Annotated in this window: 61 protein-coding genes and 1 tRNA gene (1 of these 62 running past the window's edge); 28 read left to right on the forward strand and 34 right to left on the reverse strand. The window is 49.6% G+C overall.

What is annotated here, in order from left to right:
* Positions 1-37 precede the first annotated feature (37 nt).
* Both KBY68_RS01620 and KBY68_RS01625 read left to right on the forward strand, forming a co-directional pair.
* Positions 38-337 carry a hypothetical protein gene (locus KBY68_RS01620; RefSeq protein WP_255095672.1) on the forward strand — a complete coding sequence of 100 codons (300 nt, stop codon included), beginning with the start codon at positions 38-40 and terminating at the stop codon, positions 335-337.
* Between the two features lie 57 nt (positions 338-394).
* Complete coding sequence (locus KBY68_RS01625; RefSeq protein ID WP_255095673.1) at positions 395-607, forward strand: Nif11 family protein; 213 nt, start codon at positions 395-397, stop codon at positions 605-607.
* A gap of 163 nt (positions 608-770) precedes the next feature.
* Here KBY68_RS01625 and KBY68_RS01630 read toward each other — a convergent pair whose 3' ends face one another.
* Both KBY68_RS01630 and KBY68_RS01635 read right to left on the reverse strand, forming a co-directional pair.
* Positions 771-1112: a type II toxin-antitoxin system PemK/MazF family toxin gene (locus KBY68_RS01630; protein ID WP_315855637.1), complete on the reverse strand. Its 342-nt coding sequence runs from the start codon at positions 1110-1112 to the stop codon at positions 771-773.
* Positions 1100-1342, reverse strand: coding sequence for an AbrB/MazE/SpoVT family DNA-binding domain-containing protein (locus tag KBY68_RS01635; protein WP_255095836.1), 243 nt, complete (start codon positions 1340-1342; stop codon positions 1100-1102). The genes KBY68_RS01630 and KBY68_RS01635 overlap by 13 nt, the downstream gene beginning before the upstream one ends.
* 174 nt (positions 1343-1516) lie before the next feature.
* Between KBY68_RS01635 and KBY68_RS01640 the strand changes: the two genes are divergently transcribed.
* A complete protein-coding gene (locus KBY68_RS01640) occupies positions 1517-2212 on the forward strand; it encodes a pirin family protein (RefSeq protein ID WP_106500890.1) in 696 nt (231 codons plus the stop codon).
* A gap of 138 nt (positions 2213-2350) precedes the next feature.
* Here the strand turns inward: KBY68_RS01640 and KBY68_RS01645 are convergent, their stop codons facing one another.
* The 6 genes from KBY68_RS01645 to KBY68_RS01670 all read right to left on the reverse strand — a co-directional run bounded on the left by KBY68_RS01645 (position 2351) and on the right by KBY68_RS01670 (position 5974).
* The gene (locus tag KBY68_RS01645) at positions 2351-2602 is read right to left on the reverse strand and encodes a nucleotidyltransferase family protein (protein WP_241537248.1); all 252 of its coding nucleotides are present in this window, start codon (positions 2600-2602) and stop codon (positions 2351-2353) included.
* Between the two features lie 51 nt (positions 2603-2653).
* Positions 2654-3172, reverse strand: a complete 519-nt coding sequence (locus KBY68_RS01650; protein ID WP_255095675.1) for a hypothetical protein — start codon at positions 3170-3172, stop codon at positions 2654-2656.
* Between the two features lie 672 nt (positions 3173-3844).
* Positions 3845-4312 (reverse strand): arsenate-mycothiol transferase ArsC, encoded by a 468-nt coding sequence (locus tag KBY68_RS01655; RefSeq protein ID WP_255095676.1) that lies wholly within the window; start codon positions 4310-4312, stop codon positions 3845-3847.
* 80 nt (positions 4313-4392) lie between these two features.
* A complete protein-coding gene (locus KBY68_RS01660; protein ID WP_255095677.1) occupies positions 4393-5133 on the reverse strand; it encodes a dienelactone hydrolase family protein in 741 nt (246 codons plus the stop codon).
* Positions 5134-5250: 117 nt separating this feature from the next.
* Entirely contained in the window at positions 5251-5676 is a 426-nt protein-coding gene (locus KBY68_RS01665; RefSeq protein WP_255095678.1) for a type II toxin-antitoxin system VapC family toxin, read from the reverse strand.
* 4 nt (positions 5677-5680) lie between these two features.
* A complete protein-coding gene (locus KBY68_RS01670) occupies positions 5681-5974 on the reverse strand; it encodes a type II toxin-antitoxin system Phd/YefM family antitoxin (protein WP_255095679.1) in 294 nt (97 codons plus the stop codon).
* 142 nt (positions 5975-6116) lie between these two features.
* Here KBY68_RS01670 and KBY68_RS01675 point away from each other — a divergent pair, with 142 nt between their 5' ends.
* From KBY68_RS01675 to KBY68_RS01690, 4 genes are all read left to right on the forward strand, one after another.
* Positions 6117-6356 carry a type II toxin-antitoxin system Phd/YefM family antitoxin gene (locus KBY68_RS01675; RefSeq protein ID WP_255095680.1) on the forward strand — a complete coding sequence of 80 codons (240 nt, stop codon included), beginning with the start codon at positions 6117-6119 and terminating at the stop codon, positions 6354-6356.
* The gene (locus tag KBY68_RS01680) at positions 6353-6694 is read left to right on the forward strand and encodes a type II toxin-antitoxin system VapC family toxin (protein WP_255095681.1); all 342 of its coding nucleotides are present in this window, start codon (positions 6353-6355) and stop codon (positions 6692-6694) included. The genes KBY68_RS01675 and KBY68_RS01680 overlap by 4 nt, the downstream gene beginning before the upstream one ends.
* Positions 6695-7156: 462 nt before the next feature.
* A complete protein-coding gene (locus KBY68_RS01685; protein ID WP_255095682.1) occupies positions 7157-7399 on the forward strand; it encodes a hypothetical protein in 243 nt (80 codons plus the stop codon).
* A gap of 386 nt (positions 7400-7785) precedes the next feature.
* Positions 7786-7986: a hypothetical protein gene (locus KBY68_RS01690; RefSeq protein ID WP_255095683.1), complete on the forward strand. Its 201-nt coding sequence runs from the start codon at positions 7786-7788 to the stop codon at positions 7984-7986.
* 261 nt (positions 7987-8247) lie between these two features.
* On the opposite strand, the gene KBY68_RS01695 is transcribed toward KBY68_RS01690, so the two are convergent.
* Positions 8248-23670, reverse strand: a complete 15423-nt coding sequence (locus tag KBY68_RS01695) for a LamG-like jellyroll fold domain-containing protein (RefSeq protein WP_255095837.1) — start codon at positions 23668-23670, stop codon at positions 8248-8250.
* A gap of 784 nt (positions 23671-24454) precedes the next feature.
* On the opposite strand from KBY68_RS01695, the gene KBY68_RS01700 reads away from it, so the two are divergent.
* Positions 24455-25870: a flavin monoamine oxidase family protein gene (locus KBY68_RS01700; protein ID WP_255095684.1), complete on the forward strand. Its 1416-nt coding sequence runs from the start codon at positions 24455-24457 to the stop codon at positions 25868-25870.
* Positions 25871-25914: 44 nt separating this feature from the next.
* Positions 25915-27420, forward strand: a complete 1506-nt coding sequence (locus KBY68_RS01705; RefSeq protein WP_255095685.1) for a carboxypeptidase M32 — start codon at positions 25915-25917, stop codon at positions 27418-27420.
* A 30-nt stretch (positions 27421-27450) separates the two neighbouring features.
* Here the strand turns inward: KBY68_RS01705 and KBY68_RS01710 are convergent, their stop codons facing one another.
* On the reverse strand, positions 27451-28563 hold the full coding sequence (locus KBY68_RS01710; RefSeq protein WP_255095686.1) for a DMT family transporter: 1113 nt from the start codon (positions 28561-28563) through the stop codon (positions 27451-27453).
* A 93-nt stretch (positions 28564-28656) separates the two neighbouring features.
* Between KBY68_RS01710 and KBY68_RS01715 the strand changes: the two genes are divergently transcribed.
* Positions 28657-28887, forward strand: a complete 231-nt coding sequence (locus tag KBY68_RS01715; protein ID WP_241537262.1) for a hypothetical protein — start codon at positions 28657-28659, stop codon at positions 28885-28887.
* A 7-nt stretch (positions 28888-28894) separates the two neighbouring features.
* Here the strand turns inward: KBY68_RS01715 and KBY68_RS01720 are convergent, their stop codons facing one another.
* The 5 genes from KBY68_RS01720 to KBY68_RS01740 all read right to left on the reverse strand — a co-directional run bounded on the left by KBY68_RS01720 (position 28895) and on the right by KBY68_RS01740 (position 32282).
* The gene (locus KBY68_RS01720; RefSeq protein ID WP_255095687.1) at positions 28895-29383 is read right to left on the reverse strand and encodes a cupin domain-containing protein; all 489 of its coding nucleotides are present in this window, start codon (positions 29381-29383) and stop codon (positions 28895-28897) included.
* 95 nt (positions 29384-29478) lie between these two features.
* Positions 29479-30624 (reverse strand): ligand-gated ion channel, encoded by a 1146-nt coding sequence (locus KBY68_RS01725; protein ID WP_255095688.1) that lies wholly within the window; start codon positions 30622-30624, stop codon positions 29479-29481.
* A 461-nt stretch (positions 30625-31085) separates the two neighbouring features.
* Positions 31086-31388, reverse strand: a complete 303-nt coding sequence (locus KBY68_RS01730) for a nucleotidyltransferase family protein (protein WP_255095689.1) — start codon at positions 31386-31388, stop codon at positions 31086-31088.
* Between the two features lie 112 nt (positions 31389-31500).
* On the reverse strand, positions 31501-31896 hold the full coding sequence (locus tag KBY68_RS01735) for a DUF8671 domain-containing protein (RefSeq protein WP_255095690.1): 396 nt from the start codon (positions 31894-31896) through the stop codon (positions 31501-31503).
* A gap of 5 nt (positions 31897-31901) precedes the next feature.
* A complete protein-coding gene (locus KBY68_RS01740; protein ID WP_255095691.1) occupies positions 31902-32282 on the reverse strand; it encodes a DCC1-like thiol-disulfide oxidoreductase family protein in 381 nt (126 codons plus the stop codon).
* A 155-nt stretch (positions 32283-32437) separates the two neighbouring features.
* Here KBY68_RS01740 and KBY68_RS01745 point away from each other — a divergent pair, with 155 nt between their 5' ends.
* A complete protein-coding gene (locus KBY68_RS01745; RefSeq protein WP_255095692.1) occupies positions 32438-32881 on the forward strand; it encodes an EamA family transporter in 444 nt (147 codons plus the stop codon).
* A gap of 54 nt (positions 32882-32935) precedes the next feature.
* On the opposite strand, the gene KBY68_RS01750 is transcribed toward KBY68_RS01745, so the two are convergent.
* The 3 genes from KBY68_RS01750 to KBY68_RS01760 are packed head-to-tail and all read right to left on the reverse strand — an operon-like array spanning position 32936 to position 33851.
* On the reverse strand, positions 32936-33223 hold the full coding sequence (locus KBY68_RS01750; protein WP_255095693.1) for a DUF8646 family protein: 288 nt from the start codon (positions 33221-33223) through the stop codon (positions 32936-32938).
* 38 nt (positions 33224-33261) lie between these two features.
* Complete coding sequence (locus tag KBY68_RS01755) at positions 33262-33441, reverse strand: DUF8681 family protein (protein ID WP_255095694.1); 180 nt, start codon at positions 33439-33441, stop codon at positions 33262-33264.
* 5 nt (positions 33442-33446) lie between these two features.
* Positions 33447-33851, reverse strand: coding sequence for a YccF domain-containing protein (locus tag KBY68_RS01760; RefSeq protein WP_106501108.1), 405 nt, complete (start codon positions 33849-33851; stop codon positions 33447-33449).
* A gap of 99 nt (positions 33852-33950) precedes the next feature.
* On the opposite strand from KBY68_RS01760, the gene KBY68_RS01765 reads away from it, so the two are divergent.
* Entirely contained in the window at positions 33951-34184 is a 234-nt protein-coding gene (locus tag KBY68_RS01765) for a hypothetical protein (RefSeq protein ID WP_106501107.1), read from the forward strand.
* Between the two features lie 212 nt (positions 34185-34396).
* Here the strand turns inward: KBY68_RS01765 and KBY68_RS01775 are convergent, their stop codons facing one another.
* Positions 34397-34717, reverse strand: a complete 321-nt coding sequence (locus KBY68_RS01775; RefSeq protein WP_255095696.1) for an ArsR/SmtB family transcription factor — start codon at positions 34715-34717, stop codon at positions 34397-34399.
* A 46-nt stretch (positions 34718-34763) separates the two neighbouring features.
* Between KBY68_RS01775 and KBY68_RS01780 the strand changes: the two genes are divergently transcribed.
* Together KBY68_RS01780 and arsJ are read left to right on the forward strand one after the other, a co-directional pair.
* Positions 34764-35786 carry an ArsJ-associated glyceraldehyde-3-phosphate dehydrogenase gene (locus tag KBY68_RS01780; RefSeq protein WP_255095697.1) on the forward strand — a complete coding sequence of 341 codons (1023 nt, stop codon included), beginning with the start codon at positions 34764-34766 and terminating at the stop codon, positions 35784-35786.
* A gap of 4 nt (positions 35787-35790) precedes the next feature.
* A complete protein-coding gene (arsJ, locus tag KBY68_RS01785) occupies positions 35791-37044 on the forward strand; it encodes an organoarsenical effux MFS transporter ArsJ (RefSeq protein ID WP_255095699.1) in 1254 nt (417 codons plus the stop codon).
* Here the strand turns inward: arsJ and KBY68_RS01790 are convergent.
* The gene (locus KBY68_RS01790) at positions 37041-37244 is read right to left on the reverse strand and encodes a hypothetical protein (RefSeq protein ID WP_255095700.1); all 204 of its coding nucleotides are present in this window, start codon (positions 37242-37244) and stop codon (positions 37041-37043) included. The two genes, arsJ and KBY68_RS01790, sit on opposite strands and share 4 nt — an antisense overlap.
* A 178-nt stretch (positions 37245-37422) precedes the next feature.
* On the opposite strand from KBY68_RS01790, the gene KBY68_RS01795 reads away from it, so the two are divergent.
* The gene (locus KBY68_RS01795; protein WP_255095701.1) at positions 37423-37608 is read left to right on the forward strand and encodes a hypothetical protein; all 186 of its coding nucleotides are present in this window, start codon (positions 37423-37425) and stop codon (positions 37606-37608) included.
* A gap of 13 nt (positions 37609-37621) precedes the next feature.
* Here the strand turns inward: KBY68_RS01795 and KBY68_RS01800 are convergent, their stop codons facing one another.
* The 5 genes from KBY68_RS01800 to KBY68_RS01820 form a co-directional block, all read right to left on the reverse strand.
* Positions 37622-38647, reverse strand: coding sequence for a sirohydrochlorin chelatase (locus tag KBY68_RS01800; RefSeq protein ID WP_255095838.1), 1026 nt, complete (start codon positions 38645-38647; stop codon positions 37622-37624).
* Positions 38648-38709: 62 nt separating this feature from the next.
* A complete protein-coding gene (locus KBY68_RS01805) occupies positions 38710-39555 on the reverse strand; it encodes a metal ABC transporter permease (protein ID WP_255095702.1) in 846 nt (281 codons plus the stop codon).
* Positions 39512-40282: a metal ABC transporter ATP-binding protein gene (locus tag KBY68_RS01810; protein ID WP_255095703.1), complete on the reverse strand. Its 771-nt coding sequence runs from the start codon at positions 40280-40282 to the stop codon at positions 39512-39514. The genes KBY68_RS01805 and KBY68_RS01810 overlap by 44 nt, the downstream gene beginning before the upstream one ends.
* The gene (locus KBY68_RS01815; RefSeq protein ID WP_255095704.1) at positions 40275-41222 is read right to left on the reverse strand and encodes a metal ABC transporter solute-binding protein, Zn/Mn family; all 948 of its coding nucleotides are present in this window, start codon (positions 41220-41222) and stop codon (positions 40275-40277) included. The genes KBY68_RS01810 and KBY68_RS01815 overlap by 8 nt, the downstream gene beginning before the upstream one ends.
* A 75-nt stretch (positions 41223-41297) precedes the next feature.
* Positions 41298-41807 carry a hypothetical protein gene (locus KBY68_RS01820; protein WP_255095705.1) on the reverse strand — a complete coding sequence of 170 codons (510 nt, stop codon included), beginning with the start codon at positions 41805-41807 and terminating at the stop codon, positions 41298-41300.
* A gap of 64 nt (positions 41808-41871) precedes the next feature.
* Between KBY68_RS01820 and KBY68_RS01825 the strand changes: the two genes are divergently transcribed.
* Positions 41872-42087 (forward strand): chlorophyll a/b-binding protein, encoded by a 216-nt coding sequence (locus KBY68_RS01825; RefSeq protein ID WP_106500608.1) that lies wholly within the window; start codon positions 41872-41874, stop codon positions 42085-42087.
* Positions 42084-42287 (forward strand): hypothetical protein, encoded by a 204-nt coding sequence (locus KBY68_RS01830; RefSeq protein WP_255095706.1) that lies wholly within the window; start codon positions 42084-42086, stop codon positions 42285-42287. Before KBY68_RS01825 ends, KBY68_RS01830 begins: the two co-directional genes overlap by 4 nt.
* Before the next feature lie 10 nt (positions 42288-42297).
* On the opposite strand, the gene KBY68_RS01835 is transcribed toward KBY68_RS01830, so the two are convergent.
* A complete protein-coding gene (locus KBY68_RS01835; RefSeq protein WP_255095707.1) occupies positions 42298-44349 on the reverse strand; it encodes a glycogen debranching protein in 2052 nt (683 codons plus the stop codon).
* On the opposite strand from KBY68_RS01835, the gene KBY68_RS01840 reads away from it, so the two are divergent.
* From KBY68_RS01840 to KBY68_RS01860, 5 genes are all read left to right on the forward strand, one after another.
* Positions 44325-45059 (forward strand): MBL fold metallo-hydrolase, encoded by a 735-nt coding sequence (locus tag KBY68_RS01840; RefSeq protein ID WP_255095708.1) that lies wholly within the window; start codon positions 44325-44327, stop codon positions 45057-45059. The genes KBY68_RS01835 and KBY68_RS01840 overlap by 25 nt on opposite strands.
* 62 nt (positions 45060-45121) lie before the next feature.
* Positions 45122-45397, forward strand: a complete 276-nt coding sequence (locus KBY68_RS01845) for an HU family DNA-binding protein (RefSeq protein ID WP_106500612.1) — start codon at positions 45122-45124, stop codon at positions 45395-45397.
* A 5-nt stretch (positions 45398-45402) separates the two neighbouring features.
* Positions 45403-46374, forward strand: coding sequence for a tRNA glutamyl-Q(34) synthetase GluQRS (gene gluQRS, locus KBY68_RS01850; RefSeq protein ID WP_255095839.1), 972 nt, complete (start codon positions 45403-45405; stop codon positions 46372-46374).
* Between the two features lie 60 nt (positions 46375-46434).
* Positions 46435-46605 carry a hypothetical protein gene (locus tag KBY68_RS01855; RefSeq protein WP_255095709.1) on the forward strand — a complete coding sequence of 57 codons (171 nt, stop codon included), beginning with the start codon at positions 46435-46437 and terminating at the stop codon, positions 46603-46605.
* Positions 46602-46946: a lactate dehydrogenase gene (locus KBY68_RS01860; protein WP_255095710.1), complete on the forward strand. Its 345-nt coding sequence runs from the start codon at positions 46602-46604 to the stop codon at positions 46944-46946. The genes KBY68_RS01855 and KBY68_RS01860 overlap by 4 nt, the downstream gene beginning before the upstream one ends.
* On the opposite strand, the gene KBY68_RS01865 is transcribed toward KBY68_RS01860, so the two are convergent.
* The 6 genes from KBY68_RS01865 to KBY68_RS01890 form a co-directional block, all read right to left on the reverse strand.
* Positions 46943-47626, reverse strand: a complete 684-nt coding sequence (locus KBY68_RS01865; protein WP_255095711.1) for a hypothetical protein — start codon at positions 47624-47626, stop codon at positions 46943-46945. The two genes, KBY68_RS01860 and KBY68_RS01865, sit on opposite strands and share 4 nt — an antisense overlap.
* A 10-nt stretch (positions 47627-47636) precedes the next feature.
* Entirely contained in the window at positions 47637-48275 is a 639-nt protein-coding gene (locus tag KBY68_RS01870) for a M23 family metallopeptidase (protein ID WP_255095712.1), read from the reverse strand.
* Between the two features lie 58 nt (positions 48276-48333).
* On the reverse strand, positions 48334-49845 hold the full coding sequence (locus tag KBY68_RS01875) for a sulfatase-like hydrolase/transferase (protein WP_106500616.1): 1512 nt from the start codon (positions 49843-49845) through the stop codon (positions 48334-48336).
* A gap of 26 nt (positions 49846-49871) precedes the next feature.
* Entirely contained in the window at positions 49872-50735 is an 864-nt protein-coding gene (locus KBY68_RS01880; protein WP_255095713.1) for a bile acid:sodium symporter family protein, read from the reverse strand.
* A complete protein-coding gene (locus KBY68_RS01885) occupies positions 50732-51115 on the reverse strand; it encodes a YidH family protein (protein WP_255095714.1) in 384 nt (127 codons plus the stop codon). The genes KBY68_RS01880 and KBY68_RS01885 overlap by 4 nt, the downstream gene beginning before the upstream one ends.
* Before the next feature lie 79 nt (positions 51116-51194).
* Positions 51195-51265: transfer RNA gene (locus KBY68_RS01890), tRNA-Gly, on the reverse strand.
* A gap of 63 nt (positions 51266-51328) precedes the next feature.
* Between KBY68_RS01890 and KBY68_RS01895 the strand changes: the two genes are divergently transcribed.
* From KBY68_RS01895 to plsY, 6 genes are read left to right on the forward strand one after another with little or no spacing between them, the layout of a single operon-like run.
* Entirely contained in the window at positions 51329-52750 is a 1422-nt protein-coding gene (locus KBY68_RS01895; protein WP_315855638.1) for an MFS transporter, read from the forward strand.
* Positions 52747-53493 (forward strand): MlaE family ABC transporter permease, encoded by a 747-nt coding sequence (locus tag KBY68_RS01900; protein ID WP_255095715.1) that lies wholly within the window; start codon positions 52747-52749, stop codon positions 53491-53493. Before KBY68_RS01895 ends, KBY68_RS01900 begins: the two co-directional genes overlap by 4 nt.
* Positions 53494-53537: 44 nt before the next feature.
* Complete coding sequence (locus KBY68_RS01905; RefSeq protein ID WP_255095716.1) at positions 53538-53975, forward strand: DUF3119 family protein; 438 nt, start codon at positions 53538-53540, stop codon at positions 53973-53975.
* An 11-nt stretch (positions 53976-53986) separates the two neighbouring features.
* Positions 53987-54148: a hypothetical protein gene (locus tag KBY68_RS01910; protein ID WP_255095717.1), complete on the forward strand. Its 162-nt coding sequence runs from the start codon at positions 53987-53989 to the stop codon at positions 54146-54148.
* Positions 54148-55131 carry a DUF3086 domain-containing protein gene (locus KBY68_RS01915; protein ID WP_255095718.1) on the forward strand — a complete coding sequence of 328 codons (984 nt, stop codon included), beginning with the start codon at positions 54148-54150 and terminating at the stop codon, positions 55129-55131. Before KBY68_RS01910 ends, KBY68_RS01915 begins: the two co-directional genes overlap by 1 nt.
* Complete coding sequence (plsY, locus tag KBY68_RS01920) at positions 55128-55766, forward strand: glycerol-3-phosphate 1-O-acyltransferase PlsY (protein WP_255095719.1); 639 nt, start codon at positions 55128-55130, stop codon at positions 55764-55766. Before KBY68_RS01915 ends, plsY begins: the two co-directional genes overlap by 4 nt.
* Here plsY and proC read toward each other — a convergent pair.
* Both proC and KBY68_RS01930 read right to left on the reverse strand, forming a co-directional pair.
* Positions 55732-56559 carry a pyrroline-5-carboxylate reductase gene (gene proC / locus KBY68_RS01925; protein WP_255095720.1) on the reverse strand — a complete coding sequence of 276 codons (828 nt, stop codon included), beginning with the start codon at positions 56557-56559 and terminating at the stop codon, positions 55732-55734. The genes plsY and proC overlap by 35 nt on opposite strands.
* A protein-coding gene (locus tag KBY68_RS01930) for a cell division protein SepF (protein WP_255095721.1) crosses the window boundary here: on the reverse strand, positions 56543-56846 show its 3' portion. The gene runs 245 nt beyond the window's last position; 304 of the gene's 549 nt are visible here — the last part of the coding sequence; its start codon lies beyond the right edge, outside the window; it ends in the stop codon at positions 56543-56545. Before KBY68_RS01930 ends, proC begins: the two co-directional genes overlap by 17 nt.

Raw genomic sequence — 56846 nt, forward strand, 5'->3', positions numbered from 1 at the left:
AATCGCCTAGAATATGTTTATGTTGATTGTAATCAAAATGAGAACTTTTGCGATATTAAGCAGTTGTGCTGCTTTATTTATTGCGCCCCTTGCTGCTGATGCGCAATTAAGGCGTGTTGGTGCTCCTGGTATTCCTGCTGCAGGTGCTCCTGGTTATGGGGTGATGGGAAATCCAGTTGGCGCACCTGGTATTCCAGCAGCAGCAGAACCTGGTTATGGGAATGCTGATGACCTTGGATTTGGCGCAATTGGCAATCCAATTGGAGCACCTGGTATTCCAGCAATTGAGTCGGGTGTAAATCTTGGTGGACCAATTAATAGGCGTGGGTTCCGGTAAAAAGAGGCTTGAGTGATGCTGATTCCTTTGCGATACTATAAGCCCGATCTAGTACAGATGAGCTGGTTTGAGCTGGAGCGTTTAGTTGATGATGCTGAAAAGGAACCCCAGCTTGCCCGGGCATTACGTCATTGCCGTATTAATCCAGAACTAGTGCTAGCGGCAAGAAGGCTTGGTTATCGCATCACCCGGGTTGATCTAGTGCAAGCAAGGCTTGCTGATCAAAAAGAACATAAACAACAAAATCATGTTGTACGTTTGAGTTATTAGCAATTTTATTGACTTAGGGCTGAATTCAAAGATATCAATGCTCAAGTAAATTCAGAATAAAGAGTTGCCTAACAATCTTCATGAAAAGTTAGGGCCACATTTTATTTAACTTGATGACATTAAAATTCTCTAACGCTTGCCATCACCTGGCCGAAGCAAGCCTCTATACAGCGAACATCGCCTGAAGAACACCCAGCAGCTCATTGAGCGCAGTGTCCGACAGTCTCCCCAAATGCTTGACGAGACGTTCCCTATCAACAGCTCTCAGCTGATCAGCAACAACATGACCGTCTTTACCATCAAACGTGCAACGCACTCGAAAAGGATATGGATGACCGCCAGTTGTGAGCGGCGCAACGATGAAAGTGCGTAGGTGAGAATTCAGATCGTCCGGCGAAACGATGACACAAGGCCTCGTCTTTCTGATTTCAGATCCGCGAGTTGGATTCAACGCAACAAGGAAGATATCGCCTCTTGAGACGTGTTCTTCAGTCACCAGGACCACTCTTCATCATCAAACCGAGTAGCGGTCATCTCATCGATAAGTCCCTCCGACTGGAACGCTGCCGCCGCCTCTGCCCAGCCAGCCCTCGGTTGAGCCAACGGCCTAATGGTTAAAACCCCTGGAGCTACCTCGATCTCGACTTCGTCAGCCAGCCCCGCAACCTCAAGCATCGGCTTGGCGAGACGGACCCCTCTCGAGTTGCCGATTTTGACCAGCTTCGCTCGAACCATGGCCACGGCCTTCAAACGTACTCACATTGTAGCCTCGCACGCGACTTCCGCGCATCTCCCAACTCTGGCTTCTCGGCTTCTATTTGTTACTGAATCTATTACACTATAATTTACAATTAGGGCGGATGACACATAAACATCCGCTTATCGTTACCTCATTTCTTGGCTAACATAATGCCAGTCATTCGTCCAGCCTCAGAAAGATTTCACACTCAAATTGATTGGCTTGATAGTTGGCATTCGTTTTCATTTGGGAATCACTTTGATCCAAAGTGGGTTGGTTTCGGTCCCCTACTAGTGATTAATGACGATACGGTCTCCCCTAGAAGAGGCTTTGGCATGCATCCTCATCGAGATATGGAGATAATAACCATCATGGTTGAGGGTGAGCTACAGCACAGTGATTCCATGGGCAATACCGAGCAGCTACGCCCAGGTGAAGTGCAGAGAATGAGTGCAGGAAGAGGTTTGGTCCATAGCGAGCAGAATGCATCTGATACTTCTTGTCGATTGTTGCAGATTTGGATAGTGCCAGAGACAAAAGGAACACCACCAAGTTATGAGCAAAAACTATTTGATTATTCCGGCGGATGGACATGTATTTTAGATCCCAATAAAAATCATGACACAATGGCTATAAATCAAAATGTTAGGCTGTGGCGAAACAAGCTTGTTTCTCAGCAAAAAATTGATTGGCCAACACGCATCGATGGCGAGAAAAAGATTTGGATGCAGATGATTGATGGCACTCTGCAGATTCCTTGGTTATTAAACAAAGGGGATGGTATAGGTTTTAGCTATCCTGAAGATCTTCCACAGGCAGAGGCTGGCGAGCAAGGGGCAGATGTATTGCTTTTTGAGATCAATTAGATGCCATATTTATTTGTATTTAACTAGAGGATGCAGGTAATTCATGTCCACTTGGCTGGTATAGCTCCAGTGATTATTGCGTTAAAAGCATGCGTTCCAAGCAGTCGCGAATGCTTTCGAGGTATAGAAGATCTTTATTCAAAGTTTCAATGCCTGATCCAGGATCTGCTTGCGAATGAGCGAATGCAGTGTTTCCACTTCGGTGACATCCACCGAATAGCCCAGTAAGTCCTCGAGGTCTTGGCGCAAACCAATCAACCCCAGCAGTGACTGCTCTGCAGCCAGGTCAACCAGCAAATCGAGGTCGCTGGCAGGGTGCTCCCGTCCCGTGGCGATCGATCCATAGATCCTCAGGTTGGATGCGCCATGGCGTGTTGCTACTGCAAGCACCTGCGGTTTTAAGGCATCCAGCTCTGGATACTTAGCTATCCAATAAACTTTCTAATTAGGCTTTGGTGTAACCATTTTTGGTGCAATCTCTACACCGAGTTCACATCTTAATTTAGCTTCTTCTAAACTATATGGCTGTTCCAGTTGCACCTGAGATTTAGCACACCATGCTTGCCTAAACCACTCATAGGATCGCTCTCCTGATCCAAACATACCTGCATATTTATCGCTTTGTCTTCTGTAAGGACCTTTTTGAAAAGCTGAACACCCAATCTGGTCCCAAGTTTTTCCTTCCATCCATCTACTTGTTTCATTGCCAACATCAACTAAAAACTTTCCATCTTCTTCCTTTATAGAAAATGCAACGTATGGAGTGCCTGCTAGAGATTTAACGCAATCCATCATGCTCATTTTACGGCATTCACTCAATGCCATATCTGGTGATACTTTAAGGTCAAGATAAGTTTTCATGCACTTGGTTAGAGCTGCATCTTGAGCATGTGATATGTTGCCAGTAATGGCAAAACCTAAAAATGCAGAAGCAAGAATAAAATATTTTGCTCTTTTCACTTTTTTTGATCAATTAATTATTACCTTAATGAGGCTATTATTGATTGCATTAAGCTGTATTAATTGTTTATACTCTTCCTAGGTTTTGGGTGGAATGAATTTGGATTTATTCCCATAGGAACAGGGAACAGCCCCGCCAAGAACCCGATGAATGGATCGCCGAACGCCGTTAGAGATACGAAATGCAGAGGGCTTAGCAAGCTCAGTTAGCCAACCGTTTTGCCCGAGTATTTACATCACAACCAGGATCCTTCGGTAACAACTGCGAAGGTTTCTGATTGCCTTAGTTTATGACTAAGTTAATTAAAATTGAGATCCGATGGCACTTGAAACACGCAGACCAAGATCCTTGAGCACTTCCCAAGCCTCGTGGTGCCCACCTGAGTGCTCGAGTATTTGCTTGGGCAGCACTTGATTCCTCAGGTAGAACATCTTAAAAACGTTATGAATATTGGTGTGTCCGTAAGGAATTAACAAATGGATGGCACCCACCTCTGGATACCTGACTGTTATGTTCGTTGCTCATTACCAGCTCGCGGCGATCTGAGGAATAAAAATACTTGATTACTCAATAGCAAGGAAGGTGATGGGGTGAAGGTGCTGCTGGCCAACTGGGTTAGGCCCTGCGCCAGCAGTTGCCGAATGATGTTTTTGCAACTGCACAGATCTATCTCATGTATTCGCTGTAGATAAACGCGCAACAAGTTGCTCAACCAGATCCTCAACGGCAGTTTCAAGCAAAGAAATAGGGTCGTGAGCCAAACCACCCTCTCCCAGATCCTTGATCTCCCAAAATTGAATTTTTAACTCCCACTCAGGAAATTTGTCGCGAACCATTGGTTGGTGGGCATGGGCATCAACGGCCACAATCAGATCTGCGCTCCGGAAGATCTCCTCTGTCGCCTGACGAGGCAGTGGTAGTGCGGCAAAATCAAGGTCAAGACCGCGATCACGAAGGGCAGCAATCGCTTCTGCAGCCATCGGGCCAACATTGCTATTACCAGCAAACACGTTTAGTCCTGCAGAAGCTGAAATGCACTTACCTTGCAAAGAACTCAAGTTGATACATCGATTAAACCAGTACTCAGCGAAACGACTGCGGAAATAATTACCTGTGCACAGAAACAGAACGTTATACATAATCTTGTTCAAGATAAACTCTCTAGCAGTATGGACGGTACTCGCATTAATGAATGCAATTTAACGATCACCAGCACGTTTCAGCCTATCTCTTGACGGAGAAACTGGATCAGTTGGGCCCAGGCTTGATCAGCACACTCGGGATCCCAGCGCTCACCGTCATCGCGCATAAAGGTGTGATTGGCTTCATAGAGAAGCGTGCGATGGCGAAGATCCGGCAAAGCTGCCAGGGTCGCCAAAATTGTTTCACGTGCCTCGGAGGGAACATGCGGATCAAGGCTGCCGAAGATCGTGAGCAAGGCACCTCGGATGTAACTGGCTCGCTGCAGTGAATCAGCGATTCCCTGGCCAACTTTGCCGTCTTGTAAACCGGTTGGGTACACACATGCAGTGCACTTAACCTCCGGCCTTAGCGCAGCGCGGAAAGCGAGATGGCCGCCGATGCAGAAGCCGATGGCACCCAGGCACCCTTGATCAACCCCGGGATCTGCAGCAAGCCAAGAGAGAACGGCTGCAGAATCTGAGTCGTAATCAGATACAAGGGTTCTGCTGGCATTGTTGTTGCCCCGCAAGCGACCTATGCCATCCGGCTCTATGACCGATCCGATCGGTTCAAGGCGATGAAAGATTTCTGGTGCAGCCACCACGTAGCCGTAGCCAGCAAGGCGATCAGCTAATCGCTTGATCGGATCCCCTAACTGATAAATGTCGGAGTAGAAGAGGATTCCAGGCCAACGACCCTCCAGCCTCGGCCTGGCCACATGCAGGCGCATCAAACTACCGTCAACGGTTAAGCCGATTGTGTTGCGCAGGATCTGCATCTTTTTGTCTCAAGTTTATAAGTATCAATAGATAAAAAAGCTTCATTGCTGCACTGAAGGTGTCGCTGAATACATGCATCGGGTGATATCACCCCCTCTGTGTATCAGCCCTGATTGTCATGGCAACACCTCAAGCTGAAGGAGCTGGGCCGCTTGGTTGAGTCGACGGTCGAAACAAGCGAAGAGAACGGTCTGTTCAGCGTTGACATGGAGCTCATGGGCTGCGGCGAGCTGCACGCTGTCGTAGCCGCGAAGGGCAAAGACTTCGGCAAAGCGCCCAGCCGTTTCCACCAATGGCTGACTCACTTCAACAATGGCAAAGGTCTTCCAGGATTGGATCAGGTGCTGCCGAGCCTGTTCGAGATCTTCATTGCAAACCGGGTCTTCCCGTTGGAGGCGAGCAAGGGCAGCCATTGTTTCGGCCCAACTGATACGGCAGACCCCGATGGCATCAACAGTGGTGCTGATCTGCCGCATCTGATCTGATTGGGCTTCATCAACCAGCAACTTCATCAGGGCGCTGGTGTCACAAAAAAGGATCATCAGCTCAACCCCGATCCTCAATCACGATTTCGCTGAGCAACTTCACTTGCCCCCGCAGCTTCACGGGAGGGGGCAAGTTGGGCTTCTCACCGTTCCAACTGATCAGGCCCACATCAATCGCTTTTTGCAGCGGGCTGGTTATCCCTGAGTCTGCTGGCTTCACAGCGGTGATGCGGGCGATGGGTTTGCGATATGAGGTGACTTCCACCACCTCACCGGACTGGGCACGGGCCAGCCATTCGGAGAGGTGGGTTTTGAGATCCCGCACCGACACCTGACTTGCGACCACATCTGCCATGCCTGACCCCGCCGCTGCGACCACACTAGGTCGGATTTTGCTATTCACGCTTCTCCTCCCACCACGGTGCGGCGATCGGTCCGGAGGATGGCGACGGGCGACTCTGCAGACCAAACTAAGACTTAGTTCAATGCGCTGTCCCATGGTCGACCAGCATCTGGTGAACGTGCACCAGGCCAAGACCCATCTCTCCCAGCTACTGCAGGAGGTGGAGCAGGGGCAAGAGGTGGTGATCGCCCGCTCGGGCGTGCCGATTGCGCGGCTGGTGGCCTGGCAGGCTCCGGCCCGGCCGGTTGCAGCACCTGGGGCGATGCGCGGCCAGATCGCGCTGGCCGATGAATTCAATGCGCCCCTGGATGGGTTATTTGAGGCGCTGCAGTGACACGGCTGCCGCAGGCAGTGGTCGAACGGGTGCAAGTGCCGGAGGCGGAGGTGTTCGTTAGCCAGGCCTCGCTGTGGGAGATGGCGATCAAGGTGTCGATCGGCCGCCTGCAGGTGGATTTGCCTGAATTAGAGCGTCAAGTGCCACTGCAGGGCTTCCGTTGGCTGCCGATCAGCAACGCCCACTTGCTGGCGGTTGGGGATCTGGAGACGGATGGCGTCCACAGGGATCCCTTTGATCGCTTGCTGGTGTGCCAGAGCTTGGTTGAACCGATGCTGCTGCTAACCATGAACAACCAGCTGCGGAGCTATGGCGCCACGGTGATCGTGCTGGGGTAAGCGGTGGGCCTGGGATTACAGAAGGGGTAGGTTTTGAAAAGTTTGGCATGAAATTTAAATTCTTTATGCAAAAGAGCAATCACGTGGTTGTGATAGCTATTTGAAAAACTAACTCTTAATTGTGTTACTAGAAACAACTTTATTTGATGTGGATAACCCCCCAGCTGACGATTTCATCGCTCAAACGGCTAGGTTTGTAAAGGCTGCCTAATCAGTGGCAGAGACGTCATATTTCCTGACAGCCACCGTGGGGATAAACCGCAAGCAGAGCGACTAGAGCAGTGGCTAGCTGAGGTTTTGCAGACCTACAGCGATCGGTTGCTCCACCTTGATGGCGATAACTTCGCCAGCTGCGGAGTGCGGCTGCTGAATCCGTATCAGGCTTGTTGATTGCCATTGCCACTAATTGGCAGCGCAGTGAGCCCAACAATTAGCCAGTATGGATACCCAATCAATCACCCCATGCTTCTAAATCCCTTCTGCGCACTAACTGCTGCCAAGGTGCTGGCCCTTAAATCCTCCGTTGTAGTGCTACTCACCCTGCTGATCAAAGCCAGGGTGCAGATAGCAGCTGGATCTGCAATTGGCATCGCTTTCTTGTTGTTGCAAACTTTGGTATTCCTTGCAATCGGTAGTGGGCTGGTGATTGTTGCTGGTGGGTCGGCGCTGTATGCCACAAAGCAACGCCGGCCATCGGCAGCCTGATAGGGATATTTACCGCTGAAGTATTTCTAAAGTGCAATTTGGTTTAACCAGGAAAATTGAGTGATTTCATACCAGCCACAACTTCGAATGCTTTTTTATTTTCTAACATACGCAGAAATCATTTTTTAGCTTTGCATCTCCTCGCAAGAAAGTAGCAATTAATTTAGAATTAAAATCTTGGCAATCGAGCCAATCGCATAACATATTATAGATATCAACGGTTGAGCAATATATCCAAGCCGATTTTTGGGCGCCAGTAGAAAAAACGGGGTGCCCTGGGGGCCATTGACCTGGAATTGCAATAAAAAAATAAGAATATCAAAATCATTGAATTTATCGCGTTATCTGATGCAGAATTCTATTAATCACTAGCCAAAAAGCCGCTTGTGTTCAATGCCTCGCAACTCAATACAGAAAAGCTCGGCCGTTTTTTACTGCGTGGGCTGAGGATTGGTGCTAGCACAATCACCTTTGTAGAACTATTTCGCAATCATTGGACTAGTGGAATAAGCGCTGGTGTGGCATGGATTGTATTTCTGCAGGTGGAACGTCGAATACAGAAAGATTCAACTGAAATTGATTCCTAATGGATTTAATTTCTTCAACTATCCCCCCACGCATTGGCTAGAGACTGCCAGATGCTTCTCCACCGCCCGCTGACTGAGCTGCTGACTTAACACCGATCTCCGAACTGGTATCCGAACGCTTACACCAGAGGGCCAACAACAGTTAGCTACGTTTGCCATCACTTCCTCAACAGCAGCAAGGGATCTTATTAACGGGCCTGCGATTCATTTAATATCGCCTGAGTATGCAGAAACCTGTAAAAACGTATTGGAACGAAGTATTTAGACAGGCACGTAATTTTTAAAATTAATACCCACGAGTAGATCATTATAATCCCGATCACCGCCGCCATGCAGGTCTTCCAAACCAAAGGTATTGGAACCCATCATCTTGAAATGGTTAACCCCATCGGTGTTAACCGCTGCAAAGGCGAAGTAGGTTTGCTCAGTGTTGGCAACAACTGCAAATGGGGCGTAAAAGGAACCAGCAGTCAAGCTGAAGTCTTTCTGGGCTAATTGGCCATTGGTTGTAGCAATTCCTGCCAGAGAGGTTGCCCTATTGGCATCACTTAATGCAAGTTCCCGATAGCGAGCTTGGTCAGTGGCTCGGAGATTTGTTGGATCCAGAGTTTGGCCAGTTATTGAATCAAATAGTGAACCATTTTGATCTAGCACCTGGTAGAAGCCAACAGTAGAATCATAATTAGCTTCACGATTGTAAGTTAAAGAACCAGTTAGTTGAGCACCAGCTAATGCTGTTGTATTTAAGACTGGGGCAAAGGATTGGTCGCTGGAAATTAGGGCATTCAAACCCGGGGCTGAGTTATTGAGGTTGAGTTCAATGGAGATGCCACTAGTGGAATTCACGTTGGCGATTTTGCTGCCTTCTTGTGTATTCCATGTAAGGAATTGGAACTGGCTACCCAACTCAGCCAAGCTGGATTTACCTAGGGCCAGATCTTGGAGAGTTGCCCCCTTAGTTTCAAAGCAAAGGAGTTTCTGATTATTTGTAATCTGAAGATTACGGCTAAATAATGTTTCCCCCATTGGGAGGCTCGATGATTTACCCAGGGAGCTGAAGAGAATCTGGCCCTTGTTTAATAGATCTCCTAGGGTAACGGAAGTGGGGTCTTCATCTTGATTTAGTACTAAATAGCCCACGTGATTTAGATCTGATGAGTTTGATTTTAAAGTGAGTGATATAAAAAGAGCGGTGGGCACATTAATAGACAAGTCGCCAATTTGTAATGCTTTCGTACCCAGTAGATGCAAACTTGGCGTTGAATCAACAACCGCAGCAGAAGACGGGTCAGAAATTTTGCCATCCTTAACTCCATCCATATCACCAGGACCACCATCAACATAGGAAAGGTGCACGAAATCTGGCATTCCAAAGCCATTAAGATCATAGAAGCGAGCCCCCACATCATTATTTGGGCTATAGGTAAATGGTGTTGTATTGCCGGCAGCATCGATGGCAAAATATGCCAACTGCTTGTTAGGAACTTGGATACCAGTTCTATTTGGATCCAACTTGGATAGCAGTGAGTCGCCAACGACCTTGAGATTTAGGCCTAGGGATGTGCGCTTACCAATTCCATCTAAGATGGCAGTAAAATCAATCATTGTATCATTTAGTTTTACATTCGTTTTAGTAATCGTGGGATCGGGTGCTATGGCATTTGATGGCTTGAATGAGATGGGATTACTAGGATCAATCCTGGCACCATTAGACATGGTGGGGGTACCAGGAATGGACTGATAGAAATTAACAGTGCTTTCCATTTCACTGGTAATTCCATTAAATATTTTGGCTTTAATTTCATTTATTTTGTCAAAAAACTCTTTGCCATTATATGCTTTGGAAATTTCGTCTAGTTCATTAAAAGCGAGTGTGCTTCGGCTAGCTATATTTGCAAATAAGGACTTGAAAATAGCGATACTCCGCTGATCAGTAGTTGCTTGGCTGATATAGGCAATCATGCCATCGGCAATCGCCGGGAAAATACCGTTAACGGTTGAAATAGATAGTTTGGAGCCAGTTGGGTCTTGAGCATCCGATGCTTCAATGAAAGCAATAATTTGGGAATAGAGCTCCTTGTTTAGCCTAAGCTTATTGGGCAAATCATTGGGGAAGATATTTGGAAGAACATTCTCACCCAGGGTTTCAAGATAATAGGCTGCTAAGTGCAGCTTAATATGAGCCATATAGGCGTTCTCAGCTGTAACCTTTTGCTCAGGAGTTAGGAAGAAAGATGTGTTCCCATCTGCTGATTCAGCCTGGAGTAAATCACCCTCGGGATCACGATTGAGGAAATCATAGTTTCCTAGCAAGAAGAATTGTTGAATTTTGGCCTTCAGGGCATCTTCACTAAAGCCAGGCTTATCCTTCGCAATGATCAAACTATAGGCATAGAGCGAAGTTAGGGGGGTAACCATCGCCCCATAGGGTGCAATAAAAGGTGTTTTAATTGATGCCTGGGAAACGGAATCAACACCGCCATAAACCACTAGCATGCCTTCTTTTGAATCTATAGTGCCGTTTTGATTGGTGTCAAAGGTGCGATTATCTATTTCTAGTGAATAGCTGCCATCCTCTTGCGAGGTGATGGCAGTGGGTTCACCGGGATCAATAATGCCATTGAAATTAGCATCAAAGAAAACTGTTGATCCTTGCAGGTAGCTGTTAGAGGCCTGGCCACTGCCGTAGGAGCCACCAATTCCAAATTTGAAAATTGGGATTGTGGCAAGGCGTTGTCTCCAAACCGTAGCCCAGTATGTATATGCGCCAGCGTCAATTCCAACCTGCACTGTGGTATTAAGAACGGCGGCAATTTGCCCCGTCAATTGGAACAGATTTAGCGGGGTAGTGATATTGGCAGCAATTTCTGATCCACGCAGTTTGCCATCAGACGTACCCGACACCCCACCTGGATCTAGTAATTCGAATTCGGCAGTGCCTAAAAGACCACCAGTAATATCAGCTCGGATACCATTGCCCCCAACTCCAAGGCCGGCTTCCATGAGGGCTTCAAAAGTTAATTGCGGACTACCGGTGGCAATATAGAAGCCATCCAAGGCTTTGTAACTATCCTGGAGTTTGAAACCATCCCTTGACCATTGCTGAATGCCAGCCGTATCAAAGCCAAAACTGAGGTCGGTAGACATTCCATAGCCCCCCCTCATCACGCCATAAAGGGCCCCATAGATCGGGAACACTTTCTCCACACTTGAAGACAGACCGGTATCGGGCAGTTGCCAAGTAAATAGATCTACGTTTTGACCAAATAACAATTTAATTATATTAGCGGGATTTTCTATTAAGGGAATACTAAAGCCAAGATCTTTGAGATCATTGAAAGCTTTGCTGAGTTTGGCCCCCCTACCAGTTTTGCTGCTAGCAGCAGCACTTGTGGATTGGCTAGATGCGAGTGTGCCCGCTTGATTGTCTACAGTTTTGCTGCTAGTAGAATCGGCTGGATTGTTAGATGATGCCTTGAAGTTTGGCAATGTATAGCTGCCAAAATCGATGGTGAATGATTCATCCTTAGACATACTATTCAATTCACCCATGAGGTCTATCACGCCTTTTAGGGTGTCGCAGAATGCAATTGTATCCTCAATGCTTTGAACTAATTCGAGGGCTTTTGGATTACCAGGACTCAGCTTGGCAATTAAGTTAGCAGTGAATTGCGCCAGTTCAATCGTGCTTGCTTTACCATCATTGTTATCATCAAAAACACCAGCAATGCCAAGCTTTGAAAAAACGTAGGTATCCGCATACAGCGCGTTAATAATTGGATAGATTGGCTTTAAAATTCCATCAATTGCGGCGATTGACGGGCGTATAAAGCCGGTCACAAAGCTTCCCATATCTAATTCAATATTATCAAAAAAGATATTGCTTTCTTCCTCCTGTTGATTAGGTTGCTCTGGCTCATCTGGCTTATTTGTATAATCAAACAGGGGCATGATGCTTGAGAGATCAAAGCTAAAGGAAGGAATCACCGAGCTTCCGCCAGCAGACGTTGTCACCCCTAGAGAAAGGGCCGCATTGCCAGTAAATGAATACTCAAATAGGTCGCTGAAATCTGTGCTAAGTAGCTTGGGAACATCAACCTTGGAAGCGTCAGTGAAGGGCCGGGCTTCGTTGTCTTCATAGGGCGAGCTAAGCGTAAGGGTGAAATTCGCATTCATCCCCGTGCTCTCGTCAGTCAACCCATCTACATGAGCACCATTGCTAGCGGTATGGGGGCTCGGCTTGTTCACCGCATCGAGTTGCAAGTAACCCAGACCACCAGTAAGGCTAAAGTCTTCCGAAAGACCAGTACTGTAATTGGCTGTAAAGGTTGTATTGTCAGTGTCTAAGTAGAAGCCATTGTTGATATCAATGCCCATGGCAAGGACGGCTGAGTAGTCAAAGGTGCCATCGATTGCCCCATTGGTTTGAAAGCCTAAGGCTGGGATGCCAAAATCTGCAGCGAGGGGTATTGAATAAAGGTCGTATTGATCATCAATTCCAAAGGTAATAGCAAGGCCTTCAGAATTCATTGTCATAGCTACGTCAATATCAACGCCAATTGAATCCATTAAAAGTTTTTCAAGTTTTTTGCTGGTTAGCTGCGGAGCGGTGCGGATCGAATCAATCAGCTTATCGAGAAACTTATTAAAGCCCAAGCCCACTTTGCCCTCTAGGTTGCCCACCATCGGCAAGCTCAGCGCATTGAGGCCATCCATTAAGGCCGTTAGGGCCTGATCGAGGCCCTGGTAGGTAGCTGGATCCAGGGGGCGATCGAGGATATCAATGGCTTGGGTGGTGTTGGTGAAATGGTTGGCGGCTTTGCCCGCAGAGGAGTAATTACTATCATTACTAGTGAAGGCATATTGAATCTGGCCTGTATGGATCCCCGTATTGAGGCGGGTACCAGTGCCATCTTCAATGATGTTGTCGTCATTGGCGGCAATATTGACAACCTGCAGCACATTCCAATTGTCTTTAGTGAATGTGAGCGTTGGGTTGTTTACTGTCAACTGCCTAATCGGTGTGCCGCTCTGACCCGCTGCAACAGTACTGATGTCTGACAGTTGAATCGTGACCGTGCTAGTTGGTTGGCTCAGCAAACAAACCTGGAATTGGGAGGCCGTTGCTCTCTCCACGGCCATGGTGCGCTCGCCCGCCTGCACAATCATGATGCCGGCTACGTCATCGTCCTTAATGGTGATCGTGGCAGTAGATGCGCTCGGATCGAGGGTGTAGCCACTGCCAGTTTGGAGATTCAGTTGGAACGTCTTATCCACACCATCAACAGTAAAGTCGTCGATTGGCATGATGAAAGCGTTACTGGTGGTTTGGCCCGGGGCAATGCGAATCGTGCCACTGCTGTTGAGACCTTGAACCAAGGTATTGATTGACACAGACTCCGTAGAGTTGCCATCGAGATTGGCACTACTAAGCACATTGGTAACGCCATATCCCACCACTAAACCTGTGGATCCCCAAGAGGTGGGAACCGGTGCATTCGAAACAAGACGCCAACTGGCCGGTTTACCATTTTCAGCGGTTGCTTCGCTGAGTGCAACGAGCTCTAAGCGAACCGTTGGCAGGGTGTTGTGGGTGATCAATACACTCACATCTGGAGTTGTTAAATTCGTGTAGTTTGCATCGCTACTGCTTGATTTAAGTTGCAGATGGCTAATGGTTGTATCTTGAACAATGTTGTTTGCAACGGCTTGCACCTGAACCTGTTGGGGGATATTCCAATTGGTTGGCGTGAACACCAACACTTGATCGTTATTGATACTGGCGTTGTTAACAGTAAACTGACCATCGGTTGGATTCAGGGTTACGTTAACATTTGCCGTTGGTTTGGTGCTCAAAGATACGGTGAAGGAGCCATTGCTATTACTGCCTTGCCCCGTGGCCACACTCACTGCTGAAGTGATAATAGCCGGCACGTCCATATCAACCTTGCTGATATTAAATACTTTTCCATTGGTTCCCGGCCTCAAATTATTGTAAAACAAATCATCAGATGTAGCGGTGGCGAAGATGCCGACATTGACATTGCCAGTGGCAATTTGATCCCGTTGGGGAATCACGGAGAACGCCTGTGGCGTATACCAATTACTTGGCGTAAAGGTTAGGGGGATTCGTTTCTGGGCTTGGCTGCTGGATCCGCCCTTCAACAGGGCATGGTTCGTGGCGGCGGATTCGAGATAAACCGTGACCGTTTTGGTTGGTTGGGTTGTGAGGGCTAGGTAGCGGGTGAGGCCAGCGCCATTGCTATCGGCTTCATTGATGGAGAAGGTATCAGTGGCGAGCACAGATTGGAGGCCAGCCGAATCGCTCGTAATCCGAAATCCTGCACGGTCATTATCAATAACTGTAAGCTGGGCCGCTGGTGCTGCAGTGAGCGATAGGGTTTCACCGCTTGATACGGTTGCTTCGGGTGTGATTGCTGATATTGAGGCACTCACCGCTGTGGCTGTAGTTGAGAGGGTGACATCGGAGTTAACTCTGAGGCTGGTGCCATTTGAGAACTGCAATGAATCGCCAGCTTTAAGGCTCCGGGTGAGGGATGTATCGCTTTCATTCAGTCTCAAGCCAATCGAGCCACCGAGCTGACTGAATGCTGATGCAGGAATCACTTGATTATTGACACCGCCATAGCTCCATTGCAATTGGGCTGTGGATGCTCCAGTTGTTGTGAAGTAATCCATGGTGACCGCAACAAGCTGTCCTTGGGTATAACTTTGACTGGTTGAATCAAATGTTCCTTGGGACGATGCAGTCCATTGGTTGATCAAAGCCTGACCATCAATATATAAACGAACTCCCTTGTCGGTTACTGTGCGAAAGCTATAGCTGCCTGTGCTGGGAATTTTGATGTAGCCAGTCCAGCGGGCCGCAAAATTATCTGTTGATGTTAGTGGTGCAAAGCTGGCATCTGTCTCATTGATGCCATTACTATCAGTTGCTGTTGCTGTTGGGACTAGGGCATAGAGGCCTCTGGTTAGGTCGGTGTAACCAGCAAATAGTTGCCGCGTTAGTCCCGTATTGGTGAAATCACTGGTGGCAACAACATTCAGATTGGGTCGGTAGGTAACGGGCCGATAGGCGGCCGCCATCGACGTTGTGAATGCATTGGCATTGGCATGGGTGCCGGTAACACCTACCTCGAAGCCATTAAAGAGGGTGACATCGGAGGTTAGGGTAAGGCTGTTAACTACGCTGCCAATTGATTGTCCATCGTCTACGCAGAAATCAAGGGTGGTGCCGCTGCTTAGGGCTAGGGAATCTTGATAGGCACCATCGAGTTTGAGCTTAATGGTGGTTTGGCCGCCTGTTTGTGTGTACGTTCCGGCTTTAATTTTGATGCCCGGATTAGACAGCAGGGAAAAGTTTAGCTGCTCAATTTTCTGAGCAACGATGTTATCAACTGTATTAACGTTGAAGCTGGCGCTGGTGCTATTAGCTGGAATCAACACCGAATCGAGCCCATTCACACTGAAGTGATTGGCAGGGATCAACTCATCGGTTGTGCCCACTCCCGAAGGATTGGGCCGTTGCCACCACAATTGGGCGATGCTTGTGTTGGTGGAAGCTGTATTAGAATCGAAATAATCATAAACAATAGGCACATAGGTGCCTGCTTTTAGATAGAGCTCGTCAGCGATATAAGTTGTTGAAGGATTGGAGGTTGAAGTGGCCACACTGTGCCAGCGATCAATCAGCAATTGGTTGTTAATTGTGAGGCGAACGCCACTATCAGACTTGCTCTTAAAGGCGTAATAGCCGTCGGTTGGAATATAAACAAAACCCGTCCAGCGTAATGCATACTTTAGGGGTGAGCTTGCATTTGCGTAGGTGCTTGCGTAGGTTTCATTGATGCCATTGTTGTCTACCTGTCTGCGGCTAAAGGATGACGCTTGCAGCTGGTCGCTAGATGTTTGCTGGATGTAATTGTCAAAGATAAATTCATTAAGGCCCTTTGCTGTTGAACGTGAGGATTCATTGATGATGAGGTCACTACCTACGCGCTCTTTGCTGCTGCCATCGAGCTGAAAATACACTTGGGTATCGGTTGATCTGGCTTGCTTCAGCGACACCGTGAAATTTTGACTGCCCGTATTACCGCTACTGGCACCAAAGCTGCTGCCCACTACGGTGGCCACTTCGCTGGAATTGGTGGCACTGGTGGCTGAATCTTTTAATTCGTAGCCATACACCAAGGTATCGTCAGCGCTGATGGCATTGAAACGATCTGCGTTAATTTGCTCAACACTACGGGCTGCTGAATAAACCCGTACATCTCGAATAGTGCCATTAAAATTATCATGCCAGCTCCTACTTGCTTTACCAAGCAAATTGCTCGAACGGCTAAGGGTTTCCGGCAATGTTGTAGCAGTGCCGGTGGCAACAGAAACCCCGTTCACATAGATTGTGGCAAGCTTATTTGAGTCAATGGTGGCGGCAACATGGGCCCATTGATTGAGTTGTAATGGCACGCTTGATATCACATCTAATACATTGTTCCCGGCTGCATCTTGAATCAAAAATCTCGGCTTGCCTGTGGCCTCATGCAGCATCAGAATGATTTGATTTACGCCCACTCCATTACCAAGATCAATAATGCTTGGCCAGTTGGTGTATTGCTTCACATTTACCCAGGCCTCCATTGTGAGTGGGCCGCCTAAGGTTTTGGGAGTCAGTGAGGCGTATTGTGCAGTTGAGCCACTAAAGTTGAGCCCGCTAGATCCTTCACCCCGCAGGCTTGCACCCGAGAATTGGGTGGCCGCCGCATCCCCCGTACGGGAACTATTCGCGGTGCCATTGAAGCCGTAGGCATAGGTGAGGTTTGCGTCTGCTGGATTAACGGCGGATTGGCTATCGGCGATTATCTGGCTTTGAGTTCTTGAACCGCTATAAAGTCTTAAATCCCGAATTGATCCATTTAAATTATCATGCCAAGTTTTGTTAGCCTTCCCAATATAATTATTTGAACGGGTCAAGTTTTGTGGTAGGGCTGAGGCGGTGCCAGTGGCGACTGATACACCATTAACATAGATAGTGGCCAACTTATTATCATCAATTGTGGCGGATACATGCGACCATTCATTGAGTTGTAATGGCACGCTTGATATCACATCTAACAGGCTATTCCCAGCTGCGTCTTGAAGCATAAATCTTGGCTTGCCCGTATCCCCATGCAGCATGAGAATGATTTGGGATACACCTGCCCCATTACCAAGGTCTAAAATACTTGCCCAATTTGTGTATTGCTTAACGTTTACCCACGCTTCAATCGTGAGAGCCCCGCCAATCGCTTTTGCCGGTAACGTGGCATAGCCAGTGCTGCTGCCATCCAGCACTAAGGAGCCCAGTTCTCCAATCGAGCCCCCTGCAGTTGTGCTCAGGAAGGCAACGGTACCTGTGCTGTCTGGTTCGGCGGCCATGCCGCTATTTATTACTAAGGTATCAGCATTGCTCGTGAGAACATCTACAGCGCTCGTGATTGTTTGATAGGTGGTATCACTGCTATTGGCCAGGCTAAAACTTAAATTAGTTGTACGATCACCTGCAGCTTGGCCGTCATCCCGCCCAACAATATCAATCATCTTGTAGGTAGACCAATCCCCGGGGGTGAAGGTCAGCCCTGAGAAGGGTGTTGTGGTGCCGGCGTTGTACACATCAATCGCCGTGCTTGTGCTCGCAGGAGTTTGTACTAGCACCGTTGCCAGGGGTTGACTCTTAAGGCGCACACCAATGGTGTGGCGCGTGGTGATAGACGTTCCTTGGCGGTCGGCTTCTGAAACTGTTATTTTATAGTTGCCATCGCTCAGGGGGCTCCATGTTGCATCGCTATTTGAAACTGTTTGATTGTTAACTAAAATTGCTAGATCCAGTCCTGCACTATCATTGTCACTAAGGGTGAAGGTGGAGGTTGACGTTGTGGAAATGCCGTAGCCCGCTGATGGCAATACATTGATCTGAACAGTACGATCCCCCTGGGCGATGCTGTTGTCTACTGAGGTGAGGGCGATGCTGGTTGATTGCGCGCCTTCCTCAAGCATGAGGCCGTAAATTGGCGTGGTGGCAAAATTACCATTAACGAGCATTTCGCCAGTTGATGTTGAGCTGAACCGACTGGTTGTAGAATTATTTAGGGCATAGCTCCATAAAAGGTTTGGATTATTACCTGTGGAGAGAGATTGGCTAGGGCTAGTGTAGAGATCTTCTTTGATTTGAGCCGAGCTGCGGCAAACGTCGTAAATATTGATGTCACGCAGGGAGCCGTTTAATGGCGCTGAGGAGGCCACTGTATTGCCAATACGTGTTTCGTTGCGCAGCAGGGAAGACGCGGCAGCACTTGCCGTTGCCGAACCTACAGCAACACCGTTGATATATAGAGTTGCCAGCCTATTGTTATCGATGGTAGCTGCAACATGGCTCCACTGATTGATGGGAACATAGCTTGTATTAGCCTTTAGCTCTAGGATTTTAGTTGAGCCATTGAAGATCCTGAAGACGGGACTGCCGGTGGTTCCATCGAATCCCAGGCTGATGTTGTCGGTTGTGGAACCAGAACCAATATCCACAATTGTGCCGTTGCTGGCGTAGGCACTGAGGTTGACCCAGGCTTCAATGCTTAAGTCTCCACCGATCGTTTTATTGGGCAGATCAAGATATTGGTTATTGATACCATTAAAATTTAAGGGGCGATAGGTATGGTCTACGTTGATATGAATATCTGCGCCTGATATAAGCGAGGCACCGCCGAAGAGTGTTGGGGCGCCATTACCAGATCCAGCGAGCGAGCTGTTAGCAGTGTTATTGAAGGTATAGGCATAGGTGAGGCTGATGTCTGAAGCATCTACTGCCGAGTAGCGATCTTGATTGATTTGTTCTGCAGTGCGGGCACCGCTGTACACCCTTAGATCGGAAAGGGAGCCATTAAGATAGGCGTTATCACCTCCCCAGTTACTGCGACCAACATAGTTGTTGGTTCTTTGCATTGTGGTGGGCAAACTGCTGGCAACCGTTGTGCCAATAACGGCACCATTCATATAAAGTTTAACGTTTTTTTGTGGGTCTATTGTTGCGGCAACGTGGGTCCATTCATTCAGAGGAATTTGCGTTAGTGGTTCCAGATTTACTATCCGATTGCCACTACCGTCGTAAACATGAAAAACTAGTCTACCTGTGGATGCTAATTGACCTAAAAGGATATTATGATTTCCGGCTCCATTGCCAAAATCGATAATACGCGACCAATTCGTGTAGCTATTGAGCTTCACCCACGACTCAATAGTTAGAGCCCCGCCAATCGATTTTGAGGGTAATGTGGCATAGCCATTGGCTGAGCTATCGAGCTTGAGGATTCCGCCTGATAGCAGGGCGCCGGATGCCTTTGATTCCACCTTGGCAATACCGTTACCTGTTAACCCCTGATTCAGGGTGAAAAGCAGCTCACCGCCGCCAGCTGATACCGGATCAGTGAATACGATATCAAAACCAGATTTGTCGGCCTTAGTTGGGCCCTCAACGCTATTGTTTGTGGCCGAAATCGAAGCAATCGGCACGATTGCCACAACGGGGCCTCCTTCAACCAGGTCGAGTTGCTGGCTGCCAGACCAGCCAAAGGGCAGCACCGTTAATGTTGAACTACGGTTGTAGTTGCTATCGCTGGAGCTGGCGCTGGCAGTGATTGTGGCCAGTTGGCTGCTAGAAATTCCTGTGAGATTTACTGTTTGGGCTGTATCCCAGTTGCTCGCCGTGAACGTGAGCGATGCCCCGGAAGCAACGGAGGCATTAGTAGCCGTAATCACCATCGTCACCGCATCGGTTGGTTGGCTGGTGAGTTTTAGTTGCAGCGCAGCCGTGTTATTAGACGTTGCCCGCACCTGGGTTGTGGTGACCGTTTGCAGGCTGCCTTCCAGGGTTAGGGCCGACGCGAGCGATCCGGTTGCTGCGGTGTAATCAACGATCCGATTGCTGTTGAAGTCGAGCCAGTTTGTAGCTGCCGGTAGAGTTGTTGGTAAACCAGTGGCATGGTTAGAGGTTAATTCCTGATCCCAATTGCGTAGGCTGCGGATATCACCATTGAAATAGGAGCCAGTAGAGCCTCCATTGCCGTTGTAGCCCACGAAGGAGGAGGTGAATGGTCCACCGGTTGCACTGGTTTGAGTGCTACTAGAGGCAACCAATCGACCATCCACATAGAGGCAATGGCCGCCATTACTCCCCACCGTGACCAGCACCCGATGCCAATTGCCATCGGCATAATTGCTATTGGTTGTGGTAAGCAAGCTATTAGCGCCAAGCTTTGAAACTAGGTTGCCATTTTGAAGATAGAGACCTAGGTAGTTATTTGTGGCGTTTACATCTAATTGGTAGAGGCCACCATTGGCACTGGTGGTGCGAAAGACGATCTCACGGCTCGTGCTTGTTGCTGCCTCGCTGATGCTGGTGCGCAGCCGATCTGCACTGCCATTGAAACGCAGGGCGGCCGTGCCTGTTTTACCTTGGGCAGTGATGGCAACTCCTGATGCGTAATAGCCCGAGTCTTTGAGATTTAGAGTTGTTTGGGAGGCGTTTGCGGCAACGCTATAGCCCGTATAGGTGAAGGCATTGCTGTTGGTTTCAATGTTATCGACAAGAGTGAGTTGAATGCTCTCAAGGCCTTCCGCCACAGCATCTTGCACGCCTGGAATATAGATCCGCCCTCCGGTAGATCCCGCTGCAAAATAGACGATATTCTGGGCTTGGTAATTGGCTGAATTTGGATCGGTATTTAGCCTTGCAGTTGGGTAGAGATAGTCTTGACCCGCTGTGGCATTGCCACTCAATGTGTATTTTATTTTTATGCCCGCTGCTGATGTTACGGGCTTATCAAAGCTAAGATTAACGTAGCCCAAGCTGCCTTCTGTGGGATCCACTTTACTGAGGATCGACACTACCGGAGCGCTATCGTTAATTGTTAGGGAATTGGGGCTGCCAACAACTGTGTAACCGTCTGTTGTAATGCCATAGGCATTATCAACGAGATCAAGTTGAATTTGCTGATTTGGTTTTGCATAGGGATCACCTAATACACGCAGCCAGAGATTATTGGCCGCTGGGCTACCATCAACAGCCGCACTAGAGCTAATGCTGGCCCCATTCACTAAGCTTGCGCCGCTAGCACCTGTGAGGCTGCTGGGTGATTGATTGCTCGACGCACTATTAAAGCTATAGGCATAAACAAGTGTGGAATCACCAGGATTAACAGTGTTGTAGCGATCATTGCTAATAGTGTCGGCACTTCGGGCCGTGTTATAAATTCTTAGTTCATCGATTGAGCCATTAAGATAGGCATCACCTCCCCAGTTACTCCGTCCAACATAGTTGTTGGTTCTTTGCATTGTGGTGGGCAAACTGCTCGCAACCGACGTGCCAACAACCGCACCATTCATGTAAAGTTTGACGTTTTTTTGTGGGTCTATTGTTGCGGCAACGTGGGTCCATTCACCCAGGGTAATTTGGGTCGTTGATTGAAGATTAACTAAAGTGTTACCGCTCCCATCGAAAACTTGAAAAATTGCTCTACCAGAGTTTTCAAATTGTCCTAAAAAGATATTCTGATTTCCGGCTCCATTGCCAAAATCGATAATCCTCGCCCAATTAGAATAGCTATTGAGCTTCACCCACGACTCAATAGTTAGGGGGCCACCGAGAGATTGTTGCGGCAAGGTCGCGTATTGGTTACTTCCATTGAGCGCCAGAAAGTTTTGACCGCTTTGCGCTGCTGTGGTGATACTGACCGTGCTGATGCCAGTTCCGCCTTGGGGGTTGGCATTGTTGTTGGCATCGCTTTGATTGCCAAACAACTTGTAGTTGTCGCCAACACGGCTGGTCGATCCGCCGAGCTGGGCAAAGCCTTGATTATTTGCCGAAGATTGAACCGGTCCAGCCCAGTTTGCCGTGCCGATAATGCTGGCATTAGTTGGGTTGGCTGTTTTATCAAAAACAGTGGAACCCGAGCCCTCATCCATGGGGAAATAGGCCACTAGGCCTGAGGGGAGGTTGCCTTGATCTATGGGATAGGTGTTGTAGTTCTTGATCTCATCGCCAGTTAGCTTTCGATTCCAAATTCTCACCTCATCGATAGCCGCGTTTGTTGGTTGGCTATAGCCATTCCAACCACCAATAGTTACGTTGTTAGCGGTCGGATTTGGACTGCTGTATGTATAGCTATTACTACCAACCTGCTTACCATCCACATAAACGCTAGCCGTGCCACTGCCAAAGGCAAGGGCCACATGGTGCCAACGATTATCATTAATATAGAGATCTGGCTGGATGATTGTATGTAAGCTTGTCCCAAAGTTGTAGAGGGTTAGCTTATTGTCTATTAGTTTTAGTTCGAAACTCCCGTTTTTTGTAAATATTAAGCGGTCGCCTGAGCCGGCATTACTGGTTTTGATCCAGGCTTCGACGGTTCCTGCGGTGAGTTGGAGTTTGCTTGGGTTGCCAACGTTGAGATAGGTGGAGCCGTTGAGCTGAAGGGCACTTCTACTGGCATTATTAAACGTGGCCATCTGAGCGGATTGGGAGCTGTAGCTAGCTCCACCTGTGGAGGCAGCTGCAACCTTCACATCCAGGGTATTGTTGATATTCTTATTGGAATAAATCGTGAATCCTTGGGCGATCGTATCGGCGCCGCCATTGGGGCCTTCTGAAACGCTACCGGTTAGTTGGGTTGGCAAGTAGGGAGCAAAGGAACTGGAGGGAATCAGTTCGGTGATCGCTGCACCGCCATTGGGGTTGGGCCGGGTCCAAGAGAGGCTGGCTTCTTTGCCACCATTTCCTTGGTAATAATCCAGTTGCAGCGGAACCCAGCTGCCGGCAGTGAGTTGGATTGGAGCTGAACTAAACGAGGTAGCTCCCTGAACCTGCCATTGATTAATGACCTGGCTGCCATTCACCTTGAGGCGCAAGCCATCATCACCCCGGGGAGTGAAAATGTATTGGCCTGTGGTTTCAATTTTGACATAGCCCTGCCAGCGAATTGCAAAATTATCGATTAAGCCTTCAGCCGCAAAGTTGTCGTTATACTCATTGATAGAAGCGTCAAAGGTGCTGTAGGCAGCCGTTAAATTATCTAGGGAAACAGCTGAATCGTTATAGGGAAAATAGATCGACTTACGCAGGGAATTGCCCATGGTGAGCACGGGCTCATCATCGCTAAAAATTGCCCGTTGGAAGGTAGTTGCGCCTGCGGCAATTGCATAGGTATCATTGTTTGTGTCATTATCGCTGATGGTTATCGTTACATCCTTCGTGCTTTCCCAGATAGAATCATTAATCGCTGTGATGATGACATCCACAGAGCTGCCATCTTTGATGTAGGCATTCGAGCCATTGCCTCCGAGGCTATTGCTATAGCTCACTGTGTAATCAACACCGAGGGTGGCTGTGCCGCCAAAGGTGAGGGGAATATTGATTAGGGCGTTGGTATTTCCGTCTGTATTTCTGACATCGTAGTAGTCATTCGGAACATATTTATTGGCTGTGATTGTGAATCTTGCCGCGTTGCTATTTTCGATTCCATTGATGGGTGTGCCCGTGAGCCCAACGGTGAACTGGGGGCCAGACCAGCCATATTCAGTGATGTAATTTTTTTTATTGTTAGTATCATCCCATTTACCATCGCTTCTCCACATTGCCAAGGAATCTGCCGATCCGTTATCACCATTCCAGCCACTATTTTGCCTGTTGTTGTATTGACCTGGTACCGCTGCATTATTTTCCCAAAACCAAATGCCTGCATCAGGCCCTGTTTTCCATGACCATGTGTTCTTATTGTTAACATACTGACCTCCCAAATAGGCATCGCCTGATATTTGGGCATTATTATTCGACCTCTTCCAAATAAACTCGTTTTCTTCTGCACTTCTGACTGTGGCTAGGTATCCCGTCAATCCCTGATGGGTCCGAATTCCTGCGTAATATTCAGCACTACCCCACCACAATTGGTCAGTAACATACTCGTAGTAGTGGCCATTACCCCAATAAACAGTTGGTGCCATTTCATGAAAATACAGTTATGGACATTCTCTTCGTTTCGCTCACTTCCGGCAATCGACCATGGTCTATAAATCTCTGGGCAGCGAGGGCGTAAAATTTGCAGTGCTCCGCAAGTTTTATACTTGGTGAATTCAGAGTAATTATCAATAAGCCACCTTATGCTGATTTATGGTTATTTAATGGCAATCTATTCTTGCTTTGGCTCATTATTAACCCCATTCAACGTACCAATCCCACGCCTATCCCGTAACCAGTAGGCAACCTCCTGCCTGGCATTTGTTGGCTTGTGCCAACAAATGCCTCTTGAATTTCTTTAACAATGCATAGATTAGCTTGGTATTACAGCTAGTCAGCAACCGCAGATGGCCACTCAGGTGTTCTCGAAAGCATTGGAATATTTTACAAAGATTCCAAACTTCCATGGGCAACATTAACTTCGTGTTTAAACGTCGCCAGCTCCTAGGCCTTGGCCTGGCTGGGTTAGGCGCCGCTTTGCTAAAGCCATCCACACCTGCCAGCTCCAGCAACCGAGCGCTGCGGGTGATCGTGGTTGGTGCTGGCTTAGCGGGCCTTGCGGCTGCCCGTTTTTTACAGAAACAGGGCCATCAGGTAACTGTGCTGGAGGGGCGCGATCGCCTCGGCGGACGCACCTGGACCAGCCAAACCTGGCCAGACCTGCCTATTGATCTTGGAGCCGGCTGGATTCATGGAATTAACGGCAACCCGATCACAGCCCTTGCCATAAGCAACGGCGCCCGTTTGGTGCAAACCAGCCTTGATAGTGCCGAAATCTATGGCCCTGATGGCACCACCCTCAGCACAAGCCAGGAGCAGCAATTAGAAAGCCTCGAAAATCGCCTTTCGGCAGCCGTTGCCCAGGCCCAAAAGCAGAAAGGTCCTGATATTTCCCTGCAGGAATTGGTGATTCGTGAGTTCAACTGGGAAAAAATAAGTAGTGAAGAACGCCAGCGGCTCCAATACCTCATCAACAGTAGATATGAACAAGAGTACGGCGCAAGCGCCTCTTCACTGTCGGCCCACTGGCTAGACATGGACGAGGCCTACGGCGGTGCGGAAGCCTTACTGGTGCCTGGCTTTGCTGCGATTGTTAATGGCATGGCAAAGGGCTTAAAAATTTTCACTGGCCAGCGGGTTCAACAGCTGAACTGGGACAGCCCAGGCCCAGGGGGTGGAGTGAGGGTCGTTTGCCGGGCAGGGGCAGGGAAAGAAGAGCGAAGTTTTGAAGCCAACAAGCTAGTTCTAACAGTGCCACTGGGAGTTCTAAAAGCCGGCACAATTCAATTCAATCCGCCCCTACCGGCCAATAAACAATCAGCAATCAGCCGCCTTGGGATGGGTACCTTAAATAAATGCTGCCTGCGCTTTAGCCGTCCCTTTTGGCCAACAACCGTCGACTGGCTTGGACAAATCCCCTCAGGTTCAGGCCAGTGGTGCGAATGGGCAAGCCTTGCCAAGCCATTGGGCCAGCCAGTTTTAGTGGGATTCCAGGCTGGTGCAGCGGCAGTAGCCATGGAAACCATGAACAACGCACACTTAATTGCAAGTGCTATGGAAAGCCTTAGGGGCCTTTTTGGTAAAGGTATTCCCGAGCCGATCGGAGCTCAGATAACTCGCTGGCACTCAGATCCCTTTAGTGGCGGCGCCTATTCCTTCAACGCGCTTGGCAGTACGCCAAGCGATCGTGAGGAGCTAGCAAAACCCCTAGCCGAACGCTTGTTCTTTGCTGGTGAAGCCAGCCATCCAATGTTTGGCACTGTCCATGGCGCTTACCTCTCTGGCCTAAGAGCTGCCGCCGAACTTCATGCCAATTCCTGATGTTAGAGCGGATTGATAATTTACTCAATTGAAATTACTAACCATTGACAACACATCTGCAACGGCTACAGCAACATCTACACCAAACCCGCCTGCTTGGGTCGATCAGTAGCACCATCTACTACGACCAAAACACCTCCATGCCAGCCGCTGGTGCCTCCTGGCGCGGTGAACAACTGGCTTTGCTTGCGGGGCAACTGCACACACGCCAAACCAGCAGTGAATATGCAGAACTGCTGGATGCAGCTGAAACCGAACTCGGCGCCGAGGCAACCGAGGAACAACGGCGCAATTTGCAACTGCTACAACTTGAACTAAAACGCCAACGCTGCCTAGATCCGCAACTGGTGAGTGCCATCACGCAAGCTCAATCGCGGGGCAATGCGATTTGGCAAGCGGCCCGCGCCCGCAACGATTTTTCAGCCTTTGCACCGGCACTAAAGGAACTTATTGAGTTGCGCCAACAGCAAGCAAGCCAGTTAGCTAGTGCTGAATCAATAGCCCGCAGCCCCTGGGAAATTCTGGCTCAACCCTTTGAACCAGATGTGAGCAAAGCAAGGCTGAATCAACTTTTCACACCGTTGAAACGAGAGCTGCCAGTTCTACTGGAAAAGGCAGCAGCGTGGCCGCAAAGCCCCCCCTCTGCCCAGCTATCTGAAAATTCACAAAACAAGCTTTGCGCCAAGCTTTTGCAAAGCTGGGGCTACAACGAAAGCTGTTGCCAGCACTCCCGCTCTGCCCACCCCTTTTCCTGCACATTGGGGCCCCAGGATTTCCGAATTACCACCAGGGTGGTTCCAGGGCAACCGCTCTCGGCTTTTCTAGCCACAGCCCACGAATGGGGCCACTCGCTATATGAGCAAGGCCTACCGCGCTCTGGTGATCACTATTTCCCCTGGCCCCTTGGTGATGCCACCTCGATGGGAGTGCATGAATCGCAGTCGTTATTTTGGGAATGCCGTGTGGCGCGCAGTAAGGAATTTGCTGGGCGCTGGCACCCTCATTTTTGTGCTGAACTTGGCAGCGATCCCTGGAATGGCAGCACAGGTTTTTGGCGCAGCCTCAATCCACTCCAGCCTGGCCTGATTCGAGTTGAAGCAGATGAACTTAGCTATTGCTTACATATCGTGTTGCGCTTTGAGCTGGAACTTGCCCTGATTGAGCAGGAGCTGCCGGTGGAGGAATTACCACAACATTGGAATCAACGCCTGCATGAACTGTTAGGCATTAAGCCAGCAAATGATTCCGAAGGTTGCTTGCAAGATATTCATTGGGCTGAGGGCCTATTTGGTTATTTTCCTAGCTACGCATTAGGGCATCTAATCAGTGCCCAATTATCGGAAGCAATGGAGAAGGCACTGGGCGGGGAAGGTTCAATAGCTGCTGCGATCAGCGCTGGCCAGGAGTCAACTCTTCTCCAATGGCTAATCCAAAATATTTACCCCCTCGGCCGCAGTGTTAATAGCGAAGAGCTTGTTGAAAAAGTTAGCGGTTACCCCCTTAGCGCAGATCCATTTCTAAATTATTTGAGAAATAAATTTGAGGAGTAAATCTGAGGAACAAATTCGCTGATAATTTATTTATGTATTTTGCTTCGGAACAGCAGCATCGCTGTGATTGTGGCGGTGATGCACATCGCTCACATGGGGATGTTCGTGCTCAATCTCAACATGTTCATGGCTATGGGAATGCCAAAAGGCTTGCCCTAAAACCTCTACTTCATCTTCAGAAGAATGATCATGGATGTGATGCGGATCAGCGCCGGATTGGTTGTGGTAATGGCGATGGGCGTGGCGCAAAGCACTATGGCGATGCCTGTGGGCATGGTTTTCTTTCAGCAGCACAACAACCCCCAACAGCATCAGGGCTGAAGCCATCGCCATACCGTTGGAGAAAGGCTCCAACAACACAGCCAAACTAAAAATCAAACCCACAAAAGGTGCAGTTGAAAACACAAGCGCTTCACGGGCAGCACCCAAGTGGCGCAGGGCCAGTAGATCCAGCCAAATCGACAAGCCATAGCCCACACTGCCGATCGCAACCAGGATTAATGAAAGCTGCCAACCCGGAAACAACCCACCTGTTATCAAGGCCAGTAGCACCATGGGAACCGAGGCACCTATGGCCTTGAGCAGGGAAACCTGGAGGGGATCACGCAGGCTTAGGCGTTGGCTCAAGTTGTTATCAATGCCCCATGCCAAGCAGGCAATTGCAATAAACAAGGTGCCGTATAGGGATGCACCACTCCAGGAGCCATTAGTGAGCAAAACCGCTCCAAAAAGAATTAAGAAGGCTGCAATAAGGCCCCGGCGGCTGAGATGTTCACGGCCAATTAACACAGCTATCAACAACGTGAACACCGCTTCCAGGTTCAACAGCAGCGAAACTGAACCGGCAGAGAGCAGGCTGAGGCCTTGCACTAAACAGAGCGGCCCCACGATCCCACCAAGGGCAGTTAGCCCAAGTAGGGATGGAAAATCACGGCGCTGAACCCCGCACTCCCTGTTGCTTATAGGTACAACCAAGCGCACAAGTAGTAGCGCCAGGCCCGCACCGAGGTAGAGCAGAGCAGCAATCACGAGCGGTGAACCCGAACGGCTCACAAGGCTGATTAATGGCGCTGATAGTCCGAACGAGATAGCGGCCAGGAGGCCAGCAATCAATCCCCAGCGTTGTTGGTTTATTAAGTTCATATAAAAAGATTTAACTCAGGTTGCTTGAGAAGATCATTGAATATCTTGAGGTATTAACATGCAATAGTTTATTACAGGAAGAGGAGCTATTTGATGGATATGGAATTTAAGGGATCCCTGGAGGAGCTCAAAGTCTTGGTTGCCCAGCTAGGGGTGCAAGTAACTTGGCATCACAAAGGAGCGTTTGAAATGGCCGTTTTTGAAGACGGTGTAAGCAACCTGAAGCTGAATTGGTGGCCGCGGGAAGGAACCCTGCGCCTAGTGGGAGATCCAGAGGTTCGCAACAAGATCCAAGTAAAACTTGAAAGGTTACTAAGCGAATAATTCTGGCTTAAATATACCTCTCAATAACACCTGGCGGATGTTCATTTTTGGGATAACTAGCTAACAAGCTGAAATCAGAAAAACAAAAACCAGGGCCCACGCAACAACTAACTAAACTCCATTCACCAGTGCTTCGTGCCGCTTGCCACCAGCCAGCGGGAATTACGGCAACAGGCTTCAATTCGGCATCCGCCAAGGAAAAACCCAGTAGCTTTTGAATTGCTGGGCCACCATCAGGCGACAGGCTAAAAAGTTCCAAGGCATCACCGGCAATGAAATGCCAAGTTTCATCAGCTGCAGCCACCCTATGCCAACGGCTTATATCTCCGCCTTGAAGCAGAAAAAGTATCATTGTTAAAGAAGATCTTTGCTCACCGTCACTGCGGTTTACAGTGTGCTCGCTGCGATGCAGTTCCCGATACCAACCGCCTTCAGGGTGAGGGATCAATTGATAGCGTTCAATCAACTGATTTGCTGCGGTATCTGAAATATTCATTTGATAGTTTCTGTTGGTGGTTTCTGTTGGTTTTTTAAGAAGTAGCCGTTGCCTTTGCCACATTATGCTCTGGCAGGAGCTCTAATTTCAACTGCTTAAGCAGGAATACTTAGCCAGAACTTTATGATTAAAGGCGAAAGGGCCAGGCTTACATAGGCGAGCTTGCCGTAGATACCACGGTATTGGCCAGTATCGCTGAACAAGCAAGAGAGCAGAGCATCCGTGAAGGCCAGTATGCAAACAACATAGGCGATCAGAAACATCAGATCCATACAAGTAACATAAGAAACCCTAGGAAGATTCTGCCCAAAAGTATTTTGCAAAAAAATCAGAGAAAGGATCGCAGCCGGCGGCGAAGTAATCTTAACCTCCCGATAATTGAGCCCTAAACCTACTACTGAAACCGCAAGAAAGGATACGACGGTGATCGGAAGAACGTTTTCAAGGAGCGCGGTGAGGGCATTCCTAGAGATGAAGATATTGAATGCTGCTTGACTTTGAGTATCAGCAGATCCGTCTTTAAAGGAAACCTCAGATGAGTCTTCAAAGTTACTGGTATAGATCCTAACTTGATCGGCATAGCTGATGCCATCGAGCCTATAACCGGAAACATTAAATAGGTTGGGTGGCAACCTAAATTGCTGTATTCTATACATTAGATCCTCGGTTTCATGCACAGGATCGGTAACAAGAATACTGAGCCGCTGTCGATCAAAGGGGTACTTACTTAGGTTGATCGATGGCGCCGAAAGCTTAACATCAAATGCAGTTTCATTCCAGTAACGAGGTTTTCCGGTCTCATCAATATCAATAATATTCACCTTTGACGAAATCTGCTGAACAGGATTACTTTGGTCCAGATAATTAAAATTAAAAGAACCCATCTGACCAGGATCAAACTTGCCCTCCACGAGGGGTGTCTTGCTCCAGTTGTACCAAAGCCAGCCGCGCGCCTTAAAGGTAAGCTTGCTCATATCAAGATCGTAAACGCTATCTAGGTAGAGGCCTAGATCAACAAAAGCTGCGGTTTTCTTGATTTCCGGAAAAGCTTTGATGAATGATGAGGCGGGAATTACCTGCTCATTTGGATTATCTATATAGGCCTTATTGCTTCTTTGATAGACACCAGAAAATACAACTAGAAGCAAAAGTGTGAGAAACAGCAACACAAAAAACCGAGTTGGCGCCTCAACCAGCCCCGATAAGCGTCTCGGCTTCAACCTACGAAGCAGGTTTCCCATCTTGAACAGTCTTCTGGTTTGCATCTTTGACGCAGTGCTGTGTTCCATAACCTACCTACGCATGCGATCTACGCTGGGGGTGGAGCAGCAGGGGAATGGATAGGGCTCCTTGCGACCCTCTGCCCAGTTCCTGTTGAAATAAATTGAATCCCTAGAACGATAGGCAGAAGAGGGGTCAAGCAAGCATTACTTATAAGTTGAAAAAACAAGAAGATGTATCTTTTCAATGGCCAAAGAGCTCGACCGGTATATAACTATTTTAATTGTAATTTAAATGAAAGTTTTTACCATATTCAGCCATGCTTAATTATTTTCAGCTCCTTTGCTGTTGAGGCCTAATTAAAACGTGCCAATGCTCCTGATTATGGGGCAATAGGAAATTAACTTGGCGGTATCTATCAGCAAACACATCTTCGATCGCACAACATGCATCATGAATATCCTGAAAATAGGCGGATAGATCACGCGCCATATAAAAGCTTCTTTGTCCGGTCAATCTCACCGGCAATGATTTTATTTTTTACTGCTCCACTCATTACCAAGTCAACTTCTACCCGAAGAATCTTTCTAAATGCATCACGAGCATCTAGATAAGCATGAAATCTTTTAGTGATATCTAAAGGGCCAAACTCAACAAGTAGATCAATATCGCTTTCCCCAGGCCTGAAATCGTCCCTAAGGGCAGAGCCAAACACAAATAGACGCTCAATCCCGTATTTCTGGCAAGCGGCTGCGATCTCTTCTCGTTTCTCGTGGCTAAGCATAGACAGGTCTCATCTACACCAGCAATTTAGCTCAAAACCGAGGAAAGCATAAACATGGTTGTGCTTGCCTGAAAGTGTTATCAACGGCCTGGGGTTTGGGTGATGGGCATCGCTAAGGGAAATTATCAGCCAAGCTAGGCACAGATTCGCAACTGTAATTCTCAACTTTTCGGCGTAGCTGCGCAAATGTTGGGTGGTTTGGATCTAGGGCTTGCCACCACCAGCGGCCATCGGAATAACTAGGAACGCCTGCATTATTAGTGCGTGGTATTTGCAAATTCATTTTATGCCAGCGCAACACGATAAAATCACCAGGCAGCGTACCCGCATTGCTATTTGGGATACCTACCGCATCCACTGCACCTTTATAGGCAATCGCCTCCAATGGATCCCCATCGCATCTGAAATTCTGCGATGCAGTGGTGCTAGCAAAGCTCCTTAGTGGGCTTATAAACAACAACAAGCTGAAAATAAAAGTAAATAAAATTGCAAGCAAATTAGTTTTCATTGTGGTTAGATCTGCTGATTTGGATCTTCCTTAAGGCCTTGCAATTGCAATGCTGTTCTGCGGGCCCATAGCAACAAAGGATATAAACGGCGTGCCCGGGGCGGCGATGCAAATAGCTGCCCCAACAATAACAAAAGCGGATCACTGGGTTTTAGTGCAGCGCAGAGCTCAGCGATCGCATCGGCACCATGCCAGGCCTGGTCACCCTTGAGCAGCACAGCACCACGGGCAAAATCCAACCCTTGCGCCTTTAATTTGACTCGCAATTGATGATCAGATCTACCATCGCGAATTTCTAAATCCGGCACACCACCCACTAGCTCACTGCGTAAAGCAAAGTGCCGGCAGAAGGGACATCCGCCGTCGTATACAAGGATCTGAGCCATAAAGCCATTCTGACGTTTAACCGCGTCGTTGTGTGGCTGAATTACTCACTAGGCTGGCAGTTGCTGGGCATTTTTACCGCTGCCTTCGAGCAAAATCCCATGCTTTGAAATTTCTAAATACACTTAATTTCAACATTTTCTAGTAATTAATTTAAATGGGCCAAATTCCAACACCTCCTTTTTGGTTCATATGGGCATTGTTGTCGGCAATTTTTGCCAGTGCATCTGCCGTACTTGGCAAAATAGGTCTTGAAAATGTTGATGCCGACCTGGCTACACTTATTCGCACAATCGTGATATCAATATTTCTTCCAGTACTAATTCTTGCCTCAGGGAAATTGAGCAATCCTTTTGAACTATCTCAACAAACATGGATATTTTTAACTATTTCTGGAATAGCTAGCGGTTTATCATCATTCTGCTTTTTTAGGGCCTTAAAACAGGGTGATGCTTCATTAGTAGTGCCAGTTGATCGCCTAAGCCTCTTAATGGTGGCGCTGATAGGCTTTGCTTTTCTTGGTGAACGTCCCTCCCTTATTGGTTGGGCAGGGCTAATGCTCGTGGCCGGGGGAGGATTGCTGTTATCGGTTGCCAAGTAGCATCCCCAACAATCAATATTAATTGAATAGTTTTATTGCCAAATCAAAACTCACTTACCTCACTTTTTTAACAGCTAGGCCTGCTTCTGTTGCCGTAACAAAAGCTAACACGATCAAACCAATTAAACCAACTAATTGATTTTGGCTTTCAACTGCGGCATCAGCATTTTGAGCAAGAACTGCACCGGCAACAAACCAGCTGGTGGCAAGGGCAGATGTGATCCAATAGGCACGCCAACGCCTTTGATATAAATAACCGGCGCCTAAACCTGGAATCACATTCAAAAGCACTGCCACCCAGCCAGCAGAAGCGGCAAGGATTTGCTCACGATTCGGTGTCATCTCAATAAGCTAACAGCCATCAGTTTGGCGCATTAATCCTAGGGCTGCTGCTTTTCCTGTTTCCAGATCGCCTCCAGTGATCTGCGGAACTCCCTATTGGTTTGGGGCCGTGAGCGTTCACGCTTTTTAAAAACACTGCCGATCCACCACAACTGCAAACCAGCAAAAGCAAGGGCCACAACCCCCAGCTGGACATAACCCCAATTGAGCTGATCCATCACATTCAACGCCGCACAGGCACCACTTGCATGCCGATTGGTGCCAGGGCAATCAAGGCAAGTTTGATATGTTGAATCCCGAAAGGAATGCCAATTATTGATATAAAACAGGCCAAGGCAGAAGTTAAATGTCCGATAGCTAACCACCAACCAGCTATTAGAAACCAAATAATATTACCGATCAAGCCTAAAGGTCCTGTGCCAAAATCAAGCTTTCCAGTTAGCTCTTGGCGACTAACCGCCTCCTTACCAAAAGGGGAAAAAGAATAATTACCAATTACAAAACACGCCCGTGCCCAAGGTATGCCAACGATTGTGATTGCAGCAATAATTCCAGCCAACCACCAACCCAATCCCATCAACAAGCCGCCAAGCACAAACCAAACAACATTGAGCAAAAAGCTGAGCATGGCTTGAACTTTCTTGGCCCATATTAGGCAGAAACCCAAGCCCAAGCCACGCTTAACAATCCGTTACACTAGGATTCGGGAACAAGCCGCGTAGCCCCAATGAACGATTTCCTCGCAACCCTTTATCTAATCTGCTTTGCGGCCATAGCTGGTGGTGCTTTTGCCTTGATGAATCAAAATCTACGCAATGCAGCCGCTGTGCCAGTGAGGATTGCAAGCAACCCAAAGCAAAGAATGCATCCAGAAGCGCCAGCACCCGGCGACGAAGTTATGTATGTGGATCTGAGCCGGGAAAGATTAGAAGCTCTATACCAACAGGCCGCTAAGGATTGAGTTACTTTAATTTTGATTGATCGTTAAACTTTCTATCAAGCCACTGAGTTAATATGTATATAGCTATAAACATTGGAGCATATGCTATCCACATATTTGGCAAATCCAACTCAGAGTTATTTATTAGCACAAGCCCAAAATAACTGCTTAAGCCATAGATCAACATACTTCTTAGCGGGCCTGAAAAATTTTTCATCTTGTTTGGGTAATAATTAATCACAGATGCTAGCTGGTTTAATGCAACTAGCGGCCAATTGGTCTAACCAATTGCGCAACCAGAGCAAACTCTCTGCTTCTAACCGGTAGTAGGTCCAGCGGCCCTGCTGGCGAGCACTGATCAGGCCCGCATCTTTCATCGCCTTTAGGTGAAAGGAAAGTTTGGATTGAGCAAGCCCCAGATCACTAGTTAGATCACACACGCAACGTTCGCCTGCACCAAGGCATTGCACCAATTCCATGCGAATTGGCTCAGCCAGCACCTTGAACAATTGCTGGGCCCGAGGGTTAGCGGTGTGTTGCAGCACACTGGTCATATCAAGTTTGGTTGATTTAAGCTGCCTTGGTTTCACCGTAGCAGCCATGAAAATCGCAATTAACGGCTTTGGGCGCATTGGCCGCCTTGTGTTTCGCGCCCTTTGGGATCGCCCCGGCATTGAAATTGTTCACGTGAACGACCCCGCCGGTGATGCCCATGGCGCCGCCCATCTGCTGGAATTTGATTCCGTTCATGGCCGTTGGCAGCACGGGGTAGTGGCCCAAGCCAATGGATTTGTGGTAGCCGATCAAATCAATAGGCCAATCACTTTCAGCCAAGCAAAGGAACCCTGGGCCCTAACCGGCGCAAACATGGTGCTCGAATGCAGCGGAAAATTCAAAACGCCCCAAACCCTTGAGCCCTATTTCCAAAACCCTGCCATCAAAAGGGTGGTGGTGGCCTGCCCAGTGAAAGGTGAAGTGGCTGGCGCTGAGGCTCTTAATATTGTTTATGGCATCAACCACGATCTCTATGATCCAAGCAAACACCGCCTGCTAACTGCAGCATCATGCACCACCAACTGTTTAGCCCCAGTGGTAAAAGTGGTGCATGAACAATTTGGTATTTTGCATGGCTCAATCACCACCATGCATGATGTAACTAATACCCAGGTTGTAGTTGATTGCTTTAAGAGCGACCTGCGCCGTGCCCGCTCCTGCCTGCAAAGCCTGATCCCAACCACCACAGGATCGGCTAAGGCAATCGCGATGATATTCCCTGAATTAACAGGCAAATTAAATGGCCATGCCCTGCGGGTGCCGTTACTAAATGCTTCCCTAACCGACGCGGTATTTGAACTAAAACGGCCTGTTAGCCCAGAGGAGGTAAATGCAGCTTTTGAACATGCCGCAAACAATGAATTGAAGGGAATTCTTGGTTATGAAACCAGGCCATTGGTTTCAGTTGATTTTCTCAATGATGCCCGCAGCGCCATTATTGATGCCCTTTCAACAATGGTGATAGATGGAACTCAACTAAAGGTTTATGCCTGGTACGACAACGAATGGGGCTACAGCTGCCGCATGGCCGATCTAGCCATGCATGTGGCAAAACTTGAGCAGGCTTGAAATCATGTTGCTTAAACCTCTATCAGCACTGCAACAATATGCAGTTGTAACCGCAAACTACTGGGCCTTCACCCTCACCGATGGTGCCCTGCGCATGCTTGTGGTGTTTCACTTCCACGAGCTGGGTTACAGCACCCTTGAGATTGCTTTTCTATTTCTTTTCTACGAATTTTTTGGAATCATCACCAATCTCTACGGTGGCTATCTAGGTGCTCGCTTTGGCCTTCGCTTAACCCTCTGGGCAGGCACCCTAATGCAGGTTGGAGCCCTGTTGATGTTGATACCCGTTGCCGATAGCTGGCCTAAGTGGTGGAGCGTTGCCTATGTGATGCTTGCCCAAGCCATAAGCGGTGTTGCTAAAGATCTCAATAAAATGAGCGCTAAAAGTGCAATTAAAACCGTAGTACCAGAAACACCCAATGATCAAAACCAAGGAGAAAAGCAATTATTTAAATGGGTTGCAATTCTCACGGGCTCTAAGAATGCACTTAAAGGTGTGGGATTCTTTCTTGGCGGAATACTTTTAACAAGCATTGGTTTTAATGCAGCCGTAGCTGTGATGGCAGCAGCTTTATTTTTAGCATTTTTATTAACACTGGTGTTGCCAGCTGAAATTGGCAGAATGAAACAAACGCCGGCTTTTTCCTCACTTTTTTCTAAATCGCGAGGCATCAATGTGCTTTCCCTAGCTCGATTTTTCCTATTCGGTGCCCGCGACGTGTGGTTTGTGGTTGCCCTGCCGGTGTTTTTGCAGGCAGCCCTCGGTTGGCGTTTCTGGGAAGTTGGCGGCTTTATGGGCCTTTGGGTGATCGGCTATGGAATTATTCAAGCTGCTGCACCAAATCTGCGCCGTCTGTGGGGAAAAGGGGAGCCGCCGGGCGTTGCTGCAGTGGAATTTTGGAGCGCTTGTTTAACTGCAATTCCAGCCCTGATTGCAATTGCTTTATGGCGCCAAGTTGGCAACCCCGGGCTTGCGGTAGTGGTGGGTTTAGCTGTGTTTGGAGTGCTGTTTGCAATGAATTCATCTATTCATAGCTACATGGTGCTCGCCTACACCGATGCCGAATCGGTAAGCCTCAATGTGGGTTTTTATTACATGGCAAATGCTGCTGGTCGCCTGCTTGGCACTGTGCTTTCTGGGGGTTTGTTTCTGGTGGGCGGCATGCAGGCCTGCCTATGGGCTTCCGCGCTGCTGGTGGGGGCAGCCTGGCTGGTGAGTGGACGCTTACCGGCTCCCCTACGCCGGAGCGCTACCTAAGCCTTGTTCAGCAAATTTTGCTCTTGCTGAGGTTCAGCGTCTTCGCAAGTGTCTTGGGACCTAAGGCCAAGATCCAAAAGATCCTGGGATAAAACCAAAAGGGATATTCCCATCAACGCCATGGCCATGCCGCGCTGTTCATCACTAGCCATTTCAACGCTGCGGGAAGCCTGTAGGTGCTGGGGCCAGCTCAAACGCATAGCAGCTACAGGGCTTTCGCAGCCATTGGTTAGATCCGTTAATACATAGCATTGGTGAAGCTTATGGGTAAACCCGGATTTACAATTTGAAATACACACCCGCATTTGCGGGGGTAGCTCTTGTAACAGCTCGTTCCTAGAAGCTCGATACATTTGCCTCAGTTTCTATTCAGCTGCCATGGGCAACTCAATTGAGCTCACCACAGGCCAACAATTTGAAATTGAACGCTTTAGCCGCGCCATTGATGCCGCCGCTGATTCAGAGCAATTGCGCGATTTAGCAAAACAACTGCTCAAGGCATGGCATAGCCAAAAAGCGGCCACAACTTGGGTAATCAAGCAACAGTTAAATCCATCGCTTTAAACAACTGAATAAATCAGCTTTTCAAGCTGTTTGGCCCCAAGGGATGGTGGCTATGGGGATAGTTGGCATGGGAATGGCTGTGATGGTCGTTGTGGCTGTGCTCAGCAGTTGTTGCCGTAGCTTCCGTTTCTTGGCATGCACCCGTGCATTCCTTTTCGCATAGGGCGCAGGGTTCATTTAAACCCTCAACATGGTGGTGGTGGCTATGCTGCACAGCGCCCACATCCGCCTCAAAACCGAGCACCTGGGCCCTGTATTTACACATTGAACAGTTCATATTTGCATCGCCCCTTATCACCTCAGCCAACCGCTCACGGAAGGTTTCCAGCACGAGGGGATGATCGTTCAAATAGCCCGCTTTTACAAATTGCTGGGCTGGATTATCAGCTGCAACTCGATCCGTATGTTGATAAATCCGGCTTACTAGCACACCTGAAAATAAGAAATAGGGAAACACTAAAATGCGTTTAAATCCTAGCTTCACCGCATGGCGCAAACCCGGCTCCACCAATGGGAAAGTAACACCTGAATAAACGGTTTCAGCCCAACCAAAACCAAAACCCTCAAGCAACATCCTTGTTACTTTGGCTACATTTGAATTTGCATCTGGATCCGAGGAGCCGCGCCCCACCACCACCAATAGTGTGTCTTCTATGGGCGTGGGTTCAGTGGCATCGGCAGTTGTTATTGCCTCCCTGATGCGGGCAGCTGCCGCCTGAATCATTTTTAGATCAACCCCAAGTTCGCGGCCGTAGTTGATCTCCACCCCGGAGGAAGCCGCATAGGTGTTCAAAACCGATGGGATGTCGTTTTTGGCATGGCCGGCGGCAAACAACATGCCGGGCAACGCCAAAATGCGATTAACGCCACGGGCGCGCAATTTATCTAAGCCATCTTTAATGATCGGCCTGGCAAATTCCAAATAGCCATGCTCCACCGGCACCTCCGGCAGGATCAAACGCAAACCATCGGCCAACTGGGCAAATTCCTCACAGGCAAAGCGATTGCGGCTGCCGTGGCCGCAAAGCATCACACCCATCCCAGGCGATGCGCTGAAATCAAGTGGTAGCAGTAGGGAACTATCGCTTGTGATGCCCGTGCTCAAAATATGGCCTTAAACAATAAAGCCAGCATAAAACCACTGAATTGCACAATCACCACACAGGGGCCTGAGGGCAGGTTGGTTAACCCAGAGGCAAAAAGCCCCAGTAGCGCACAACCGCCCCCCAAAAGCGCTGAACTGAGCACATAAATAGGAAAGCGGCGGCTCAACAAACGGCCTGCGCAGGCAGGGATCACCACAAATGCGCTGATTAGCAACACCCCCACCGCTTTGATCGAAACCGCCACCACCACGGCGAGCAACACGATGAAAGCAATCCGGTGCCAATTAGCCCTAACGCCAAATGCCCCAGCAAAATCGCTATTCAGCGTTAGTAATACCTGGGCCCGCATGCTTAAAACCAAATACAGCACCGCCCCCAGCAGCAGCAGGGCAATAACACCAAGATCAAGCCAGCCAATGCCGAGGATGTCGCCAAATAACAGTTGCTGGATTCCGCCCCGATAGGTTTCCACCAAGCTCAGGGCTACCACTGCAAAGGCTAAGGAGCTGGAATAAACAATGTTCAGCAAGGCATCAGCTGGCAGCTTGCTGCGCTCCACCAACTGATTCACAAGCAATGCAAACAACACTGCGAATGGAATTAAAACCAGGGTGGGATTAATTCCGAGCAGGATGCCGATGCTTACCCCAAGCAGGGCGGAATGGCCAAGGGCATCACTAAAAAAGGAAAGCTGCCGCAAAACCGCAAAGCTACCGAGCAAACCGCCTAGCCCCCCGGTGAGCAGGCCCCCCAGCAGGGCCCGCTGCATAAACGGTTGGGCAAGTACGCCAGCGCTATCAACCATGGTGCTGATGCTGATAGGCCACCACGTTTGGCCCATAGAGCTCAGCCAAGCGTTGGGGATTAAGGGCATGGGTTGGCGGCCCGCTGCAGCGCAGATAACGGTTTAAACACAACACCTGATCGCAGCTACGGCGCACCATTTCAAGGTCGTGGGATACCTGCAGCACAGTCCACCCCTCCTGACGGCGCAATTGCAACAGCAATTCCTGAAATTGCTCACTGGCAGGGGCATCAAGCCCCGCCTGCGCCTCATCCAGCAGCAATAGTTTTCGGGGCCGCACCACGCAAAAAGCCAACAGCACCCGCTTTAGTTCACCGCCAGATAGTTCGCTTAGTAACTTTGCGCCCAGATTGCTAGAGCCGGTGCGGGCCAAGGCAACAAGCACCGCTTCATGGCGCTTTGAGCGGTTACGCCAAGGCAAGCGGGGGCCGGGGGGATCAAAACCAAAAGCCACAAATTCAGCCACGCTGAGGGGAAAGCGTCCTTGGAGCGCAAAGGTTTGGGGCAGATAGGCGATCTGGGATCGCACCGAATGGGGTAGTTCACCTGCAGGGCCCAGGCGATGCCCCAATACCCACACCTCCCCCGTTTGACGTGGCAATAGGCCCAGCACTGCTGCCACCAAACTGGATTTACCGGCACCATTTGGGCCCACAAGGGCGGTATCACTTTCGCTTAGCAATTCAAAATTCACACCATCCACCACCAGCTGCCCGTCGCGACGAACACTGAGGTTTTCAACCCGCAGAACAGAATTATCCACCAAAAGCCTTGATCAAATCAGCCACGTTGCTACGCATCACCTTGAAATAAGTAGCAGGATTTTGGAAAGCCTGCACGCTGCCGATTTCCATTGGGTCAAAAACACTAATTTTCACCCCCAGGTCTTTGGCAAGGGCATTGAAGGAACGTTCACCCTCTTGGGGTTCACTCAGCAAAGCTTTTAGTTGGCTGCGTTTCACATCAGCCGCCACCCGCATTAGATCGGCGGGGCTTGGATTTAGTTCTGGCACATCCACAAGAAAATCGGCCTTGAGCTTGTATCTATTGGCAAAATAAGGGGCAAAATCATGGAAAGCCACAAAGGTTTTGCCTTGATATGGGTTCAATTGATTGCTTATTTCAGCATTTAGTGTTTGCAACTTGGCTATGTAGGTTGCTGCATTGCGGCGATAGCTAGCCGCGCAACTGGGATCAGCCTTAACTAAACCGTCGCGAATATTTTCCACCTGACTAACGGCCCGCAGTGGATCAAGCCAAATATGGGGATTTACCTCACCATGGCTTGAGTGAGTGTGGCTGGAGTGAGCTTCCTCTGCATGGCCCTCCTCTGCTGGTGAATCAAGGGTGGTAACGCCACGGCTTGAATCGATAACCAGCAAATCTTTGTTATCGGCGGAAGCAATTAGCTTGCCCAGGAATCCTTCCATCCCCAAACCATTTTTAACTAAAACTTTCGCCTGGCGCAGGGCGTTCAAATCTGCCGGTTTAGCTTGAAAATCGTGGGGTCCACTATTAGCTGGGATGAGGGCTTGCACCTCAGCGCAATTGCCTGCAACCGCCTTGGTAAACAAGCTTATCGGCATAAAGGTTGTAAGAACCTTGAATTGTTTTGAGCTTTCAGTTGAATTGCTACAGGCCCCCAGGCTTAAAACAATTACCAGCCAGGCAACTGGCCGAAAATGAGCAGAAATGAAGCCCATTGGCGAAGGGCGGCTTGAAAATGGTTTTCATTCTAACAAGGCAGCTTGCCTCGTTGGCTTGCCTCGTCGGCTTGCTCAGTTCAAAACCGTGAGTTGCTTCAGGTTGAGGGCCTTCACCCAGCGGGCCAGGGCATCGGTGTCGGCTTTATCCGGCAAGCAGATGCAACCCACCCCCGGCAGGCAGGTGTGGATCCCCAGGGCGCTGCGGGTGGTGGGGAAATTTGGCAGCAGATCCAACCAATAGCTGTTATCCCAGGGCTCAGGCTCCCCTAAGCGGTAACTACCTGGCGGCAGGGGCGCAGCATTACCGGGGCTCCAAAAACGGTCCGCCTTTTGCTTTGCAGCAGCACCGCTGGCTGCACGCCACCTGGCCACCACCTCACCATTGCGTTTGAGCTCCAGGTACCAAAGCTGATCGCCATTAGCGTGGCGGCCGGGCACCCTCCTGAAAACCAATTCAGATGCCCCTGGTTTGAGCAGAGCAGCCGTTGGCCCCCGATCACCGGGCAGGCTTGCCAATGCCGGTGACGCCACCAACAAAAAAGCAACCATCAATAGTGATCCACGCCAACGCCATACCGCCATTGAGCCTTACCAAGCTGTATGCAGATCTATTTTTAATCATTCTCGTTAAGAAGCCCGAGCAGTGATGCCAAACCAATTCCAATACGAACCGATCGAAAAATTTGGTGAGGGCCTCACCACCCGGCGCCCCTGGAACAACAAGGCCCTTGCCGCCGTTGAACTTTTAAATGGCAGAGTTGCCATGGTTGGCTTTGCCGCAGCTTTAATTGGTGAATTAGTGAGCGGTCGCGGCCCCGCCGGCCAGGTGCTATCCCTAGTGAGTTGGTATTTACAGCTATGAACCCCAAGTTAAAAGCAGTGGCCTATGTGGGCACTTGGGTGTTGATCTGGGGAACTGTTGCATCGCTTGCGGATTTAATTTTGCTTGATCGCGATATCTATGGCAGCGGCAGCCTTGGCCAAATAATCACGTTTAGCTCCTACGGCGCTGCAACAGTTGTGTTGGCACTTAAATTAGCTAAACGTTTTTTAAAATCATAATTTTTAAAAATTAAAGGCTTAATTCAATATTTCCTGCCACCAGCAACATCAAACTGCGGCTTTCCATCGGTGCCGATGGCGGCCGCCAAATCGGTGGTGTTGCCGGCAGATCTTCATCGGCAGGTAAACCGGTATCAACAACCCTTTTCCAACCGCTAGGTGAATTGGGAATATCAAAATGCAAAGCTTTGAAATAAGCATTCATGCCACACCAAAGCCTCGGGCCATCAGCAGCTGTTTGCACACTCCAGGCAAATCCATGGGACCAGCTTGCCCAATCGGGCTTACCAAGCTCCACCCCATGCCATTGCCGCCAGGGGAGTTGATTATTTTCAGCTTCTTCTAGGGGCACATCTGGATTAATAAATTCACGTAATAGTTGGCGCAGGCGCAGTAGCCTTTTTGTAAAAGTGCGTAGGTTTTCCGCCTCAACATCACTATCCCAATTCATCCAGCCCAAGGGATTATCTTGACACCAACAGTTGTTATTTCCCCCTTGGCTGCGGTGCTGCTCATCACCCATGAGCAGCATTGGCACCCCAGGAGATATCAGTAAAGTAGTTAACATGTTACGCATTTGCCGGCTGCGCAGATTATTTATACCGCGATCTGTGCTCGGGCCTTCCACGCCATGGTTCCAGCTGTTGTTATGGGAATCGCCATCGCGGTTATCCTCTCCATTAGCTAAATTATGTTTATCGTTGTAGCTAACTAAATCATTTAATGTGAAGCCATCATGGGCGGTGATGAAATTAATACTTCTACCTGCAGGTGCCGCCTTGCCGTTAAATAAATCTGGGCTGCCGCTCAAGCGTTCAGCCATATTCCAAGCGGTATTTTCATCGCCTTTCCAAAATCTTCTTAGATCATCGCGGTAGCGGCCATTCCAAGTGCCAACCCTTTTTGCTGGAAAATCACCGAGGCGATATAAACCACCGCAATCCCATGGCTCCCCCACTAATTTCACATCGGCAAGCTCAGGGTCGGCCTCCATTTCTTCAAATAGGGGTGGATGATCAAGGGGGGTGAGATTTTCACCACGGGTTAGGGCGGCACCGAGATCAAAACGAAAACCATCAACCCCTAATTCCAAAGCCCAACAGCGCATCGATTCCAGGATCAATTGCCTCACCAAGGGGCGATTTGCAGCAATGCTGTTACCACAGCCAGATACATCTTGATATTTGCGATCTTCTGATTGCAGGTAATAGGTTTGATCTGCAAAACCACGCCAACTCAAGGTGGGGCCTTTATCACCACCTTCTGTGGTGTGGTTATAAACAACATCCACTATCACCTCAAGGCCAGCTTTATGGCAGGCCTCCACAAGCGAACGCACCTGAGAGCGCCCCTGTTGTGCATCATTGCCAGCCACATAGGCATGGTGCGGAGCAAACCAACTCAAGGGGCTATAGCCCCAATAATTCAAACGGCCAGCGGGGGCATCATGGGGGTCGAAGGCCATTGGTGGCAGCAGTTCCACCGTTGTAATCCCCAGGCTTAATAGATAGGGAATGCTTTCAATAAGGCCTAAAAATGTGCCGCAATGATTAGGGCTAGCGGGGCTTTTATCAGCTTTAGTGAAACCGCCAGGGTGCAGTTCATAGATCACCGATTGTCGCCAGGGCCGCCGCGGCCGCGGGAAACGCTGGAAATCAAAACGCTCTCTTTCCGTTACCACCGCCTTCAAACAATTAGCCGTGTTTGGCTGATCGCCAGTGGCTAGTTCTCTGTTGTAAACATCCCAACCGCTAATTGCCCGTGCGCATGGATCCAAAAGCACCTTGGCTGGATTAAAACCATGGCCTGAGCTGCACTTAGGACCAAAAACCCGATATCCATAACAACAACCCAACCCAACTCCTTCAACAGCCACATGCCAGTAATCACCACTGCGGTGGTTTAAATCAAGCGGGATTACTCGATAGGGCTCCGCTGAGCTGCCGTTTTCGAACAACAACAACTCCACTTTGGTGGCCTGGGGGGCCGCCACCACAAAGTTCACCCCCGCTTCTGTGCAACTGCTGCCCAGGGGCCATGGCCTCCCAATTCCGAAAGCCATCTGCCCTCTGCCACAGTTCCAGATTAGCCACTGGCAGTTACTTCATTCCACCCATGGGCATTAGCCAACTGCGCGCCGATCTATGGGTTTTCCCGCCAAATCGCCATAGCGCTGGCGGTAACGCCTGGCTGCTGCGCAGCAGCGGCGGCTGTTCAGTGCTGGTGGACGCCCCACTTTTAAATGAGGAAAATCAGCTATTCCTTGAAAGCCAACCGCCCGGCTGGATCGTGCTTAGCCATCGCCAGGGCCATGGCCAGTGCAAACGCTGGCAGCAACTTTTGGGCTGGCCAGTGCTTTTGCAGGAACAGGAGGCCTACCTGCTGCCAAATCTTGAATTAACAAATCAAGCTGCCCTCCATTCATTCAGCCGCCAACACAGCATCGAACCTGGCCTAAATCTGCTCTGGACGCCTGGGCCAAGCCCCGGTTCCTGCGTTCTCCACTGGAGCCAAGGCCTGAATGATGTGTTGTTTTGCGGCCGTTTGCTTTGGCCCACCGCCGCTGGTGGGGTGTGTGCCCGCCCCAGTGATAACAATTTTCATTGGCCCCGTTTGCAACGCAGCTTGGAGCAACTACAAGCTTGGCTGCCTAGCGGTTCACCTGGGCAGATCGCTTGCGCCGCAGGGCTTGGACCCCTGGCTGGGGCCAAGCTGGTGGAGCATGGCGCCCGGGCACTGCAGCTGAGAAGCATTGCGAATGCTGAAAATTAAGGTTGCACACTCGATGCAGGCTCAATACGATTGCGGGGTTCACTGAATTCGTAAACACTTTTATGAACAAAGCAGATCTTGTTAATTTGGTGGCCGCCCGCACCGACCTCACCAAAACCGATGTTTCCCAGGTTGTTGATGCAGCCATCGAAACGATCGTTGATTCAGTTGTGGAAGGCAAAAAGGTATCGATCCTTGGCTTTGGCTCCTTTGAATCCCGTGAGCGTTCCGCCCGCCAGGGTTTGAATCCTAAAACTGGCGAAAAGATCGCCATCCCAGCCAAAAAAGTGCCTGCTTTCACCGCTGGCAAACTGTTTAAAGAGCGGGTTCAAGGCTGATTCACCTGCTAGAGGCGCTCCCCGCTCATCTGAGGGGGGAGCTTTTTATTGCCCAGGCTTGCCGCAGCCAACGGCAGCGTGGTCGCTTTGCCCCCACCCCTAGCGGCCCTTTGCATCTGGGCAACCTGCACACGGCATTGCTGTCGTGGTTGTTTTGCCGTTTGCAGGGGGGGGAATGGTTATTGCGCATCGACAACCTCGACACACCCCGGGTGCAAGCCGGCGCAGAAGCGCAAATAATTGCTGATCTGGCCTGGCTTGGTTTGGCTTGGGATCCACCCATCTGGCGCCAAAGTGAACGCCGGGGTTTATATGCCAGCGTTCTTTCAGCCCTGCGCCGCAGCGGTGCGCTTTACCCCTGCCGTTGCAGCAGGCGGATGTTGGCCCATCTTTCCGCACCCCATGGTTCTTGGCCCCTTTACCCGGGCACCTGCCTTGATAAACAGCACAGCTGGGGGGAAGAACAAGCCAAAATACCGAGCTGGCGCTTGCATTTGCCCGCCACTGAATTGGAATGGCAGGAGCTGGGTAATTACCCAAATAAATTAAATGGCGCAGAGCAGGTGGGGGATGTGGTGCTGCGCCGCGCTGATGGCTATGTGGCCTATCACCTCGCCACTGCCGTAGACGAATTGTGGATGGGCATTAATACGGTTGTGAGAGGAAGCGATCTTTGGGTTTCCACAGGTCCCCAGGTGGCACTAATGCAAATGCTTGGCCAAACAGCGCCCCAGTATTGGCATTTGCCGCTGCTCTTGGATAACCAAGGCAACAAATTGGCAAAACGCGATCGGGCCTTAGGAGTAGCCAGTTGGCAAGCCCAAGGCGGCAGCGCCGCACAATTAATTGGCAAATGGGCTGCTCAAAATGGCTGGATAGCACCAGGCAGCAGCATTAGCGCCCAAGAATTGTTAGAAGAACTTAAAAACAAACCAAAAAATTTTTCACTAAATGCCCTAAAACAGAAACTTCTTTAGAATTAATTCGGGATCAAGTGTGCATATTCACACCATTATGGATGCAGGTTTTTTGTTTCCATGGGTTCAGCAGTAGCAGTTTCGAAAGCCACCATCACCTGTGTTTGCTGCGGCGGCAGCGGCGTGCTGCGCCAAGGCAGAGACTCCTACCGCACTTGCCTGCCCTGCCTTGGCAAAGGTTTCCAGTTGGCTAACAAGCTCAAAGCTTCGCCCGCTTTTGCCGCCAGATGAAAAAGGCTGCGGTAGCAACTACCACGGCTAAGGGTGCTGCCGTAAGAAGCAGCAGAATAACGGCGGTCCAATCGGTGTACATCGGCGTGTTGAACAACAAGTTGGGCGCATCCATCATCGGTGCTGCCTTGCTGATTTCACCAGTTCATGCGGGAGTTGTATTCGACAACTGCAGCACTGCCAGTGATGGCAGCATCACCTGCGATACCCGTCCCACCGGCAACACCGCCACCGATGCCGTGGATGCCCAATACGGCTTAATGGATCAAGCCAGCCCGGGCTGGAATGAATTCATGCCATATCAAGGTTTCGACGACGACTTTGGCGGCAACTGGACCTAACAAACAACTTCAATTGGCCCAAGCGGTTGCCTTTTGTGGTTGAGCTGTAGCTGCCAGGTTGGTAGTTGGGGTTGTTGCCATAGGGGCGCAAAACATTTTCCCGCCGGTAGATGGCCATAAAAAGCCAGCACCATGGCTGCCACCTGCTTGGCTGTTAAGGCACCACCCCCCTGGCGGCGCTGTTTAGCCTCCGCCTGCAAACGCCAACGCATCACCCGCCCATAACTGGGGGGACGCAGCAATAAAAGGCCATCAAGTTGCTGCCAAAGGGGCTGGTATGGCTGAAGCGTTGGCACACCTCTTGCACCCACACACCAACCCTCCAGCAAAAGCAAATCCCCAACCAAAAGGCGTTGCCCTTGGCGATCACCAGCACCAGCCGCTAATCCCTTCACAAAACAAGGGGCCATCGCCTTACCGTGCTGGCGAAAATCAGCCAACACTTGCTTCAGTAGTGGTAGATCGTGGCTGCCCGGTAAACCGCGTTGATACTGCTGTAATTGCGGCTGGGGCCAATAAAGATCATCAAGGGAAAGGCTGGCCACACTCAGCCTTGCTTGTAATTGGCTTGCCAACCAACTTTTGCCACTACCCGGTGGGGCACACAAGCCCAATATTTTCTGGCCAGCAGCAGCGCGATCAACACACCATTGCTCTAACAAATCAATACTTGAAAACAACTCATCCCTCCTATTGGGGAATCATCAGAGGCATGGGATCAAGGGCAACCCAGCCATTTCCTAGGCGTTCACGCCATTCGAAATGTAGGTGGGGGCCACTGGCAACACCAGTTTGGCCAACCCGCCCCAATAGGGAACTCGGCTCAACCTGATCACCAGGTTTCACATCAACGGCCGAAAGATGGGCATACAAACTTTGATTCAACTCACCATGGGCCACAACAACGGTGATGCCATAGCCAGAAATTGTATCTACTAAAACCACTCGGCCGCTTTTAACAGGTCTTATGGCCTCCCCCTCCGGTGCCATCAGATCAAGGCCAGCATGCATGCGCCAACCCTTGCGGCTTTCTGAATAGCGCCATTTAAACGGGCTGATATCCAGGGCTGGTTGATCGAGGGGGTAAAACAACAGAGCAGTGGCTCCAGGCTGTTTTTTAAAGGCCAAGAACCCTATTGGTGGTGGTGGAGATGGCATAACACGAAAACTTTCTTCCAGATGGGCAGGCAGTTTTGTGTTTGTGCCCAGATCAGCCACCGGAGTGCTGCTTGGAATTAATGGGGGCTTACTTTCAGATGCAAGCCCCAGGGTAAGGAGAACGCCAATTGGCAAACAAAACCAGCGAGCCAGTGATAACTTGCCAACCATGGGCAATTGCTGTTGCAACTGCACCGTTGTAGCTGCTTTAACTGATAACCACCAGGGTTTAGGCAGGGCCGCCCACCGCTTTTTCCAAACGCTCCATCACCCGCTCCAAGGAGAAACTTGCTGCCTTTTGCCGTGGCGGATAGGCCTTAAAAGTGGCAAGGAATTCAGCCACATAGGACTGGGCTGGCACAATCAAAAAGATATGGTCGAAAATCCAATCCCAGTAGGTATTGGAGGTGAAATCTGCCCGCTCATAGGGATCGGTGAGCAGATTAAATATCTTTGGCACGCGTAATTCAATAAAAGGTTCTGCCCATATTTGGCACGTACCTTGAACACGTTGTTCACGGAACACAAACTTCCAGTTGTCGTATCGCAAACCCACTAAATCACCATCATCGGAGAAGTAGAAAAATTCACGCCGGGGGCTTTTATCTATTTTACCAGTCCAAAAATCAAGCATATTATAACCATCAAGGTGGATACGGAAGTTTTTATTTCCCACCTGGTAGCCAGTTAGCAATTTCTCCTTAATATCTGGTTCACCCGCTGCTGCAAGCAGGGTTGGCAGCCAGTCAAGGTGGCTGCAAATTCCAGTTATGTTTGTGCCTGGGGCAATTTTTCCAGGCCAACGCACCATTGCTGGAACTCGATATGCTCCCTCCCAATTAGTGTTCTTTTCACTGCGAAAAGGCGTCATCCCAGAATCTGGCCAACTATTCATATGGGGGCCATTATCTGTGCCATACATCACAATAGTGTCGTTGCTAATCCCCAACTCATCAATGAGATCAAGCATCTCCCCGATGCATTCATCGTGGTAGATCATCACATCGTGATATTCCGATTGCCAGCGCCCTGATCTGCCCACATCTTGGGGGCGGGCATAGGTGCGGAAGTGCATATGGGTGGTGTTAAACCACACAAAGAAGGGTTCGCCAGATGCAACTGCATCACGGATAAAACGCTTGGCCTCCGCCATAAATTCATCATCTGCCGTTTCCATCCGCTTCCGAGTTAGAGGCCCAGTGCTTTCGATGCGCTGGCTGCCATCTGGATTAGCCCAACAATGAAGCACGCCTCTGGGGGCAAAACGCTTGCGAAAATTAGGAAACTCGGGATCATCCTCCTTTGGGTAATCCCTTAATTCAGGTTCCTCTTCTGCATTGAGGTGATATAAATTACCAAAAAATTCATCAAAGCCATGCATTGTTGGCAGATGTTCATCGCGATCACCGAAGTGATTCTTACCAAATTGACCGGTGCGATAGCCCTGGGGTTTTAATAATTCAGCAATGGTTGGATCATCATGGTGATAGCCATTTTCGGCACCGGGTAAACCAACTTTTGATAAGCCGGTGCGGTAAACGCTCTGGCCACTAATAAAAGCAGATCTACCAGCGGTGCAACTTTGCTCCGCATAATAGTGAATGAATTTCGCACCTTCATTCGCCACACGGTCGATATTGGGTGTTTGATATCCCATCAAGCCATGGCTGTAGCAACTCAAATTGCTTTGGCCGATATCATCACCCCAAAGAATCAGGATGTTTGGCTTTCCGTTTGGCATCAATAATTCCGCGCAACAAGATCAACCTAGGCAGGCTTAATCAAATCGGCAACCTTAAAACAACCAGTAGTTAACGCAATTGTTAAGATCACGTAAGTGATTATGGCAAGTTTAATTCCGATCAAATGGCCCCCATGGGTGCTAGCAAATAACAGGGCTAAGCCTGGATTGCGCATCGCCACCAGCAAAGCGGCTGTGCGGCGATTGCAGCCAACGCCTGTTGCAAGCCCATAGCCAATTGCAAGGCTTAATGCCACAAGCACAAGTATCAAAACAAGCGAAGTTAAATTTGTTGAAATAAATGCCGGCAAATCAGGGCCTATTTTCACAAGCAACACCACTAATAATAACGCCAACAAGAAATTTGCCAACCTCTCAAGATTTTTTTCAATTCGGCTGGCAAAAATAGGTTTATAAACTCGAATTGCAATGCCAATCAATAGGGGTAATACCTGAGCAGTTAACACTTGAATGGCCACATCTGCGGGATCAATCTGCCAACCTTCAATGGCAAATAGGGAACGAAAAAGGCCTGCTAGCAATGGCACTGAGATCACCGCAGCCAAAGCTGAGCAAACCTGCAACACCGCTGCAAGCTGACGATCACCGCCAGCTTTAGCTGCCTTGCGCAAGGTAAGTGGCGCGCTTGGGCAGAGGGCCATCAAGGCAATTGCATACTTTGAAGCTGGTGATAAACCAGCAGTTAATGGTGATTGCAATAGCATTAATGCCAATAGGGGAACAACTACACAGGAGGCCACCAAAATGCGCAATAAAAAGCCTGGCTGTTTAATCCATCCCAGTAAATTTTTATTATCAACGCTCACCCCCAAGCTAAGCATTATTGTGAATAATGTTACTTTAACTAATATTTCTGGCAGTAAATTCATCTTCCAGCGCCACCAATCATTAATAAAACAATCGCCACAAGGCCAATCAAAGTAATCATCACCGCAGTGGCAGCCGCAAGCGAAGGCTCCTCCTTATAGGTAAATTCCTGCCGTGATAAGCGCTTCAGATTTTTACGATGCACATGGGTGGCAGCGGCCATAGCCACCACACCAGTACCCACAAATGCATAGGAAATCAGTTGAACACTCCAGCCTTGATTAGCAATGCCAGTGGGGTTAGTGCTACGAATTGCAGAAACAATTTTATCTAAACCAAAACCAAAACTAATCAAAGAGAGGCAGGTGCGAATCCAAGCCATCAGGGTGCGCTCTGCCGCGTCGCGATTGCGTTGCTTTGCTAATTCATCGGTAATCGACATAGCAGCAGAATGTTTTTTGATGGTTAGGCCAGGGAACCTCTATGGGCAACCAGATTGAAATCCCTTAATGAGAAAAGCAAGCGGGCGGCGGGAATCGAACCCGCATCATCAGCTTGGAAGGCTGAGGTTTTACCACTAAACTACGCCCGCAAATCAAGCAAGGTTTGCTAGATCCTCAAGCATGATAGGCGCACCGTGCGCAAATAATCCCGCTTGGTTAGCTTGATTGAACCACCAGCTTCTAAGCCAAGCCTGCTTTCGGCAGGAAGTGAGCGGCGTTTGCTTTGGAGTTATGGCCTTGGCGATGCCGGCACCGGCATGGCCGCCACCCAAATGGGCTTCTACCTGTTTGTGTTTTTCACATCAGTTGTGGGCTTACCCGCCTGGATGGCAGGCAGTGTGTTGATGGTGCTCAAGCTTTGGGATGGCTTAAACGATCCATTTGTTGGTTTCCTAAGCGACCACACCAAGCACCCCCTTGGCCCTCGCATCCCTTGGCTTTTATACGGCGCCCTGCCCCTTGGCATTTTTATTGCCGCCAGCTGGTGGAATCCCCCAGGTGGCATCTGGATCAAATTTGCAGTGCTTGTTGTTATAGCTTCCTGCACCCAGGTGGCTTACACCTGCGTTAATTTGCCCTATTCCGCCCTGGCAGCGGAGCTAACGCCGGATATCGATCTACGCACCAGGCTTAATGCCGCCCGATTTACCGGCTCGATCGTGGCGGGCCTCAGTGGCGTGGTGATCGCAGCCCTAGTGGGCGTGCAAGTGAATGAATGCAATGGCGGTGCGGGCCTAAGTGGTGATGCCTTCCTCGTGATGGGATTGATCACCGGTGTTGTGGTGGCCGCCGGCACCTTTGCCTGTGGCTGGGGTTTGAAACCCTTCGCTAAACACTGCCAGCAACCCAGCGCAAAGCCAGAACCAATTAAGCAACAGCTGCTTCGCATCTGCCGCAATGGCCGCTTTTTAAAAGTGCTTGGTCTTTATTTACTGCTTTGGTGCGCATTGCAGTTGATGCAAACCGTGGCACTGCTTTATCTAAATGTGTTGATGCAGGTGCCGTCGAGCTGGAGCACCTGGATTCTGGTGCCATTTCAAATCAGTGCCCTGGTGGGCTTGCAGCTGTGGAGCTGGGTGAGCAGCCGTTGGGGCCGAATTACAGCCCTGCGCACCGGCGGCCTGTTGTGGATTGCCGCCTGCTTGCTGGCAATGCTTTTAGTGCCCTTAAACGCTTCGGTGGCGCCATTGGGTTCATTTAGCAATGGCCTTAATTTTGTGATGATCGTGATCACAATCCTGGCCGTGGGCCTCGGCGGCTCCACCGCATTTTTGATTCCCTGGTCTTTATTGCCAGATGCGATCGATGCAGATCCCGAAAAACCAGCAGGGCTTTACACCGCCTGGATGGTGGTAATCCAAAAATTTGGCATCGGCCTCAGTATTTTTGTGCTTGGCAATGTGCTCACCCTCAGTGGCTATAGGGCATGCACCAACGCCGCCCTATTGCCCCAATCAGCCCTCACCACCATCAGGCTTTGCATGGGGATAATCCCTGCTGTGATGGTGGTACTTGGTTTGTTGGTAGTTCGCCGCTGGCCGAGGCGTGCCCACATTGATGGCTTTCAACCATGAAAACACCCAGATGGCTACAAAGGCTCGGCAGCAGTGCCTTAATCGGCGGCCAAGCCCTGGCGGCTGCCGCCCGGGGCAAGATTAATAAGAGTGAATTAATAGACAACTTGATGGAAGCTGGCCCGGGCAGTTTCCTTGTGGTTTTAATTACCGGCTTAGCTTCCGGCACCGTATTCAATATTCAAGTGGCTGCAGAATTAACGAAACAAGGGGCCGGCTCAACCGTTGGCGGCATTTTGGCCCTTGGTTTAGCAAGGGAGATAGCCCCCCTACTCACCGCCACCTTGATCACAGGAAAGGTGGCCACCGCCTATGCAGCCTCCTTGGGAACGATGAAGGTAACGGAACAGATTGATGCCATAACAATGCTTCGCACAGACCCGGTGGAATTCCTTGTGGTACCGAGGGTTTTAGCTTTACTGGTGATGTCGCCAGTGCAATGTTTACTATTTTTTGGGGTTGGGCTTTGGTCGGGACAATTCAGTAGCACCTTGCTTTATCGGATTCCACCAAATGTGTTTTGGAATTCGGTGCGCACTTGGATGCAGCCCAGTGATGTGCCATCGATGTTGATTAAAGCAACCGTATTTGGTTTGATTATTTCAATTCTTTCCTGTGGTTGGGGCTTAACAACACGGGGCGGGCCCAAGGAGGTGGGCACTAGCACCACAGGGGCGGTTGTGATGATTTTGGTGGTAATTGCAATCGTAGACGTTATACTTACTCAATTACTATTTGGTTAACTTATACTTTATCTTTAAAAAACTACAATTTTTTTGTTGGCAAAATGACTGAATCCAAAGCTTCCATTATTCAAGAAATCACGCCAAGCCCCTGGGTGGCCCTTGGCATGCTGCTAATCGCTGCTTTTGCTGGCCTGATCTATGGGCCATTGGCTTTAATTTTGGGTTTATTTGGTATTTTTTTAGCAATCCAAACATATCTGTTGCGATTGCGCTTTGAAGCGGATGCCCTGATTGTATTGCGCGCTAAGGGCACGGTTGAAATTAAACGTTTTCCCTACAAAGATTGGCAATACTGGCAGATTTTCTGGCCGCCATTTCCTGTGCTGTTTTACTTTCGAGAGGTGAACAGCATTCATTTCTTGCCGATGCTTTTCAATGCGGATCAATTAACGGAACAACTCACGCAGCGGCTCGGTCCCAGCGGAAAAATTGAAACTGCGGCGTTAGCTGAAGCAGCTTCCCCTCCCCACTCAAACTAAAACGGGCAAGCTTGCCTTCTGCAGCAACAAAACCGCTGAAATTTCTTCCCCCACCAGCTGCCTGCAAACTCACCAGCTGCACCTGTGCACCCAATGCCCTACTGAGCCGTTTGCGGATCAAACGCTTGAAGGCAATCGATGCAACTGGATTCATGCCGGATCCCGCAAGTTGATGAATCCGTCCTACGGCAACAAATGGCTATTAGCCGCCAAGCAACAGAATTACTTTGGTATCCCGCAATACATAAACCCAGCTGGTGCCACACTGCCCAAAGCCACTTTCAAAGCTGTGGATGAGCCTTGGCAGCAATTGGCGCTCCAGGAGCTGCAGCAAAAACGCGCTGAGCTGCAGGCGGAAATCAACGTTTTGGAGAGCCGTAAAACCCAGCTAGAGGCTGAAATCAACAATCATTTTGTTGGTAATGCCGATGGCATAAGCCGCAGGGTTAAGGGCTTTCACGACTACCTAACCGTGGCACTGCAAGACCTTGCCCGCAGTGTGGAGCAACTGCCTCTCATCCCTGAAACCGTAACGCTGCAGCCCTCACCCCTTGATCAAAGCAGCACCAGCAGCGTTGCGGCAGAGCAAGCGCCAGCCCCTAGCACTGCCATCGGCATTTTTAGTGATGATGCCGATCTGATCATCGAGCGCCTCAACACATTTAAAAACAACCCCGATTTCTCCGCCGAGCCCTGGCAACTGCGCCGCAGCCTTGATGAAAATTCAATGCAACTGCTACTGCGTTGGTTCCTCGAGCAGGGGGGCCGAGGTGCCCAACCCAGTGGCGGCAGCCGCAATCGCAATGTGCTGGTAACGGCAGCAGCCGTAGCCACTTTGGGGGAGCTTTATGGCGATCGTTTTCAAACCCTTGTGCTCGCTGGCGAACCGGAGAGGCTTGGCGATTGGCGCCGAGGCTTGCAGGATTGCCTCGGCCTTACCCGCGAAGACTTTGGCCCCAATAGTGGTGTTGTGTTGTTTGAACGTCACGAGGCCCTGGTGGAAAGGGCCGACAGATTGGAGGAAAGGGGTGAGCTGCCTTTCATCGTTATTGATGCAGCTGAAGCATCAGTGGCAATTCCAATTTTGCAATTCCCCCTTTGGTTGGTATTTGCCGCTGATCCAGCCGAATTAAATAACCCCGAGGATCTGCTGTGATTGCCAACTACTTACTTGTGATACCGATTGCATATCTGCTGGGCTCAATCCCCAGCGGTTATCTGGCGGGCCGCTGGCTTGCAGGCATCGATATTCGTGATCACGGTTCAGGTTCCACCGGCGCCACCAATGTGCTGCGCCATGTGGGTAAAACGCCAGCCTTAATAGTGTTCCTCGTGGATGTTTTCAAAGGGAGTGCAGCTGTTCTAGTGGCTAAACAATTGCTCGGCGGCGATGCCCATGGCTGGCTGGTGGCCGCAGGTTTATTAGCGCTGGCGGGGCACATCTGGCCCATCTGGCTTAAGGGCAAAGGCGGTAAAGCCGTAGCTACCGGCCTTGGCATGTTGCTAGGGCTTTTGCCGGCCGTGGGTTTAGCAAGCCTTGGGATATTTCTGTTAGTGCTTAGTTTCAGCCGGATCGTTTCGCTTTCCAGTGTGGTGGCGGCCCTTGCCCTGCCCGCCTTGATTTGGATCGCTGGCTACAGCCAAACCACCGCTTATATGGGCCTAGGTGTGCTTGCTGCCCTTCTGGTGGTTTGGCGCCACCGCGGCAATATCAAAAGATTGTTAGCCGGCACTGAACCAAAGATCGGCAAGCGCTCTAGCCAAGCTCACGACTCCGCTCCGCCGCCTTAAAAACAGCTTCCATCAAGGCCGATCGCAAACCGGCCCGCTCCAGTTCCCTGAGGCCAGCAATGGTGGTGCCACCGGGGCTGCTAACCATGTCTTTGAGTTGGGCTGGATGCAAACCCTTTTGCTCCAGCAATAGGGCAGAGCCCCGCAGCATTTTGATTGCTAAATCAGTAGCTAACTGCCTTGGCAACCCAGCTGCCACCGCTCCATCAGCTAAACCCTCCACCACCAATGCTGCAAAGGCAGGTCCTGATGCAGTGAGCGCTAAAAAAGCATCCAACTGCTGCTCGGGCAGCTCCATCACTTCACCCACCAGTTCAAATAAGGCGATCACCTGAGCCCGCTGGCTAGGGCTAACGTCAGCGCCAAAAGCAATGCCCACCAACCCCTGTTGCACCAGCGCAGGGGTATTGGGTACCACCCGCACCACCCCATGGCCGGGAAATGCTTTTTGCAAGCGCTCAAGGCCCACCCCGGCCAGCACTGAAATCAAGAGGGGCCTAAAAGCAAGCGTATTTTGGCCGTGGGCTGGATGCTGCAAAAAAGCAGCAAGCTGTTGGGGCTTGATGGCAAGCAGTTGGAGGGGTGCAGCAAGGCAAGGGCCAGGGTTGATCCCAACTTGTATGCCATAGCGCTGCTCTAATTTTTGCGCAGAGGCAGTAGTTGCTACGCAACCAACCACCTGCTGGGCTGTAAACAATTTTTGCTCAAGCAAAGGCTGCAATAGAGCCTGGGCCATCTGGCCTAAACCAATGAGCCCTAATTGATAGCCAGCAGTTTCAACCGTTAAGGGCATCCGTGCGGCCCCAGGCTGGGCTTGGAGCTGCGGGCTGCTCCAGGTTGGTGTCGCGGGAGATAACGCTTGGGGAAGCGGATTCCTCGGTGCTGGCGGTGGTAACGGTTACGCAGCTAGGGGCAAACAGGAAAATGCTTTCTCCCACCCGTTCCTGGTGTCCGTCGATGGCAAAGGTGCCACCTGCAACAAAATCAACGGCCCGCTGGGCTTGATCTGGCTCCATCATCGTGAGATTGATGATGATGGTTTTACGTTCGCGCAAAGCTTGAATCGCCTTGGGCATTTCA

The organism is Synechococcus lacustris Maggiore-St4-Slac, assembly GCF_024345595.1.
In the GTDB taxonomy this organism is placed as follows: Bacteria; Cyanobacteriota; Cyanobacteriia; order PCC-6307; family Cyanobiaceae; genus Synechococcus_D; species Synechococcus_D lacustris.

Coding starts and splice junctions, on each gene's coding strand:
- KBY68_RS01620 (WP_255095672.1), top strand. CDS start 38: ATGAGAACTTTTGCGATATTAAGCAGTTGTGCTGCTTTATTTATTGCG.
- KBY68_RS01625 (WP_255095673.1), top strand. CDS start 395: ATGAGCTGGTTTGAGCTGGAGCGTTTAGTTGATGATGCTGAAAAGGAA.
- KBY68_RS01635 (WP_255095836.1), bottom strand. CDS start 1,342: ATGGTTCGAGCGAAGCTGGTCAAAATCGGCAACTCGAGAGGGGTCCGT.
- KBY68_RS01640 (WP_106500890.1), top strand. CDS start 1,517: ATGCCAGTCATTCGTCCAGCCTCAGAAAGATTTCACACTCAAATTGAT.
- KBY68_RS01655 (WP_255095676.1), bottom strand. CDS start 4,312: ATGTATAACGTTCTGTTTCTGTGCACAGGTAATTATTTCCGCAGTCGT.
- KBY68_RS01660 (WP_255095677.1), bottom strand. CDS start 5,133: ATGCAGATCCTGCGCAACACAATCGGCTTAACCGTTGACGGTAGTTTG.
- KBY68_RS01665 (WP_255095678.1), bottom strand. CDS start 5,676: ATGATCCTTTTTTGTGACACCAGCGCCCTGATGAAGTTGCTGGTTGAT.
- KBY68_RS01670 (WP_255095679.1), bottom strand. CDS start 5,974: ATGGCAGATGTGGTCGCAAGTCAGGTGTCGGTGCGGGATCTCAAAACC.
- KBY68_RS01675 (WP_255095680.1), top strand. CDS start 6,117: ATGGTCGACCAGCATCTGGTGAACGTGCACCAGGCCAAGACCCATCTC.
- KBY68_RS01685 (WP_255095682.1), top strand. CDS start 7,157: ATGCTTCTAAATCCCTTCTGCGCACTAACTGCTGCCAAGGTGCTGGCC.
- KBY68_RS01695 (WP_255095837.1), bottom strand. CDS start 23,670: ATGTGGAGAAGCGATGGTAAATGGGATGATACTAACAATAAAAAAAAT.
- KBY68_RS01700 (WP_255095684.1), top strand. CDS start 24,455: ATGGGCAACATTAACTTCGTGTTTAAACGTCGCCAGCTCCTAGGCCTT.
- KBY68_RS01710 (WP_255095686.1), bottom strand. CDS start 28,563: ATGAACTTAATAAACCAACAACGCTGGGGATTGATTGCTGGCCTCCTG.
- KBY68_RS01715 (WP_241537262.1), top strand. CDS start 28,657: ATGGATATGGAATTTAAGGGATCCCTGGAGGAGCTCAAAGTCTTGGTT.
- KBY68_RS01720 (WP_255095687.1), bottom strand. CDS start 29,383: ATGAATATTTCAGATACCGCAGCAAATCAGTTGATTGAACGCTATCAA.
- KBY68_RS01725 (WP_255095688.1), bottom strand. CDS start 30,624: ATGGGAAACCTGCTTCGTAGGTTGAAGCCGAGACGCTTATCGGGGCTG.
- KBY68_RS01730 (WP_255095689.1), bottom strand. CDS start 31,388: ATGCTTAGCCACGAGAAACGAGAAGAGATCGCAGCCGCTTGCCAGAAA.
- KBY68_RS01735 (WP_255095690.1), bottom strand. CDS start 31,896: ATGAAAACTAATTTGCTTGCAATTTTATTTACTTTTATTTTCAGCTTG.
- KBY68_RS01740 (WP_255095691.1), bottom strand. CDS start 32,282: ATGGCTCAGATCCTTGTATACGACGGCGGATGTCCCTTCTGCCGGCAC.
- KBY68_RS01745 (WP_255095692.1), top strand. CDS start 32,438: ATGGGCCAAATTCCAACACCTCCTTTTTGGTTCATATGGGCATTGTTG.
- KBY68_RS01750 (WP_255095693.1), bottom strand. CDS start 33,223: ATGACACCGAATCGTGAGCAAATCCTTGCCGCTTCTGCTGGCTGGGTG.
- KBY68_RS01755 (WP_255095694.1), bottom strand. CDS start 33,441: ATGGATCAGCTCAATTGGGGTTATGTCCAGCTGGGGGTTGTGGCCCTT.
- KBY68_RS01760 (WP_106501108.1), bottom strand. CDS start 33,851: ATGCTCAGCTTTTTGCTCAATGTTGTTTGGTTTGTGCTTGGCGGCTTG.
- KBY68_RS01765 (WP_106501107.1), top strand. CDS start 33,951: ATGAACGATTTCCTCGCAACCCTTTATCTAATCTGCTTTGCGGCCATA.
- KBY68_RS01775 (WP_255095696.1), bottom strand. CDS start 34,717: ATGACCAGTGTGCTGCAACACACCGCTAACCCTCGGGCCCAGCAATTG.
- KBY68_RS01780 (WP_255095697.1), top strand. CDS start 34,764: ATGAAAATCGCAATTAACGGCTTTGGGCGCATTGGCCGCCTTGTGTTT.
- arsJ (WP_255095699.1), top strand. CDS start 35,791: ATGTTGCTTAAACCTCTATCAGCACTGCAACAATATGCAGTTGTAACC.
- KBY68_RS01790 (WP_255095700.1), bottom strand. CDS start 37,244: ATGCGTTTGAGCTGGCCCCAGCACCTACAGGCTTCCCGCAGCGTTGAA.
- KBY68_RS01795 (WP_255095701.1), top strand. CDS start 37,423: ATGGGCAACTCAATTGAGCTCACCACAGGCCAACAATTTGAAATTGAA.
- KBY68_RS01800 (WP_255095838.1), bottom strand. CDS start 38,647: ATGGGTGTGATGCTTTGCGGCCACGGCAGCCGCAATCGCTTTGCCTGT.
- KBY68_RS01805 (WP_255095702.1), bottom strand. CDS start 39,555: ATGGGCCAAACGTGGTGGCCTATCAGCATCAGCACCATGGTTGATAGC.
- KBY68_RS01815 (WP_255095704.1), bottom strand. CDS start 41,222: ATGGGCTTCATTTCTGCTCATTTTCGGCCAGTTGCCTGGCTGGTAATT.
- KBY68_RS01820 (WP_255095705.1), bottom strand. CDS start 41,807: ATGGCGGTATGGCGTTGGCGTGGATCACTATTGATGGTTGCTTTTTTG.
- KBY68_RS01825 (WP_106500608.1), top strand. CDS start 41,872: ATGCCAAACCAATTCCAATACGAACCGATCGAAAAATTTGGTGAGGGC.
- KBY68_RS01830 (WP_255095706.1), top strand. CDS start 42,084: ATGAACCCCAAGTTAAAAGCAGTGGCCTATGTGGGCACTTGGGTGTTG.
- KBY68_RS01840 (WP_255095708.1), top strand. CDS start 44,325: ATGGCCTCCCAATTCCGAAAGCCATCTGCCCTCTGCCACAGTTCCAGA.
- KBY68_RS01835 (WP_255095707.1), bottom strand. CDS start 44,349: ATGGCTTTCGGAATTGGGAGGCCATGGCCCCTGGGCAGCAGTTGCACA.
- KBY68_RS01845 (WP_106500612.1), top strand. CDS start 45,122: ATGAACAAAGCAGATCTTGTTAATTTGGTGGCCGCCCGCACCGACCTC.
- KBY68_RS01855 (WP_255095709.1), top strand. CDS start 46,435: ATGGGTTCAGCAGTAGCAGTTTCGAAAGCCACCATCACCTGTGTTTGC.
- KBY68_RS01860 (WP_255095710.1), top strand. CDS start 46,602: ATGAAAAAGGCTGCGGTAGCAACTACCACGGCTAAGGGTGCTGCCGTA.
- KBY68_RS01870 (WP_255095712.1), bottom strand. CDS start 48,275: ATGGTTGGCAAGTTATCACTGGCTCGCTGGTTTTGTTTGCCAATTGGC.
- KBY68_RS01875 (WP_106500616.1), bottom strand. CDS start 49,845: ATGCCAAACGGAAAGCCAAACATCCTGATTCTTTGGGGTGATGATATC.
- KBY68_RS01880 (WP_255095713.1), bottom strand. CDS start 50,735: ATGAATTTACTGCCAGAAATATTAGTTAAAGTAACATTATTCACAATA.
- KBY68_RS01885 (WP_255095714.1), bottom strand. CDS start 51,115: ATGTCGATTACCGATGAATTAGCAAAGCAACGCAATCGCGACGCGGCA.
- KBY68_RS01900 (WP_255095715.1), top strand. CDS start 52,747: ATGAAAACACCCAGATGGCTACAAAGGCTCGGCAGCAGTGCCTTAATC.
- KBY68_RS01905 (WP_255095716.1), top strand. CDS start 53,538: ATGACTGAATCCAAAGCTTCCATTATTCAAGAAATCACGCCAAGCCCC.
- KBY68_RS01915 (WP_255095718.1), top strand. CDS start 54,148: ATGAATCCGTCCTACGGCAACAAATGGCTATTAGCCGCCAAGCAACAG.
- proC (WP_255095720.1), bottom strand. CDS start 56,559: ATGCCCTTAACGGTTGAAACTGCTGGCTATCAATTAGGGCTCATTGGT.